Below are 57,671 nucleotides of genomic sequence, written 5' to 3'. Positions count from 1 at the left end.
AATTTGTGACTGCAGCGACTTTCGATCAGTGGCTCAGTCAGGTCAATGAACGACAACAGCACACGGGTGAACAATTAACAGTCATTACATTGGAAGAACAGCAAGCCGCAATGATACAACAAAAAGTAGAGCAAAACAACCAGCTGAACATCCAAGTACGCCCATTGAGTCTTTCTAAAGGACTCGAATTTGATCACGTACTGATTTATCTAACAGCTGAACCGAACACACCACGTGAAAGAAGGCAAATGTACACGGCTATATCTCGAGCAACGAAAACTGTCGTTATTTCTTTGGTAACAGATCAATAGAGAAAAAACAAGTTATCTTTAGTGAGACTCGCTAAGATAACTTGTTTTATATTTTTATTATTTTAGTTATTTTAATTTATTAAGAAAACCTTAACGTCAAGATCAAATCTCATACATATTTCAAGAAACAAGCTACTATTAAATAAACAAATTTAAATAAATACAATAAAAGTAAAGTATAAGTAAGGTCTAGTTGGTCATTTTGATGAATTGTTCGTCTAGCTGTCATCATCAAAAAATGTAAAGGTTTTTATAAAAGGGGACTAAATTTATTTTTTAAAGGTGGGAGAAAAATGAATACTCGAATAAAACGTGAAGAAGTAGCAACTCTTTTGATTAAGGATAAGTTTTTTGCCAAAGGAAATCGACGGTTAAAAATCAAGCAATGGATTGTTGCGATTCTAGGATGGTGTGGCGTGATTTTTCCATTTATTTGGGTAACTATTTCGTTTCGGGCTTCAATGAAAGGGAGAGGATTACAATGGCATTCGTTTCCGGAAGAACGAAAAACGTTTTCTTTTTTGTTGCTATTTTTAGCAGTTGCTTTTTTAGGCTTTGTTCTTTTATTCTTATTCATGACTCGTTGGAATAATCGTCGTTACCAAACGATGCTAAGAAGTGAAAAAATGTATGATGAAGAAAAATTAGAAAAGCGTCGAGATATTTTAGAAACGGAATTCAGCATGCGCTTTGGACCTAAGGAAGAGCGTGAAGCGGTTTGCTATTACGTAGTATCAGAAGAGCAAAATCTTGAAAAAGATTTGATCGAAAACCTCTACAAAAACGAGGGGGTCGAACTCTAATGGTCAGAGTCATTCATACAGGTAATGAACTACTGGATTTTGTAGCTACGATCATTTATTTTATCCTTGTTTCTTATCCAATCCTTGGCAGTTTTGCATGGTTTATTGGGGTATTATGCTATTCGTTTTTATTTAAATATAAGCACATTGATTGGGCGGAGATTCCGACAGAGGTCGAACCGTTTATCACGATCATGGTACCGGCCCACAATGAAGAAGTGGTGATTGAAGACACAATCGATTATTTAATGACAAAAATCAATTATGGGAATTATGAAGTGTTAGTGACAGATGATGGTTCAACGGACGAAACCCCAGCAATATTAGCTCGTTTACAAAAAAAATACCCCAAATTACGAGTGATCCGCATTGATAAAAATAAGGGGAAAGCTCACGCATTTGATATTGGGATGGCTTTTGCCAAAGGTCGGTTGATCTTAAGCAATGATGCGGATACGGTACCTGAACCAGATGCTTTGTCAAATTATGTGAATTACTTTATTCGCCCTGGTGGTAGAAATATCTCTGCTGTTACTGCCAATATGGACGTGAAAAATCGTACGTCTTTACTTGGAAAATCCCAGACGGTTGAATTTTCGAGCATCGTAGGGATCATCAAACGAACACAAGCAGGTGTACTTGGCGGTCTTTATGCGTACAGTGGGGCAAATACCATGTATCGAAAAGACGCATTGATCGATGTTGGCGGCTTTCGTCAAGATCGGGCAACAGAAGATATCAGTATTGCGTGGGATCATCAGTTGAATGGCTGGATCTCGGTGTTTGCGCCAACCATCATATTTTTTATGGAAGTTCCAGTAAGTTTGCCGATGCTTTATCGTCAGAGAAAACGTTGGGCAAAAGGGGGGACGGAAGTCTGGTTGACGAATTTTAAAAAAGTCCTCTTCCATCCTTTTGAAAATATCGGCAGGACGTTCATGTTTATTGATCAAACTTTTAGTATTATTTGGTCGTTGTTCTTTTGTATTTCATTTTTCGTTTTTATTATTTTAATGGGCGTTTATCTTTATCAAGGAAATTTTGAACAAATCTATCGGACATTGACGATTAGTTTTCTGTTTGTTTGCTTCGAAATGATCTCAGGCATCATTCAACTGATTGCATCTTTGGTGGTAGACGATCAAGGAAGAAAATTGAAATATATGTTATTTGCCCCATTGTATATGTTGTTATTCTGGATGGTCAATGCGATCACCATCATGACAACCTTTATCCCAGCAATTAAAACGATTTTAGGATACGGAAGCGGCACATGGAAAAGTCCAGAACGAAAAAGTGAATGATGCAACTGAAAAGGACTAGCAAACAAGTGACTGTAGCAGAAGACGAAAGCCGTCTTTTACTACAGTCTTTTTGGTTACATAACTAACTAAATGATCTTAAAAAAACAGCTAAACGATCCCTGGAAACCGTTTACTAACTGTTTTTTATAATAACCATTATAATGTTTAATATAAACATAAAGGAGGAGATAATGTGGAATTGTACTATCTGACGGGGTTGTTTTTAATAATTATATTGTTGTATTTGTTGGCAAAAAAATATGATTTTGTCAAACAGCTTTTTTCAAAGATCACGATTACTTTTTTAGCTGTTTATTTGATATGGCGCTTGTTTTATACTATACCAATAGATAGTTCTGTTTCTTTAATATTTGGGATCATTCTTTACATTGCAGAATTTATCGGGTTATTTGTCTACGGTTTTTTTATTTACCTATTTTCGAATAAATTGTCAAATGAACATCTCTATGAGGCCTATGACGAGAGTTTTCAACCAAGTGTTGCGGCGTTTATTTGTACGTATAACGAAAATAGTAAATTAGTGATCGCCACGGCTTTGGCTGTCAAAGCGTTACGATATCCCAATAAAAAAATATATATTTGCGATGACGGTCATCGTGAGGAATTAAAAGAGATGGCAGAACGTTTTTCCATCGGTTATTTATCACGAGAGGGCAATGAGCATGCGAAAGCTGGCAACATCAACTATGCACTCTCACAAACGACTAGTGACCTCGTACTACTATTGGATGCAGATTTTATTGTCAAAAAAAATATCATTTTTGAAGCCGTTAATTATTTCAAAAATCCTAAAATGGCACTCGTTCAATATCCTCAAACCTTCTATAATAAAGATCCATTTCAGCTTTTAAGAAATTCCTTTTATAATGAGCAAGAATTATTTATGCGCTTTTTGGAGCCAGCTCTTTCTCGAGAAAATGCCCTGATCCATATCGGGACAAATGCAATTATTAGAAGAAGTGCTTTAGAAGAAATCGGAGGGGTTCCAACGAATAGTATTACAGAAGACATGGCGACAGGGATGTTGTTACAAAATGCCGGCTACGAGACCCTCTTTATCAACAAGGCTTATGCATTGGGAATTACCCCTTATACAGCGAAAGAACTAGCTTCCCAACGCTCGCGTTGGGCACAAGGTACGAAGCAGATTTTTGACCACTTCAAGCCACGAAAGTTAAAAGGATTGTCATTGATGCAAAAATTATGTTATTACAACTCTTATTTGTATTGGTTTACTTCTTTCCAGAAAATTATTTTTTTATTAGCTCCTACGCTGTTTATGGTTTTTGATATTTTTATTGTAAGAAGTAACAACCATCAATTGTTACTATTCTTTTTACCGCCGTTTGTTATGATCACCTTATCCTTTAGGTTATACGTGCCTAAAATAAGAAATCTAACGAGTTCTCACATTTATGACTGCTTTGTGGCACCGATCCACACAGGAGCATTATTAAAAGAATTTTTCAAACCACAAAAGAAATTCAACGTAACGAAAAAAGAAATTGTCGGGAGTAACGCATTTGATTGGCGTACGGTGTTTCCGCATATCGTTCTTTTTTGCTGGATTCTTTTTGCTTGTATCATTGCTCTTTACCGATTGATTCGTGGGGAAGGCTATGAATTTGGTTATATTGTTACGTTAGTATGGTCAGTCTATAATCTTTATGGCTTGTTTTATGCCATCACGATCGGTAAAAACCGAGATATCGAAAGTGACAGTGAAGCATTAAGTATTACAGTCAATCGTCAGTTATCCTATGATTCGAAAATTTTTGAGATGTATCAAATGAGTTTTAATGGCTTTCGGATCAGAACTGGCGGGGAATCATTCATTCCGGGAGAAAACTATATGTTTGTTGATCAACAACAAGGGTTGCAGATTACTTCAGTGTGTCGAGAAACACAGGAAGCTTACACCACTTTCTCATTTGAAGATTTGACCCCACAATCAGCGGAAGAACTAGCAAGTTATTATAGTGACCAGCTGAATGCTGCCAAACAACTAGAATTTGATATGGAAGATGATTTAGTAGAAAGCTAAAAAAGAAGAAAATGGGACTGAAGAATCAATTTTTGATTCATCAGTCCCATAAATTATAGAGCCAGTCTCTTCTAGTATCTCTAAAAACGAATAAACGGTGAGACAAAAGTAGCATCTTCGGAAATAAGCCGAAATTTACCAAAAATTTGAGAAGCAATTTTCGGAAATTCCTTCTTATTTCTTGATGCTGAACACTTTTGTCTCAACCTCTTTTTTCATTTTTTATCAGCTATTCAAGACTTCTCCACAGGCTCGACATGAACGTCCGTTTCGTGAACTTGAAATTGCTCAAATAACGTGTGTTCGATCAAATCAGAAATATCATGACTTTCTTTGACTGTCAAATTAGGGTCCATGGTAACAGTGATATCTACATAGGTATTTGAACCATAAGTACGCCCTTTGATACTCTTCACGCTTTGGACTTCAGGGATATTATTGACTGTTTGTTTGTAGCGCTCTAATTTTTGTTGGTCAAAGCCATCAGATAGAGAAAAGGAGCTTTCTCTAAAGATATCAACCGCTGTTTTTAAAATCAATAAACCCACAATGATTGCAGCGGCACTGTCCAACCAACCCAAATTGAAGGAGGCCGCAAACACTGCCACGGCTGTACCGATACTTGTCCACGCGTCACTAAGATTGTCTTTCGCAGCAGCTAGTAAACCAGGACTGTTGACTTTCGTGGCTAATTTTTTATTAAAGAGATAAACCCCGTACATGATCAGCGCTGAGACAATCCCGACAATGGCTGCGGTCATGTCAGGTGATTCCATTTTTTGATCAGTAATTGAGAGAATCGAAGAATACAAGACTTCCAGACCAACTAATAACATAATAAACGAAGTGATTAAACTCGCAATATTTTCGGCTTTCCAGTGACCATAACGGTGTTCAGTGTCCGCAGGTTTGCGTGAGATTCTCAAACCAATCAATACAGCAACCGAAGCTAGGATATCCGTAAAATTGTTTAAGCCATCGGCTCTTAATGCTTCAGAATTTGCGAGATTCCCGATAGTCAACTTCAGTATCGAGACTACGATATAAGCGACAATACTGATGATTGCACCTAATTCTGCTTGTTTCAATTGTTTATATCTGTCTTTGTTCACACATTTTCACTCCAACATAAAGTATTTTATTATCTTATAATATTTTCGAATAAAAACACTAAAAGTGTGGAAAATATAATGGTTTTGGATAGGCGAAATTTGGAACTATCCCGAGCTTAACTGAATCGATAGGAGCAGCGAATCAAAGAGGATCAGCTATGATGGCACCTGCAGTAGATTCAGAAATCAGCTAAAAACAAAAAGCAGGAAAGTCATCTGATGCGTATGCTTTGAGCTTTAAATTTAACCGTGTTAGGGTAGATTTGTACCGAATAAGAAGGAGGAAAGAGACACATGGCAAAAAGAGATTTACCAAAAGTCGAAACTCGTCTTTATATCAATGGCAAATGGCAGACAGGAACAGAAGGTACCTTCGAGGTGATCAACCCTGCAACAGGTGAAACCTTAGCGAATGTTCAAAAAGGTGGAGAAAGTGAAACACACGAAGCAATCAAAGCCGCTAAGAAAGCATTTGAAGAGTGGTCAAAAACTTCTCCTGCTCAACGGGCAAAATTAATGAACAAGATGGCAGATCTAGTGGAAGAAGACAGTGAACGTTTAGCTACGATCATGACGATGGAACAAGGAAAGCCATTCAAGCAAGCTGCTTCAGAAATCAACACGAACGTTGAAAATTTACGGTGGAATGCTGCCGAAGGGCAAAGAATCTTAGGCGAGATCATTCCTTCTCCGGCAACCAATGAATGGCAAGTACGTAAAGAACCAGTTGGAGTAGTAGGTGCAATCACTCCTTGGAACTTTCCATCCAATATGATTATCCGCAAGATATCTCCAGCAATCGCGGCTGGCTGCACGGTTATCTTAAAACCAGCAAAAGCGACACCGCTTTCTGCATTGGCGTTAATGGAGCTTTTTGATCAAGCTGGCTTTCCTCCAGGGGTCGTCAATATCGTGACTGGAGACTCCTCAACGATCGGTAAAATTCTAACCGAATCAGAAGACGTGCAAAAAATCACTTTCACTGGTTCGACAGAAGTAGGTCAAATCTTAAATAAACAAGCAGCATCAACGTTGAAAAAAGTTTCCATGGAACTAGGCGGACATGCGCCGTTGATTATTTTTCCAGATGCAGATTTAGAATTAGCAACGGATCAATTGATCAAAACAAAATTCATCAATAACGGACAAGTATGTACGTCGCCTAATCGAATTTTTCTTCATGAAGCAATCAAAGAAGAAGCTACGAAATTGATCGTCGAAAAAATCAAACAAGTATCCGTTGGTAATGGCTTAGATGATCCAACGACAGGTCCTTTGATTAATCAAGAAGGTGTAGAAAAGGTAGAAGAACAAATCAAAGATGCCGTAGATAAAGGAGCCAAGATTTTAGCAGGTGGGCAACGACTGACAGAAGGCGAGTATGCGCATGGTTATTTCTTTGAACCCACTGTTTTGGATGGTGTCACGAAGGAAATGGACATCTTTTATCAAGAAACCTTTGGACCAGTGATTCCGTTGATTGCTTTTAAGGAAGAAGAGGAAGTGATCAAAGACGCCAATGATACCATCTTTGGGTTAGCTTCTTACTTCTTCGCAACGAATATCCACACGATCGCGAATGTTAGCCAAAAACTCCAATATGGGATAGTCGGTGTCAATGATACAGCTATTTCAAATTCAGCTACGCCATTTGGAGGGGTCAAGCATTCAGGCTTTGGTCGGGAAAATGGAACTTACGGTGTGGAAGAATATGTAGTAGCGAAGTTTGTGACGATTCGGACAGCTAAATAACTAGCGTATCAAAAAGCAAAAAAATAACCAAAGAAGCTAGATTCTTCCCAGCTAGTTTCTTTGGTTATTTCTACGTTATTTCTGTTGTTCTTGCTTTCGACATTCATGATAGACATGATAGAGATTTAGTTCATATTCTTTTTTGGCATTCGTTACAACAGTATCTAAAATCAACCCAGTAACTAATGAAAGTAAGGCAAGGATCATCAATCCGGTACTTAAAATAGCAGAAGGTACCCGTGTGATAAAGTGAGTCAGCATATACTCTCGGATCACTGGAACACCGGCAAATAAGCCGAATACAAAAAAGAAAAAGGTCCAGATGCCAAAAAACATCAATGGTTTGTAGTCTTTCCACATTTTAACGATCATCATGATCACTTTAAATCCATCAGAAAATGTATTCAGTTTCGATTCACTGCCTTCTGGACGGTCTCGGTAATCGATCGGCAATTCGACCAATTTGAATTTTTTGTCTAAGGCATGGATCGTCAGCTCAGTTTCGATTTGGAATCCGGAACTCATGATCGGGAAACTTTTGACAAAAATACGATTAAATCCTCGATAGCCTGTCATGACGTCTCGTATTTTTGTTTTATATAATCGTGTGATTGTGTTTTTCACTAAATTATTCCCAAAATCATGAAACGGACGTTTGTTTTCGTCAAAGTAAGTCCCATTTGAAAGTCGGTCACCAATTACCATATCCGCTTCACCTGAGCGAAGTTTATCCAGTAATCCATGCACCGCTTCGGCAGGATAGGTATCATCACCATCCACCATGAGATAGTAATCTGCATCAATATCAAAAAACATTTGCCGAATGACGTTTCCTTTCCCTTGTCTTGGTTCTTTTTTGACGATTGCCCCACACGCCACGGCAAGTTCATAGGTGGTGTCAGTCGAATTGTTGTCATATACGTAAATCTCTGCTTCCGGTAATTCTCGTCTAAAGTCTGCAATGACTGTTGAAATCGTCGCTTCTTCATTATAACAAGGAATCAGAACAGCAATTTTCTCTTGTTGTTCCATTTTTCACTCTCCTTAAATCATAGAAAACAAAATCTCTATTAAGAATACTGTATCAAATTCTTAAATGCTAGTACCTAGAGAGAATTTTCACTTCTTTTTGTTTCTATTGTAAAAAGCCCCGTATAAAACCACTATTTTTATGTTAATGGTGATGGCTGAGGCTTCGCTTTATTAAATCAATTCATTCTTTTTTCTTGAAATCTCTAACACGGTGCCGGTATACGCATCCGCTAAAAATTCGTAGCAAATGATTTCGCCATCTTCCAGGCGGGAAATCCCTCCACGATAAGCTTTGGAATGGATCGCAAATTTTCTAGTCGGTTCTTTTTCAAATGAGATCCAAGACCCCTCGATGGAGCCTTCTTTTAAGAATGATTCTTTGACTTGTTCTAAGACTTGATCGGCTGATAACGTTTTCTTACGTTGATACAAAACCATTGAAGTGATGCCACTGATTAAACCAAGTCCGATACCTATAGCAAGACCGTTTTTAAAATTATTTGACTCACATTCTTCAGAATACATACGTCTTACCTCCTTCTTTGTCCAAAAAGATTATCTTCATTTATTCTACCATACTCTGTGTTTTTCTTAGAAATAAATAACCGCTATCAATTAAAATAAGCTATAATAAATGTGAGTGATTGACTAAGAGCAATACAAATTAGTCAGTCAACTATAAATTTGAGAGGAGCATAGTCTGAATCTTAGGCGAACTTTATTATGGATGAAAAAACATTTCAACGAATCAAAGAGTTAACAGAACTTCAAGGAACAAGTGGTTTTGAACAAGACATTCGTGCGTATATGGAAGCGCACATGGAACCCTTAGTGGACGAATTACAACTAGATGGTTTAGGTGGAATCTTTGGCTTACGCCAACATGAAGAGGCAGATGCCCCACGTGTGATGGTTGCAGCTCATATGGATGAAGTAGGATTTATGCTAACCCAAATCCAGGACAACGGTTTATTCAAAGTTGTACCTTTAGGTGGCTGGAATCCGTATGTGGTTTCTGCTCAACGCTACACATTGAAGACTTCTTCTGGCAAAAATTACCCATGTATTTCTTCTTCTGTTCCACCACATTTATTACGTGGAACAAGCGGTCAAAAATCAGTGGAAGTGACAGATATCTTATTTGATGCTGGTTTTGAATCACGTGAAGAAGCAATGAGCTTTGGCGTATTGCCAGGCGATACGATCGTACCATTCGCTGAAACCATCAAAACGGCTAATGGCAAAAATATTATCAGTAAATCATGGGATAACCGCTATGGTTGTACAATGGTGTTAGAAGCGCTAGAAGCGCTGCAAAATGAAAAACTAGGTCATACATTGATCGCAGGAGCAAACGTGCAAGAAGAAGTTGGTTTACGTGGGTCAAAAGCTTCTGTCAACAAATTCAAACCTGATCTATTCTTTGCAGTCGATTGCTCAGCAGCAGACGATACGGTAACGAAAAAAGGGACATTCGGACATCTAGGTGAAGGAACGTTGATGCGTATCCAAGACCCAGGATTGATCATGTTACCACGCTTGCGTGAATACTTATTAGACGTGGCTGAAACAAACAACATTCCATATCAATACTTTGTCTCAAAAGGCGGCACAGATGCAGGTGCGGCACATACGCAAAACGAAGGAATCCCAAGTACGGTGATCGGAGTCGTAGGACGCTACATTCATACACATCAAACAATGTTTAGCATTCGTGACTTTGAAGCAGCAAGAGAGATGTTGATCCAAACATTAAAAGGATTAGACAAATCGACTGTCAATACGATCGTTTACGGAAAATAAGAATATATCCTTTAAACGAAGTGAAACGAGAACCATGGATCGTGGAACAGAGATAAGCGAAGGATAGTATAAATAGTTAAGAAGAGGCTGAGACAAGTTTTGTCCCGGTCTCTTCTTGTTTTGTCGTCAGTCAGTAAATACGGGGGAAATCGGTGAATCGTTTTTTTTTGGTTGAAGCATCTGAATTTTTTGAATACAAAAGTGAGGACTGGTTAGGAGTTGGTGACTTTTAAAGAAAGGTGTATAATTTAAATATAAGAAGAAAAGAGGGACAGCAATGATTATTCCAGAAAACTTAGAAGAATTAGCAGGTTACGTTGAAAAAGGGAACAGTGTCTTTTTCTTTACCGCAGATTGGTGTGGCGATTGTCGCTTTATCAAGCCTCAAATGCCAGAAATAGAAAATGATTTTGCCGCATGGCGTTTTATTGAAGTCGATCGTGACAAATACATAGATGTAGCCGCTGAGTGGAACATTTTTGGAATCCCAAGTTTTGTAGTGATCAAAGACGGTAAAGAATTAGGTCGTCTAGTGAATAAAGATCGGAAAACAAAACAAGAAATCGAGGATTTTTTAAATCGTGTGACGAACGGCTAACATCTGGATATTTGTTAGGAGGGATCAGGATGGAACAAGAATATAAAAATATTTTGGTCGGGATCGATGGAAGTGAGCAAGCACTTTCTGCCTTTAAAAAAGCAGTTGAGGTTGCTCGAAGAAACGACGGAACCGTCTATGTAGCAAATGTGATCGACCAACAATTTTATAATTTCATGGGCTATGTCCCAATAGATCAAACGCTAGTTGACCAACAAACAGAAGCAGCGAAACAAATGATCGAAGACTGCAAAGCTTATGGAAAAACAGTTGACTATCAAAAAATCGAAGGAATCGTCGCTTATGGTTCTGTTAGAGAATCAATGGCAGTCAACTTACCAAAAAAATATGCGATCGATTTGATCATGGTCGGTCAATCAGGATTAAATGCGGTTGAACGATTTATGACAGGTAGTGTTTCCAGCTATGTCATCCGCCGAGCACCATGTGATGTCTTGATTGTCTCTGATGAAGTGGAAAAAACAGAAAATAATTAGTCATGAATCAAGTGAGAGTAGGACAACTGGCTGATGTGTGCTCCAAAAGTTGTACGTGAAAACGACAAGTTTTGCAAGTTTTAGGTGGGCTCACAGCTTGTCCTAGTCTCATTTTTAAAATTCCATGATTAGTTAAGGGGAAAATAAGTATCGTATGCCATGCCAATTAACCCTGAGTTTCAAGTTTTTTGGTACAATGGCAGAGTCTATAAGAAATGATAGTAAGTAATGGTAGCATTGACACAATCAGGCCTAATAGGGGTGCTGGAATATAACGGAATCATAACGAAAAAGATCAGTCATTGCCAAATTGTGAAACACGCTTCCTCAAAAAGTTTTGTGTTTTGGTGATAGAAAGACCAGATCTGGATAAAGAGCTAACTGGCGAATTTCTTGAAACGACAACGCCTTTTATGGGGTGGGAAAACTAGTCAAAAGGATTTTTTTCCAAATTTTCTTTTTTCTTATTGCTTTTTAAAGCGCTTTCTTGTATTATTGTTATAACAATAGAACAATGATGGAGGTGAAAAAATGAAGAAACAGCTTTTCAAAGACAGTGGGAGTTCACCACTATATAGCCAAATCTCGGAAGATCTGCGGTTTAAGATCTCATCGGGAGAATGGGCAGAAGGAGAAAAAATACCTGCTGAGCTTGAACTGTGCGAGATTTATAATGTTAGCCGAATCACGATTAGAAAAGCGATCGATGAACTAGTACGTGCCGGTTATCTATACCGTGAACGAGCGAAAGGAACATTTGTATTAACAAATGACCACTCGGATGAAAAACAACATTATACGATGGTTCGAAGCTTTACTAAAGAGATGGAAGAGTTAGGAAAGCAAGCAAAAACACTTTATGCAAAAGTGGACTTGATTTCAGCCACGGATAAGATGGCAAAACAACTATCTATCGAAAAAGGATCAAAAGTCTTGCAACTTCGAAGGATTCGCGGTACCTCAGAAGGGGAAGCTTTCGCCTATTTCGTCACACATATCCCGTATATCTATGATTTTTCGTTGGATAGCGACGATTATTATGACTCATTCTATAATTATTTGAAAACATTCGGCATCCTTATTAATGACAGTCGAGAATACGTCGAAGCGATTGCTGCAACGCCTGAACTACAGGCCGTTCTTGATATTGAAAAAGGAACGCCTATCTTGAAACGTGTTAGAATGACTGCGGAAAGAGACGGCCATTTTAAAGAAATCAGTGATTGTTACTACATTGGTGATAAATACCGTTACTATGTCGAACTGAATTGAATAAGCAAAAAACGGGAAACTTTTCTGGTAATAAGCCTTACATTTCATCAGTTTTACCAGAAAAGTATACCGGAAATTAACAAATAGCAAGCATGATTATTTTTAGAAATAAAAAATAGTTTGTAATGTCATAACATAATAACAATAGAGGAGTTGGAGAAAATGGCAATATCATTTATTAGAGTAGACGATCGAATTATTCATGGACAAGTGGTAACAAGATGGATGAGTGAAAGAAAATGTGACGGTGTCATCGCGGTCGATGATCCTTCAGCAAATAATCCAGTTTTATCTAAAGTACTGAAAGCAGCAGTCCCAAAACCGTTAAAAGGATTTGTCATGACTGTTGATAAAACAGGACAGAAATGGGAAGAGATCGCAAAAAGCAAGAAAAACTATTTCCTGATCGTCAAAACACCAGAAACACTTGTAAAACTTTATGAAAACGGTTCAGATTTTATTTCTCTTTGTCCACAGTTGAATGTTGGTCCAATGAGTGCCCGAGAAAATGCGCAAAAAATTGGTCCCAATGCAGCAGTGACGCCAGAAGAAATTGCTGCCTTTGAGAAATTAGATTCTTTAGGTATGGAAATTGAATTTAAGCTAGTCCCAGATTCAAAAGGAACATCATGGAAAGAAGTAAGTAAAGAAATAAACTAATAAATTTTGTAAACAGGGGGGAGAAATATGTTATTTTTTCAAGCATCAATGATTGCGATCCTATGTTATTTGGGCGCTTTGAGTACACCTTGGCTGTTCGGTGTTACCGGTGGTTGGTATACGTTGACACGACCATTGGTTTCAGGTTTCTTAGTTGGAATGATTTTAGGAGATGTTAAACAAGGAATTATTATTGGTATTGCTGTTCAAGCTGTTTATATCGCATTGGTTACACCAGGTGGGCAAATGCCAGCTGATTTAAATTTCGTGGCTTATCCAGCCATTGCGTTAGCGATTTTATCACGTTCTTCGACAGAAGTAGCAGTGACAATGGCAACCACAATTGGTGTAATTGGAACGATCGTTTTCAATTTTTATCAAGTAGCAAACTCTTTTTGGAACCACAGAGCGGAAAAAGCGATAGAAGAAAAAGATAATCGGGGCTTTTTTGTCAATACGGTTGTCGGACCACAAATTCTCAACTTTGCATTGCGAGCAATCCCATGTTTCTTAGTGGTTTACTTTGGTTCTTCCTTTGCTTCCCAACTGTTGGCAAGTATGCCACAATATTTGATCGATGTGATGAGTGTTCTAGGCGGAGCGCTACCAGCGATTGGGATCGTAATGCTTTTGACAGCTGTTGTAAAAGAAAACATCTTATTACTCTTCTTTGTATTCGGTTTCATCTGTGTTGTGTTTTTGAAATTGAATATGATTGCTTTGGCAGTGGTTGCGGGTGTCGTAGCGTATATCTATTATCAAGCAATTTCAAACAATAATGGCAGTGAAGCCATGGCAGCGGATGGCGGATATGAAGAGGAGGAATTTTAAATGGAAAAGCAGACCTATCAATTATTAGATAAAAAAACACTAAACAAAGCCTATGTAAGATGGATGATGTACAATCTGGTCGCAATGAGTTTCGAATTTCTGGCAGCTTTCGGGTTTGCTTATTCGATGGAGCCTATTGCAGAAAAACTATACAAAAATCATCCTGAAGAAAAGAAAGCATTACTTAAAAGACACTCTGCTTTTTATAATACAGAACCACAAGTAGGCGCATTGATCAATGGTGTGGTGTGTGGATTAGAGGAACAACGAGCGTTGGGAGCAGAAGAAATCGATGATGGATTTATTAACGGCTTGAAAGTCGGTTTGATGGGACCAGTCGCAGGTATTGGAGATTCCATGATTCCAGGAATGCTGATTCCCATTTTATTATCAATAGGAATGGGGCTAGGTGCTGGCGGAAATATCCTTGGTCCGATTTTCTACATTGTTTCTTTCAATGCAATTATTATCGCAGGAACACGCTTTTTATTTTTTAAAGGCTATGAATTAGGGGCCGAATCTGTCGATGTATTCGTAGGAAAAAAAGCCCAACAGATCACTCAAGCATTTTCTGTTCTTGGCGTAATCGTGATCGGTGGTGTTGCGGCTAGTTATGTGAAATTAGAGTTGCCGATCGTCATCAAAATGAGTGAAGCGTCTATTGACATTCAAAGTTTGATTGATGGGATCTTCCCAAGTCTGCTTCCATTATTACTAGTTATTCTTTCTTGGTTTTTGATGGCTAAAAAAGGAGTATCGCCACTGAAACTGATTGGCTTATACTTTTTAGTTTCTTTTATCGGCGTAGGCATCGCACAATTCTTTTAATACTTGGTAAAGGGATGATGAAATGAAAATCAATGTTTTATTAGTTAGCCATTCTGGACTTGCGGAAGGAATGAAAAAAGCAACCGAATTTATTGCGGGTGAACAAGCAAACTTTTATGCTGTGGAATTAAATGCAGATGGGATCGAGAATTACCGTAAATTAATCAAGAAGACAATCCATCAAGCAAAGAAAACAACAGAATGGATCATCATTAGTGATATACCTTCTGGATCGCCTGGAGCAAATGCATTAGACATTGCCGTGTCTGAAAATTTATTGTTCAAGATGTACTCTGGGATGAATTTAGCAATGGTTCTAGATACAATTTTGTCTAGGGAAAATAAAACCAGCGAAGAACTCGCTCAGGATGCGATCAAAACGGGGCAAGAAAGTATTGTCGATATGTTGGTCGAGGAAGAGAATGAGGAAGAGTTTTTCTGATTTAATGTTATGACAATATGACAAAAAGGAGAGACAACATGGCTTATAATTTGAAACCAGAAACAACGATTAAAAATTATTCAGACACTTGGGAAGGCTATGAGTCAATTTTTAAACAATTGCGAAAAAACAGTACAGACAATACAGAGCAACGGATAGTTATCGAGTGCTATCCAGGAGTTGATCTTGATGAAATAGAAGACGCTCTTAGAAAAGAATGTCATGATTATTTGCTGATCCGATCAGATGACTATGCTTATGATGCAGAAACAGTGACGGAAATGATTCAAAAGACATTAACTGAGGATCGCGTTTTTGGCGTGATGTCCCATGCAGAATTGACCGAGTTTTTCCCGAGCTATGAACGGGAAAAATTACAAAAAAAGATAGCAAACACAAAACAACCTGTGATTGTATATGGAACAGGAGCTTCTCTTTTAGTAGAAGAACCAACAACTTTAGTTTATGCAGATTTAACTAGATGGGAGATCCAACTGCGTTTCAGAAAAGGGATGCCCAACTGGCGAGGAGCCAATGAAGAAGAGGATGCATTGAGAAAATTCAAACGGGGTTATTTTTTTGAATGGAGAATGGCAGATCGGTTGAAACAAAAATTATACAATGATATTGATTTTCTTTTAGATACCAATAAAAAAAATGAACCAAAAATGGTTTCAGGAAAAGATTATCGTCAAGCCTTATCTGAGGTAGTCTCCCAGCCATTTCGGTTAGTTCCTTATTTTGATGCGAGCGTTTGGGGTGGCCAGTGGATGAAAGAGCAGTTTAATCTGGATCCTTCCGCTGAGAATTATGGATGGGCGTTTGACGGCGTTCCAGAAGAAAACAGTTTACTTTTGCGTTTTGGGGCTACGGTAATCGAGATACCTGCGATCAATGCAGTTCACCAATTTCCAGACGAATTGCTTGGGAAAAAGGTGCGGGCCCGTTTTGGAAAAGAATTTCCAATCCGCTTTGACTATCTAGATACTGTGGGTGGAGGAAATCTCAGTCTGCAAGTTCATCCAATGGTCGAGTACATCCAAGAAAAATTTGGAATGCATTATACTCAAAATGAAAGCTATTATATACTTGATGCCAATGAACGATCAACGATTTATTTAGGTGTCAAAGAAGGGATCAGTAAAAATGAATTATTTGCAGATCTTAAAAAAGCAGCAACAGGTGATTTTCGCTTTCCAGATGAAAAATATATCAATTGTTTCCCAGTAAAAAAACATGACCATTATTCGATTCCTTCTGGGACGATTCATTGTGGCGGACCAGAGACAGTTGTATTAGAAATTAGCCAAACACCCTATATCTTTACCTTTAAATTATGGGATTGGGAACGTGTCGGACTAGATGGGATACCACGTCCTGTCCATTTAAAACACGGGGAAAAAAATGTCCAAATTGATTATGACACTAATTGGGTAAAAGAAAACTTGATCAATCAAATCGAAGTGATCGAAGAAACCGACAATAGCATAATCGAAAAGACTGGGTTGAACGAGCTGGAATTGATTGAGACGCGAAGATATTGGTTTTCAGATATGGTAGAAGTTAAAACCAAGGAAAGTGTTAATATGCTGAACTTAGTGGAGGGAGAAAAAATTACCGTTGAAAGTCTGACGGGAGCCTTTGAACCTTTCAATGTCAATTATGGAGAAACATTTATTGTTCCAGAACAACTAAAAGAATACAAACTGGTCAATCAAGGAGACCCTACTAAAAAAGTGGCTGTGATCCAAGCATTTATCCGAGGATTATAAGAGGTGTTTTATGGAAAAACATGAGTTGAATGTCTTTTTTGATCAAAAAAAGAAACGTTTTGTTTACAGCGAGGACATGTTTGGACCAGTGGAAGTAGAACACAGATATTTAGCAGATATTCGTCATAGTTTATTGAATGATCATGTTTCCGGACCAGAAATCGTTTATACGATCGCAATGGATATAGGAAAAAAGAAAGATCAACATGCCCTTCAACAAAAAGGTTTGTTATATGGCATAGTCGAATATGCTGCTGGTAAACTTGGAAATGAACCGATCAAAAGTCAGGGACACCGACATGCAATTTCGAAAATAAGTCACATGTCCACCCCAGAAACATTCGAGATCTTAGAGGGACAGGCTCTGATCTATATGCAAGAAAACCTCGAAAAAAACGCTGGAAAATGTTACGCCGTTGAAGCAAGAAAAGGGGACATCGTCATTGTTCCACCAGGATGGGGACACTGTACGATCAATGCTTCGACAGAACTAACTATGTGTTTCGGTGCTTGGTGTGTCCGAGATTATGCCTTCGATTATACAGATCTAAAAAAGCAACAAGGATTCGCTTTTGTGCCTATTTTTGACCATAGAAACAACCTGGTTTGGAAGAAAAATGATCATTACACTTCTGCGGAATGGCTCATCAAAAAGCCCAGAGAATATCACGAATTTGGTCTTAAAAAAAGGATACCCATCTATTATCAATATGAACAGAATCCAGATCTTTTCAACTTTGTTAGCCATCCAGAAAACTACAAACAACAGTGGGAAGACTTTATTCCATGAGCTAAATATCCGTTACTTTTTGGTGAAAACTATATATAGGCATTTATAGGGTTAGCGATTGTAGACTGATTCATTCATAAAATGTGCAAAGTAACAAAAATGGATGCGACTCCAAATAAAATAGCTTGAGTAAAACTCTTTTCGATAAATTGCTACGTGGTGACCAACTACATAGTAGATTGAAAAGAGTTTTTTGTCGAAGGACGATAAAAGTTTATACATAAGAGCTGGAACCGTAAGTAATCCATTGTTTTATACTGAGTCCATCTATTTAATGAAAAAGTCCTATTAAAGAAAATAGGAATCTTCTCTCTCGATCATTTTTAAAATAGGAAGTCAAAAAGAGAAACCTTACTGATGACTTTATCTATAGTCCCCAATCTACATATAGGTTGATGAATGAAAAAAAACTCATGCATAAAAACCATTTTTTTGTTAAGATAAATGTCAGCAAAGGATAATGGAGGAAAAAACATGATTTTTGCTTATAATAAAGCGCACGTGGGAGATACCTTGATGGTCATCGTCTCAAATGACAATGGAACCGAAAATACGGTCATCCGTAAATGGAATGTTGCTCAAATCAAAGATGAAACAGGACAAATCGTTGGCTGGAATTTTTTCCATATCTCCGACCATCTTACGATCGAAGGTAACGGACAGGTCAAACTAACAGAAGAACAAATTGCACAGTTGAACCGCTTGATCAAAGAAGCTGGTTTTGAAGAAACGTTAACAGAAGAAAATGAACCAAAAATCGTTGTTGGCTACGTCAAAACTTGCGTACCACATCCTGATTCTGATCACTTATCGATCACTGAAACACAAGTAGGAAAAGAGGAAGTCTTACAAATCGTTTGTGGCGCTCCGAACATCGAAGCAGGACAAAAAGTCGTTGTTGCCAAACCAGGAGCTATGATGCCTGATGGAATGATGATTTGGCCAGGAACATTACGTGGGGTTGAAAGTCACGGAATGATTTGTTCGGCGAAAGAATTACAATTACCAGATGCACCGAAAGAAAAAGGGATCCTTGTTTTACCAGAAGATGCAGTGATTGGCGAAGCATTTCCAAAATAAGCAAAAAACAGCACAGTTGCCGAGCAACCGTGCTGTTTTTGTATAGGAAATTAGTTATTAGTTACCAGAGTTCTCTGATTGGCTTTGTTTTAATGCGGATTGATCAATTGTTAATTGAATCGTTGTTGTTTTCTTTTCTTTTCCGCGATAGTAAGTGACCTTCACTGAATCGCCGACTTTTTTCTGATACAAGACAGATTGTAATTCTACACCAGAAGAAACATCAGTATCATCGATTTTTGTAATGACATCATATTGTTTCAAGCCAGCTTTTTCTGCAGGTGTCGCCGGTTGAACGCTGGTAACAATCACACCATTTGTCACAGACTCAGGAATTTTCAAGATTTGTTCTTGTTGTTGGGTTGAAACGGCTGAAAGGTCAACCATTGTGATCCCTAGAGCAGGACGGGTTACTTTTCCATCTTTTTCAAGTTGGTTGATAATATTTACTACATCGTTACTTGGGATCGCAAAGCCCATTCCTTCCACGCTTACACCTGATGAAGAAGCAGAAGTACTTGCAATTTTACTTGAATTGATCCCGATCACTTGTCCTTCAATATTGACTAATGGACCACCAGAATTACCAGGGTTGATCGCAGCATCTGTTTGGATCGCATTGATATTGACCGTTTGATTTGACTCGTTCGTGCTGGTTACTTGGCGATTCAATGAAGAGATAATCCCCGAAGTCACAGAGTTGGCATATTCAGAACCTAGAGGAGAACCAATTGCGATCGCAGGTTCACCTACTTTCAATGAATTAGAGTCACCAAATGAAGCAACTTTGTTCACTTTATCTGCACTGATTTTCAAAACGGCTAAGTCAGAATAAGCATCCGTCCCGACTAATTCAGCTTTGACTTTTGTTCCATCTTTTAATAAAACCTCTAATCCTTGTTGTCCTTCTACTACGTGATTATTTGTTACGATATAAGCGGAATTGCCACTTTTTTTGTAGATGACACCACTACCTTCACTAGAAGCCTCTAGATTGCTATCATCAGAACTTTCTTGTTGTTGTTGGCCAAATAGTTGACCGAAGCCGTTAGTCCCTTGATTTTGGCTTTGAAGATTGATAACAGATACCACCGCATCTTGGACTTTATCGACCGCATTCGTAATATCTGAATCGACATTGACTTTGACATTCTCAACGACAGTTTCGCCCGCTGAATTTTGATGACCACCTGAATTTGACGCTGCGTTTCCAGAACCCATGACAGCATAAAAAATACCAGCCGTTACCAAGCCCCCAATAATTCCACCGACTAAGCCTAGACCCAGCTTACGCCAGATTCCATTATTCTTTTTCATTTTTGGTGTCACATCTTTTCTCTCCATGTGATCTGCCTCCATTTATCATTTTCTTCTATCTCTAAGTATAGACTTATTTGTTAAGATTAGTCTACTTGGAGACTATGAACTTTTTATGAAAAACTTTAGGAAAAATCATTGCGTTCAGATGAAAAAATAAGAAAAAAGTTTTCCACAAATCCTGTGTAGAAATCAGCGGAAAACTCGCAGAAAAACAATACACTTTTTTATCCACAAGATGTGGACAACGTGGATAAATCGGTGCAAAACATACGTTTGCTTAAGAAATACTTATAAAATAAGCCAGAATCATCGTCTTTTCTGTGGATAAACCTGTGGATGATGTGCATAACTATGTGGGAATCTTTAAATAAATAAAAAATAACTCGCTTTTTCTTTTAGCAAACATTTCGTTATAATAGAAAAGAAGGAAATACGAACAACGAACAATGAAGAGGAAAAATGAAGGAGTAAAGCAATTGAATATCAAAATCATTTCAGTCGGTAAACTAAAAGAGAAATACTTGATCCAAGGAATCAATGAATACGTCAAAAGGCTGCAAGCATACGCTAAAATCGAACGAATCGAAGTCCCGGATGAAAAAGCACCTGAGAACTTGAGTGAAGCTCAAATGCGCCAAGTCAAAGAAAAAGAAGGCGAGCGGATCTTGAGCAAAATCAAAGAACAAGAATACGTCTACGCACTAGCAATCGAAGGGAAAAATCCAACCAGTGAAGCTTTCGCCAAAGAAATCGACCAACTAGGAATCAAAGGGAAAAGCCAGATCACTTTTGTCATCGGTGGCTCACTCGGCTTAAGCGAAGCCGTCATGAAACGCAGCAACGCCCAAATCTCATTTGGTAAAATGACCTACCCCCACCAACTCATGCGCTTGATCCTCGTCGAACAAATCTACCGTGCTTTTCGGATCAATGCGGGTGCGCCTTATCATAAGTGAGGAGATTTTTAGGTTTTATTGACAGAAAAAAATAGAAAAAATAGGTGAATAACAAGTGAGTGAACTTAACCATTTTTCTGCGTCTACTCTAGCCGAGTTGCAAAAAGACGAGAAACATCCTTACTATGTCTATTGTTTGGTTGATCCTAGAAACAACCAGACTTTTTATATTGGGAAAGGAAAAGGAAATCGTATTTTTGCCCATCGTCAAGCGGCACTGAATATGCTAAGAAAATCAGATTTACTTGAAGAAAATGAGACAGTTAGAACATTAAAAATAAAAACAATTCAAGAAATAAATGGGATGAAATTGAAAATATCGAGCTATATACTTAGCTAGGGCTTAACGGAGAGTGAAGCTTATGCAAGCGAAAATGCATTGATCAATTATGCTCAATTGATCCAAGGACTTTCGTTAACGAATTTAGTAAAAGGACATGGATCTAAGGCGATGTCAGTTGAAGAAATCGAAGACCGATATGGGTTTCAACCGATGTCTATAAATGAAATAGCGACGAATGAGTTGATTCTAGCAGTAAAAGTAAGAGATGCGTTCAATCTTTCTAAAGATGAGTCACAAGGATATCCAATCGATGACAGATTTCGTGATGATAATAATTTAAAATCCCGTACGCTAGGTAACTGGGTAATCGGTCGTGATAAGATACATCGGATTCGCTATGTTATAGCTGTTAATACAGGAGCAGATAATGCGGTTGTTGCAGCATATAAAGTTTCTTCTCAATATTCTGAATCGAAGAAATTTGAAAATGGTCGAACACGCTATGCGTTTCAGGCATTATCGAATAGAGAAGATACTTTGCGAGAACTTAATTTATATAAACGATCTTTACCAGATATCAAATTTGGTAGTGGGAGTGCAATTGCATATATTAACAATTAGAACAATGATTATTATAATTATTTCCAATGGTATTTTTGGTAGTAGTAGTTACCTGAAATAAATATAAATTTAAATATATATTATATCCATGAAGAGAGTGGGACAATAGTCAGAAAAAATCTGATTATTGTCCCATTTTTTGATTTTAAGGTACACAAAAATCAAAAAAAATTTGTATGATTATAAATCCGTTTTTTACTCATATTTCAACATCTTAATAAATGTTTTTTACGTTTTTTTGAAAGAAAGTACGTTACTTAATGAAATTTGGCACGATAAAGTCTATCAATGGGTATCTAGAGATAGGGATCTATTTTTTGTTGGTTTCGGCTTATTTCAAGGTACTACTGCTTAAATATCGCTTTAGAGTGAATGATAAGATTGAGGTTCCAAATAAATCTTTAAATAAAAATAACGATATTTTGAATCATCAACTCGATGAAGCCTTTTCATGTCTATGTTGTAGGTTATTAAATGACAAAACTAGTTGTTTTTTGATAAAATCACATACGTTATAAATTGAAATCTGTCAGTCGTTTAGAAGGGAGAAGGGATCAATGAAACCATCTATTCGTCAATGGATAGCTTAGGATTTAATAATGGATTTTGAGGGAACTAACTCATATGTTGAAAATAATCACACCTTTTCATTATTCAAAAGATGAAAAAAATAATGAATGAGTGAGAGAATAGAAAAAATATTTTCTTGCTGATTAGGTATAGTGTATTTCATGTTAGTTAAGAAAAATAAGTATGTCATAAACATAACTAGCAAGCTCTTTTAATATGAAATGATAAAAATGAGAGGTATTCACCCAATGAATAATCACTGAGTCATTTCAAATAGAGTGACGTATGAAAGGAGAAATAAAAATTGTTATGAGATTCAATCGAAAAATCATTTTGTTTGTTCTGCTAATAGCTATTGCAAGCACTTATTCCTTTATCTTTTTTAATAATACAGAAAAGATCGCAACGACAGGAGATATCGCTTTTCATTTTTCCAGGATCAAAGGATTGGCTTCTGTATTTTCGGGTCCGATCAATTTTACTACATTCAATAGTTATGGTGGTGGGGTCAACTTTTTTTATCCTTATCTAACCCTATTTCCAGCTGTGATCTTTTACTGGATTACCCATAATTTGATCTTAAGTTATATGTTATATGTTTGGGTACTGAATGTGTGTACCATCCTCATCACCTTCTATTACGGACGGAAATTTTTTAAACGTGTAGATGCGGCATTTTTATTTAGTTGTTTCTATACTTTTTACGGGTATCGAATGATCGATATTTACCAACGTTCAGCGATTTCAGAATCAATTGCTCTGACGATTATGCCAGTAGTCCTCTACTACACGTATAGACTTCTTTTTGAAAAGAAGAATTGTGTGATTCCTTTAGCTGTTAGTATGAGTTTGCTTATTTATACGCATGCTCTTTTTACGTTTATGAGCGTAATAGTTATTGGGCTTTTGTTTATCGGTTCACTTTTGGCTAAACGAAAAAAGAAAGAAAATGTTTTGGACTTGTTTGTTGGAATGGCAAAAGCTGTCGGCTGGACGATTCTCTTAACAGCGTATGTTTGGTACCCAATGCTGCAGCAAGTCCTGCATCAAAGCATCAATCGTCCTTTCCGCACAAACCTTCAGGAGCGGGGAGTGAACATTTTTGAAAGTTTGTTTGGTGCGATGACTAATGATTTGACGACATTTACAATGGGAACGATTGGTGTCGTGTCATTAGTCCTCCCGCTTTTCTTTTTGAAAAGATTTGAACGAAGAGAAAGAGTCATTTATTTTTGTGCAGTAGCTACGTGGTTTTTATCGACGAATGTTTTTCCATGGTTTCTTTTCCAAAATACACCTATCCAATTGATTCAATTTCCTTGGAGAATCTTAGGGTTTCAAGTGCTTTTCGGATCATTGATCTTGGTGATGGTCTTTTTGAAATGCAGACCAGATCAGAAAAAAAGTATATGGTGGATTGGCGGAATCGTCCTCCTGCTTTTAACACTAACAGTAGTAACGAAAATAAATTATACGCAAAAAATCCAATCCTATAACGGTCGTCTGATTATGACAAAAAAAGAGATTAAGCATTACACGACTTCAGGGACAGGGGGACTTTATGATTATGCACCGTCTGATGCACTGAAATACAAAAAACAGTTGAAAAAACATGAAGTAAAAGTTGGGGATGAATGGAAAAATAGTTCTCATAAAGCGTATGATTCAAAAATCATTTATACAGTGGAAGATGCGCAAGGGCAAAAAATCACGTTACCTGTGTTTGATTATTGGGGAACCGTTGCGAAAGTAAATGGTCAAACGACTAGCATAGAAAATGATGACGGGTTAGTAGCGGTTAAAGGAAAAGAAGGAACGACTACGATTGAGGTTTCCTCTACCTATCCGCCAACGATGATTCTTGCATTACTAACAAGCGTTGGAACTTTTTTATTTATCTTTATTCGATATTTGCTAAGAAGAAAAAATTTAGTAAAAAGTAAAATGGTCCTCCGATGAAGGGATCTAAAGTGAATGGCAGTGCAGAACAAACGTGAAAATGAATAAAGAAAATTTATAGAGTTGCCTTTTATTTTATGGGTGAATAAATTGTCTATTAGAGACACCATTTTCAGCCATTTTTGAAATAGCAACCAATGATCGTATTCCTCAACGATACCGCTAGAAACAAGGCGGACGTTGAGGATTTTTTTGTTAATTGTATCAGTCTATTTGTTTTAGCTGTTTCTCTTGTGCCTAATATTTTAAGTTTTGTATATTCACAGCAATTACGGAGAATATCTGAACAAAGAGTTAGATGTATTTGATACTAGTCATAATTGATAAATGAGGGGCTGCGTTTTTCCGTGTCTTCTTATAGTTGATCAGTATTTTCTATGGCGAACTAATCCTTAGAAACCTACATAAAACTTTTCTTGAGTATCTGATTCTGATTTCGTAACGGTTAAACCAATTTTCTAGTTTGCAGATGAGGGATTGGTTAGAAATAATTTTTCAAATTTTCGGCATAATCTCAAGTTTGGTTTGTTAGAATGAGTGAAACAATCAAGGAGGAGTTTTATTAATGAAAAAGGGGATATTGTTGGCTGTGGGGTTGTTGTTTGTGCTAGCTGGTTGTGGAACGGATCAGGCAAAAGATGCTTCAAGTAAATCGACAGACACTATTGTTACAAAAACAAGTAAGACAGGTTCAACAACGACGAAAGAATCTGATAAGACTGAATCATCCAGCTCATCAGAAACAAAGGGAAAAACAGAGTCCACGGCGACGAGTACATCAGAGTCAACTCAAACTACAACGGCTGAGTCTACGACACCAAGTAGTCAGCCAGTAGAAAAAAATAGCTGGGATGCGAGTAAAGCGACTGAATTAGCTACGTTTATGTCAACTTGGGGTCAGGAAATGGGACAACAGTATAGAAGCTACAATGATCATGTGAATGCTAATTATTATGGATTGCAAGTACCACAATACATTTTTGATGGGCAATGGTCTATGGTGATTGATCAAACACCGGTCACCGTAGAATGGTCAGAAAATGGCAGAGGACAAGCGGGATTTGAATTAGTGGCGATCTACTCTGATATCGATCATCCAAAACCGTCTGGAGCTCATTTGTATTTTTTTGGTTTCCAACAAAATCAACCTAAGGTAATGGTGACTCAGCAAAACCAAGGAAACCCAAACAATTATTTGTATTTCAAAGAAACTGAGAATAATGAATTGAAGAACGGTTTCGAGCGGATTGTGAATAGCTAGAGGAGACGTCCTTCCAAACTTAGAAAGAAAATTTCTTGGAAAAGAGGTTGTGAAAGCATCGGTTAGCTCCGATGACAATAAGAAAGAATTTTTTGAAACAGCTCCTCATGTTTTGAAAAAGTCAGGCTTATTTCAAGGAGCTGATGCTTGAACACCATTTATCTGTTTCCAGAGCAAAGAGTGAGATGGATGTCTCAGTCTTTTTTTTGTTTCTGAAAGGATAATTTGCTAAATAAAACAGAAAAATTTATGAAAAATTCCAATAATTACGTTATACTTATTATGATTTTTTGAAAGGAGTTACTAATGAAAACAAAGAAAAAATTGCTCTTATTTGTTATATTAATACTTATTGCGGGTCTTTATTCTGTGAATTATTTTAGGCATGCACAAACGATTTCTACGACAGGAGATATCGCATTTCATCTTTCCAGAATTAAAGGATTATCCTCTATATTCTCAGGACCAATCAATTTTACGACTTTTAATAGTTATGGCAGCGGTGTGAACTATTTTTACCCCTACTTGACCCTTTTTCCAACGGTAATTTTTTATTGGATTACCAATAATTTGATCGTAAGTTATATTTTATACGTATGGGTGTTGAATGTTTGTACCATCCTATTGATGTTTTATTATGGTCAAAAATTTTTAAAGCGAGTAGATGCTGCCTTTTTATTTAGCTGTCTGTATACATTTTATAGCTATCGAACGATTGATATTTACCATCGTTCAGCGATTGCAGAAGCGATTGCACTGACGATTATGCCTGTAGTTTTGTATTATGCTTACAAAATGATCTATGAGAAAGCAACGGCTGCGATCCCGTTAGCAATCAGTATGAGTTTGCTTGTTTATACGCATGTTCTCTCTACTTTCATGTGTGCGTTTTTCATTGGAATGATGATCATAGGCAAACTGATTGTGAATAAACTAAATAAGGAAGAAACCATTCGCTTGGTGTTGGAGATGTCAAAAGCTGTGGGAATGACGATTCTTTTAACAGCCTATTTTTGGTATCCTATGTTCAAGCAAACCATGTATCAATCCATCAATCAGCCAGGAAAAACAGATCTGCAAAATCAAGCGATCAATGTATCTGATAGTTTGATTGGGGCCATGAATAATGATTTGGCCTCCTTTACAATCGGAATTATCGGGATTGTTTCCTTGATTCTTCCGCTTGTGTATTTTAAAAAGCTAACGAGCAAGGAAAAAGTGATTTACCTGATTGCAGTAGCTACTTGGTTATTATCAACTAAGCTGGTCCCATGGGCACTATTGCAAAATACACCCGTTCGATTGCTTCAATTTCCTTGGCGGATATTAGGGTTTCAGGTACTTTTTGGCTCATTAATTTTATCCATTGTTTTTAATAGGATGATATTTGGTCAGAAAAAAAGAATACTTAGTATCGCAGCAATTGTTTGTTTCATGTTTGTTGTTTCGGCAGCCACTAAAGCCAATTATAATCACAAAGTGCCAACACTAGGTGACCATTTAGAGGTGAATAAAGACACTCTAGGTAGTTACATCACTGTAGGTGTTGGAGGGGTCTTTGACTATGCACCACTAGAAGCCATGAAATATAAGGAGCATGTGCAAAAGCATGAAATAAGAGTAGACAATAAATGGCAAACAGCAACATATAAAGCTTCTGATTCCAAAATAGTCTATACAGTCAAAGGTGCTAAAGATAAAAAAATCACGTTACCCGTGTTTGATTACTGGGGAACTACAGCAAAAGTGAATGGGCAAAATACCAAGATTGAAAACAATGAAGGATTAGCAACATTTGAAGGAAAAGCAGGAACAACGGTAATTGAAGTTTCTTCTAAGTATCCCTTTACAATGATTCTTGCTTTTATTGTCAGTCTAGTAAGCTATCTTTTTGTTTTTATTCGTTTCTTGATCGGCAAATGTTTCGTTTCGAAAAAAATTGCGTAACATAAATATTCGTACTAGGACAAAAAACTGAAAGATTCGTTTTTATTTGTAAAAGACGGGACACCGAAACATCTAGTGAGATCACTAGGTGTTTTTTTATTCTTATTTAGTTCATGATGAATGACAGTAGAAAAAATAGACAACATCGAGTGATTAATTTTTAGAATAAAGTTGAACGATTATGATGGCAAAAGAACTTTTTATGAGTTTAAAGTTATTTAATAGTATTTTTCTAGTATTTTTATAGTGGGTTGCATTATATAAATACGTGGAAAAAGTATATACGTAGCTTTTTGTTTATTGATAAAAATAAACAATTTAGCTGTTGGAAATCCGATTTTAGCGAAGGATGTTTATTGTTTAAGTATATAAAGAAGGAGAAAATATGATGTTTGAAATATTTAAAGGGAAAACTATTTCTCTAAGTAATCCGACTGTCTTATTAAGTCATAGTTCTAAAAATAAAAATTATGGTGATCTCATCCGAGACCTATTGGTAAGCTGTGGAGTTCCTAATGATATGTTATTGTATTCTTCTCATAAAATGAATGAAATACCAGTTGGCAATAACATTTTTGACTATCTCGAAAAAACTATAAAAGTAAAAAAACATGCAGTTTTTTTACTTTCTGATGACTATTTCGAAAGTACTGCTTGTTTAAATGAAATGGGAGCTATTTGGCTCAATCAAAATCAGTACACACAATTATTTTTACCTGATTTTGATTTAAAGCATTATAGCTATTTAAGCTGTTGTATAAATAGTAAAGACAAAGGGATATTTTTAACTGGAGATGACCGTTGTCAAAAGGGTTTAACAGATTTTGTAAGAAATATTCTAAGGGATAGCTTTTTATCATTTAATGAGACAGAACTGGCTTATAATGCGGAGATATGTTGTAAGAATTTAAGAGATTTAATCCCCAGAGATAAAGTATGGAAATCAAGAATTAGTGAAATAACGGAGAACAAAGGATATGTTTTCGCTAAAATTGAAAATTTAATTCCTACAGGAGAAGTTTTTAAAGAAGGTGAAAATCACTGGTTACAATTAAACACGAACTATTTTCCTGAAGCAGAATCAATGAAAGTGGGAGATAGGATAGCATTTAAAGTGAAGGATTTTACAGAGTGCAAAAGTTTTCAAGAGTTAAAAAATTATAGAAATATATATGCTTATAGAGAAACACTTGAGATTATTGATTAGTATAAGCTATATTAGGAAATTTTATGCTATTTTGTAGAATATATGTGTAATAGAAAATACAAGAATGACTTTTATTTATTAGAATATTAATGAATAAATTGGTTTGGCTATCCAACCGTATTAAATAAGAATAACGCATATTAGTGAACAGAAAAGGAGTCGCTTTCTGTTCATTTTTTATAAATTTTAAAAAGCTATCAAGTGACAACAGGTGAGACGTCCATTTAACTGTTAGTTATTTCTTCACAGTTGCCAGTGCCTATCAGTCTCATAAATGACATATAAGTCGTTAATCATATTCATAAAATTGAATATTCTTTAATGAAAAAATGGTTTGATATTTTTAGAGAGAAATCCAGTTTTTTTTAATTTGTTTCATCAATGATTATTGGATAAGGCAATCTTTCAGATTCGACAGAGATCCTACGCTTATAAGCATTCTTTTTCACCCAGTCAATGGTTAATACAGAATTTGAATAGATCATTATCTAGCAGTCTTGCTTTTAATGCATTGATTAACACTTAACAAGCAGAACCCCAGATTCAACATTCATTTGTTCGTTTATTAATTTTTTTTCATAACTAAGTTATTGCTAGTCAATTTATTGTAAAGTAACGTATGGAATAAATGGACTGATAACATAGCTTCTGAAATTGCCGTTTGAGCTAGTGTAGCAATGAGGGATTTCAGCGTTAGATTGTTGCTAACAGAAGATGAATGGGGTGGGGGAACATGAAGAAACATTATTTGGCTTGTTTGTTGTGTCTGTTCTTTTTATTTGCTTTGCCAGTACAGGGTTTTGCAGTAGCAGGTGGACATGGTGGTGGCTCAACGAGAAGCGGTGGATCTGGCGGAAGTTTTAGTGGTAGTTCGGTCGGACATCATTTTTATGACGATCGGCCAATTATCGGACGATCACGAGGGTATTATCGATCGAGTTCATACGGTGACGTAGAGGACTATGTATTAATGGGGGCGTCTGTTGGTGGTTTTGCGGCGTTTGCTTTATTTAAAAGGAAGAAAGAACAGCACAGTGTGACCAGAGAGCTATTTTCTCGTATGCCGGGGAAAAAGAAAGCGAAGAAAAGATTGCTTTCAGAGATCGAAACCAGCTTCTTTGCGATTCAAAACGCTTGGGAACATGAAAAAATGGAAAAAGCCTCGCGCTATTATACGAAAAAATTATTTTTGGAACATCAACAGGTCTTACAAAAGAACCAAGAAGAGGGTATTAAAAATCATACTAAGAAAATCGTACTGCAACAGTTGGGGAACTATCGTCAAATAGAGGAAGACAGTTTCTCGATCCGAATTGATTTTAGTTGCTATGATTATACGATTGATCGAAAAAATAACCTGCTCTTATCAGGGTACAAGCATCAGCGACAATATTTTTCTCAGATCTGGTATTTCAATTATTCAGACAAAGAACAAAAATGGCAGGTAGATTATATTCAACCGATTTCATTGGGTTAAGGTAACGGTAGGAATGATTGGTTGAAACCAAGGTTGTTGGTAACAAAGCATAAATCAAAAAATGGCATAGAGGGGGAGCCGTGATCAGAATGAATCTGGTCGGCTCTCTTTTTTTGTGGGAATGTTTTTCTTTTTTAGTGAAGTACGGGGATATTCACAGGAATGTTAGCCAGCTGATGATATGAGCCTAACTATCAGGATTCGTTTTTCAACAGAACTGGTGGAGTAACTAAGAGGAGTATACCCTATAATAGCTAAAAGAGAACCTCACGTTAATTAATTTCCGCTACCTAGGAAAAAAGTAAGTTTGAAAGCGCATACCTTGGTAGCTACACTAAACGTGTAAGAAAAAAAGGGGAGATGGTAAAGATGGCAAAAAATATTTTGTTGATTTGTGGTTCTGGTGCTTCTAGTGGATTTATGGCGGCTGCTATTCGAAAAGCAGCGAAAAAAAGAGGGGAAGAGGTAACTGTGAAAGCGGCTAGTGAGTCGCAATTGGATGAACGGATCAATGAGATCAATTATCTGTTGATTGGTCCGCATTTGTCTTATATGTTGGCAGATCTCAAAGCACAAATTGAAGGAAAGAACGTGAAAGTAGCAGTCATTCCACAAGCAACCTATGGCACTTTAAATGGAGATAAGGCACTAGATCTGATTTTAAGTATGGAGGGCTAACGAATGATGAATAAAATTATGGACTTCATGACGAACAAATTTGCGCCAAAAGTAAATAAAATTGTCAAGAATCCTTGGGTCTCGGCGATCCAAGATTCGATCATGGCGGCTTTGCCGTTAGTTTTTGTTGGTTCTTTAGTTACAGTGGTTTCTCTGCTGAAAAATATTTTTGCAGGTTTACCTGATTTTTCAATGATTAGTAATTTTTCTTTTGGGATGTTTGGTTTGATTGTTTCTTTTTTGATTCCTTATTATCTCATGGAAAAAAAGGGAAACAGCGGTCAAAAGCTGATTTCAGGTGCTACCGGATTAGTGTTATTCATGATGTTACTATTTCCCACAGTATCTGCTGAAGGAAATGCTACGTTTATTCTTTCTCGGTTTGGCGCTACAGGCATGTTTCTTGCGATTATTTCGGGCCTTTTTGTTGCCTGTGTAATGAATTTTGCTGCTAAAAGATCATTTTTCGATGAAGATACACCGATCCCTGATTTCGTGGTGGGGTGGTTTAATAGTTTATTGCCGATTACGTTTATCTTGATCGTTGGTTGGTTTATCACGGTACAAATGAATGTTGATTTCTTTGAAGTGGTCGTTTGGGCATTCAGTCCATTGGCAAAAATCGTGCAATCTTACCCAGGTTTTGTCTTATCCGTTTTTATCCCAGTCTTTTTATATACGTTCGGTATTTCAGGTTGGGTGATGATGCCGGCTATCTATCCTGTATATATGGCTGGATTAGCTGCTAATGCTGAGGCTGTTGCAAATGGTGGACAAGCAATGAACATTGCTACTCAAGAAACTTGTTATGCTTTTTCATCAATGGGTGGTGTGGGGACTACCTTGGCCTTGTCTGTGATGATATTGCTGTTAAGTAAATCAGCACAATTAAAAGCGATTGGTAAAGCGGTCTTTATCCCTTCGATCTTTAATATTAATGAACCATTGGTTTTTGGGGCACCGATTGCTTTTAATCCTTACTTGATGATTCCTATGTGGATCAACGCACTGATCGTACCAACGATTTCTTATGTGGTGATGAATATGGGCTTCGTGAATATTCCTAGTCAATCATTCTTGTTGTGGTACATGCCATATCCATTTACATCTTATTTAGCCACTCAAGATTTCCGTGCGGTCATCGTCTGTCTGTTGATCTTTGTTATCACATGGTTTATCTTCTTACCATTTTTTAAAGCATATGATAGTTCATTATTAAAACAAGAAAAAATTGCTGAAGAACAAGAAGCGGCGCAAGCAAAAGCAATGCAAGCTTCAACGGCTCAATAATTGGAGGTAGTAGTATGTCACAACAGTTTGTGGAAGAAACAGATAGCCTAAACGAATTATCGATGAATATTTTGATCCATGCAGGTAATGCTCGTGAATTACTGGTAAAAGGTCTGAATGCACTGGAGGAAATGGCGTTCGATGAAGCAGAAGAATTGATTCAATCGGCACATAAAGAAGTGGTGATTGCTCACGGCTTGCAAACAGACACGTTACAAATGGAAGCTTCAGGAGAGCAGATCCGCTATTCTACGTTGTTCTGTCATGCGCAAGATACGTTGATGACAGCACAAAGTGAGATATTGATTGGTGAACATATGGTGCGGTTGTTTCGGAACTTTTCAAAAAAATTAACTAAATAGGAGGTATTCCATGTTTAAAGAATACAAAATGCCAAAAGATTTTCTTTGGGGAGGGGCGATTGCTGCCAACCAAGCAGAAGGGGCGTATCAAGTTGATGGTAAGGGCATCAGCCTCGCTGATTTACATGTTTTCCATGCGGATAAAACAAATGCAGAAATTGCGGAAGAGCAACATAAAGGAATGTCTTTGGCTCAGTTGAAGGCGAATATGACAGATGAACAAGGCTATTATCCTAAACGCCATGGGATCGATTTTTATCATACCTATCCTGAAGATTTAGCGCTATTAGCAGAGATGGGCTTTAAAACATTTCGGACGTCGATTGATTGGTCGAGGATTTTTCCTACGGGCGATGAAACGGAACCGAATGAAGCGGGTTTGGCTTATTATGATGCATTGATTGATAAAATCCATGAGTTAGGGATGGAGCCGATTATTACGATGCTTCATTATGAAACACCAGTAGACATTACTTTAAACTACGGTGGTTGGCATAATCGGAAAGTGATCGATCTATTTGTAAAATATGGAAAAACAATTTTAGATCGTTACAAAGATAAAGTGAAGTACTGGATCGTCATCAATCAGATCAACTTGATCCAATTTGAACCATTCAATTCAACTGCTATACCTTATGATACGGTGGATCATTACGAAGAAGCTAGTTATCAAGCGATCCATAATCAGTTCGTTGCCAGTGCTAAAATCTATGAATATGGGAAAAAGCTCAACCCTGAAATGCAAATCGGAACGATGGTTGCAGATTGCACCGCCTATCCATTTTCTTGCGATCCAGATGATATTATTTTGGCTTTACGTCGTAATCGGATGGAGTATTTCTATACAGATGTGCAATTTCGAGGGGAATATCCTCAGTATGCGTTGAATTATTTTGCTGAAAATAATATCCATCTCGAGATCACTGAAGAAGACAAAGCCATTTTACAAGCGAATACGATGGATTATCTGGCTATTTCTTATTATTATTCGCAAATGGTCGACTCCAAGAAAAACGATTTGAACCCTGCATCGGTGACACCTAACCCGAACTTGAAAGCGAATCCATGGGGGTGGGCAGTGGATCCTAAAGGGTTGTATCATTCACTTTCGCAATATTGGGATCGTTATGGTAAAGCGATTATTATTGCAGAAAATGGCTTTGGAATGTATGACCAGTTGGAAAACGGCAAGATTCATGATGATTATCGGATCGATTATCTGGCTAGTCACATTGAAGAAATGAAACGTGCGATGTATGATGGAGTCAATGTGATTGCTTATTGTGCATGGGGGCCGATTGACATTATCAGCTGTTCATCTGCTCAAATGGAAAAACGTTATGGATTTATCTATGTGGATCTGGATAACGAAGGAAAAGGTAGTGGTGATCGGATCAAAAAAGATAGTTTTTACTGGTACAAAAATGTGATTGAATCGAATGGAGAAAATTTGTAAAGTCGCCAGTTTAAAGAATAGGTGTGATGCGAGACATGGATCTTCGTATCCACCTTTTTTTGAGATAGTGTGGCAAATCAATGGATAGCAACACATGTGTGGGGGAGATAGAAAGTGGCAACGAAAAGGCAAAGAGAGATTATCGCGTATCTTGCAAAACGACAGCAGCATTGGGTCACTGCGACGGAACTAGCAACATTTTGTAACTGTACGACTCGAACCATTCGTAATCAAATCACAAAGATCAATGAGACAGAGCAACAAATTATTTCTAGTAATCAAGGGTATCGGATCAAACAACCTACCCAGGATAAGCAAGTGATCCAAACAACGAATGACCGGCAATCACAGTTGTTTTTGACGTTGTTAAAAAGCAATCATGGCATTGATCTCTATGATTTGGCAGACACGATGTTTCTCTCTGAGTCAACGTTAAAAAATGACATCCAGCTTTTACGTAACGAGATTCAAAACAAACAATTGAAATTAACGATCAAAGCCAATCAAATTTATTTAGAAGGATCAGAAAGTGATAAAAGGCGTTACATGATTTCGCTATTGTATGAGGAAGGCGATTACCAGGAAAAACTAAAGTACCATGTCCAAGATATGATTGGTACGCTTTCGCTTATTGATCTAGAGCAAACCATCCATGATGTCTTAGCTTCACACAAAATCAAAATCAATCGCTATTCGATGAACAATATTGTGCTTCATTTTGCGATTAGTATTGAACGGATCCGCCAAGGAAATGATTTGAAAAGTGTGAAGGACTTTCCATTAAGAAATGATGCAACGGAATTTCAATTGTGTGTGGAGATTACTGAACTTCTTTCAAATACTTATCACATTCATTTTTCTGATGCTGAAGTCAAGCAGTTATCCTTACTTTTTATTGGATTACAAAATGAATATCTTACGAATCGCAAAGAGCTATCCTTGTCCAAAATTGTTGAAGCTCGAGTGATCGAAACACTAAATGAAGTTTTAGAGAAAGTCAAAGAAACCTATTTGATTGATTTACAAGATGAAGCTTTTTTCAATAAATTAGCTATCCATCTGCAAAATCTTTATGATCGCTCTCAATATGAACGGTTCACCCGGAATAGCAGCCTTTTAGATATTAAAACAGCCTATCCGTTAACGTATGACATTGCGGTTTACTTGTCGATGTTGGTACAGGAAAAATTAGCGATTTGGTTTAATGAGGATGAGATTTCTTTTATCGCTTTACACATCGGGGCTTACTTAGAAAGCAAAAAAGAAAAAAGACCGAAGCTGCGAGTGCTAGTTGATCACAACAATTACCATGATTTTGAAGAAACAAACGTTCAAAATATTCGTAGTATGCTAGGGGAAGATGTGGAGATCGTGGCGGTTGATCATCATGAGGTAAGCGTACAAGAAAATGACGTTTATGTCTCTTCTGATCGTGACAGAGTGACTGAAATCAATGGCGCAGTATATGTCCATCCTATTTTGACACGTAAAGATTTTGCAAAGATCCAAAAACGGGTGACTGCCAAGCGAAAAAGTAATTGGCGAAAACAGATGTTTCATTTGATTGATCGGTTTATTATTGAAGATCTCTATTTTAATCAATTTGATCCGACCGATCAGACACCTAAAATGATTCGAGAAAAATTGTTTGATCGATTGTTAGTGACAGGGTATGTGGAGGAAGAATTTTCCCAGAGGATGGAAAAACGAGAAGCGATGTCATCGACCAGTTTCCCATCAGGTATCGCAGTACCCCACTCGCTGGAACAACAGGCGAAAAAAAGTGCCCTTTCGATTATGACCTTGCAAGAAACCCTCAAATGGGACGAATATCCTGTTCAAATCGTAGCTTTAGTTGCCATTTCACAAGATGAAGCCAAAGAATTTAATGATTTTTTTGAAATGTTTATCGAAATCGTTTCTGATCCGATCAATGTGCGATTGTTAGCGGGTGCAGAAAATTTTACAGAATTCATCTTAAAAATGAAAATGTTGGTCGAAACGGAAGAATGATCCGTGAATGTTGAGGGCGTTGGTTTTATTCTTGTATGAGAGGAACGCTTGCTTTTGTCTTAGGGATCACTGCTAATCGATCATTGCCAAAGTAGCCGAAAGCTTTCTATTGATGTTCGGTTACTTTTTTTTGTGCTTGCAGTGATGGAAGGAAGTAATTTGAAACATCTTTCTGCTAACTTCCAATTGAACGGAGAAGTTTAGGATTGCCCATTTTTCTCTTAGGCAAGCTGATTTCACGTAAAGTAGTGTAAAAAGAAGGCTAAGCTATAGAATAAAATTGTGTAATAAATCTTAGATAGGTATAATGTAAGGCAAAAGGGAGGAATAAAACATGAAAATTGCAATTGCAGGAGCTGGAGCGATGGGAAGTCGTTTCGGTCTGATGTTACATCAAGGTGGAAACGAAGTACTATTGATCGACGGCTGGGCAGATCATGTCCAACAAATCAAAGAGCATGGGTTAAAAGCAGATTTCAATGGCAAAGAAGTAGTTGAGAAGTTACCAGTCGTTCTTCAATCAGAAGTAGGCGAAGAAGATCAGGTAGATTTGATCATCTTATTTACTAAAGCGATGCAATTAGAAAAAATGCTAACAGATATCCGTCCATTGATCAAAGAAGAAACGGAAGTATTATGCTTATTGAATGGTATCGGACATGAAGATATCATTGAAAAATTTGTTCCAATGGCAAACATTTATATTGGTAACACCATGTGGACGGCGGGCTTAGAAGGACCTGGAAAAGTCAAACTGTTTGGAAGTGGTTCAATTGAGCTGCAAAATCTTGGAGAAGGCAAAGAAGAACAAGCGAAAGCACTAGCTGAAAAATTATCAGAATCAGGCTTACATGCGAAATTCTCTGATAACATCCATTATTCCATTTACCGTAAAGCTTGTGTGAATGGCACGATGAATGGGTTATGCACGATTTTGGATGTGAACATGGCAGGGTTAGGTCAAACTTCGACTGCGCATAAGATGGTGGAAACGATTGTTCGTGAATTTGCGGCAGTGGCAGAAGCTGAAAATATCCACTTAGATATCCCAGAAGTGATCGCTCATTGTGAATCTTGTTTCGATCCAGAAACGATCGGATTACATTATCCATCCATGTATCAAGATTTGATCAAGAATCACCGCTTGACGGAAATCGACTACATCAACGGTGCGGTTTCAAGAAAAGGGAAGAAATATGGTATTGCAACACCTTATTGTGACTTCTTAACAGAATTGATCCATGCGAAAGAAGATAGCTTGCAGGTAAAATAAAGGGGGATAATTGATGGAACAGACACAAAGCATGTCACCAAAGATTTTTCTGAACAAAGTACTAGCTGGTACAGCAACGGGGATTATCATCGGATTGATTCCTAACGCAGTATTAGGGGCGATTTTAAGATACTTTAGTGGTTCTTCTTTTGCGATGGCTGTTGCCCAAATGGCGGTTATCTTCCAATTAGCGACACCGTTGATTATCGGTGGATTGATTGCTTTGCAATTTGGTTTTGCACCGATGAAGATGATGGTGGTGGCTGGTGCCGCATTTGTCGGGTCAGGGGTGGTGAAGTTTACTCCTGAGCTTGGTGAAACAGGTGTGTATGTTGGTGCTGGTACAGGCGATATCATCAATACGATGATCACTGCTTCTATCGCAGTTGGGTTGATTTATCTGATTGGTGAACGGTTTGGTTCGGTAGCGATTGTGTTGACTCCGATCGTTGTTGGTGTAGGCGCAGGGGTGATCGGGTTTTATCTCTATCCTTATGTGGCAGATATTACCTCAGCCATCGGAACGGTTATCAATAATTTCACGACACTACAACCTTTACTGATGTCGATCTTGATTGGCTGTTCTTTTGCCTTCTTGATCATTTCACCGATTTCCACCGTAGCAATCGGAGTGGCAATCCAACTAGATGGTGTTTCAGCAGGAGCGGCAGCAATGGGTGTCGCAGCAACGACTTTCGTTTTGATCGTGAACTCGTGGAAAGTCAATAAATCAGGAGTGACGATCGCCATTACGTTAGGAGCGATGAAGATGATGATGCCTAATCTGTTTCGCAGACCGGTTATTCTCGTTCCTTGTCTGATCAGTGCAGTGATTACAGCTATTCCAGTTGCTTTGTTGTCTATTTCAGGAACCCCTGCCTCGGCTGGTTTTGGGATCGTTGGCTTAGTTGGTCCTTTAGCTTCTTTAGATGCAGGTCTAAATCCGGCTCTTGTTGTTTTGAGCTGGTTAGTCGTCCCAGTTGCGGCAGCATTGTTCACTCAGTTTTTATGTGAGAAAGTATTGAAACTATATGATCGAGCAGATGTGTTTGAATTCTTAGGCTAGTGAAACGGCTGATTTTTTGGCTGAGTCTGCTCCTTTGGTAGTGAGACAAATCATCTCAATAAAAAAAGCTTGAATTTTTAATTCCTTTTTTTTAAAGGAGATTAAAAGTTCAGGCTTTTTTAGTAAGTGATATTTTTCTAAGACCAACCAGATTTTCATTGATCAACTATTCTTTCTTTTCCAGTGCGCGCTGTCTCATTTTGATTACATAAGCTCCGATTTCATAGTTGGCCATCTGAAAAGCGTTGTTAAAATCAATGGCGAGCAATTGCTCTACTTTATGCAAACGATAGCGAATAGTTTTAGAATGGAGAAACATTTTTTCAGCAGTTTGTTTATAGTTACGATTATTTTGTAAAAAACAGTAAAAGGTTTCAAAGAGATCAAAGTTTGTTTGAGCGAGTGCCACTAAGTTTTGAGGAAGACTTTCTTCGATGGATTGAAGTTGTTCTTCTTGAATAAAATGTTTGAAGATACCGATGTCTGCTAATGTCACAATCGGACCATTGTAAAAATCTCGATTGAAATTCAGAATATCAAGACATTCAAATAATAGTTCTTTGATTCCTTGTTTGGGTTTCAAGCTACTGATCGCAAAAGTTAAGTAGGGATTTTCTAAGAGAAAGTCTTGGACGACCCGTTGCAAATAAGCTTTTGTGATCGGTCCATCCGCCTGATCGAAATTATATAAGACAGCCGAATAGTGATGCTGATCAAAGAAGATTGCTTCTTTCTTTAAGGTTCGCAGTAGTGAAATGATCCGGGTTTTCATTAATTGTGTTTGGGTATCTTTTGTCGGAAATACAATAGTTTGATAAGAATCTTTTGACAACATATGGACTTCATGAAGTAAACTATTTAATTCATCAGGATTTTTAGGCGTATTTTGTAAAATGGCATCTGCTAAATTGTTCAACCGGGTGTAACGTTCTTTTTTTAAGAGACTTTCGGTATTGAATTTTTCTTGGAGGGCATCAATTGCATTTTCGATAATCACTAAATCAGTTTCTTTGACGACATCATCTGGAAGATAGACTAAAAGTAAACAGTTTGCTGAATAATTATTGAAAATCGCTACTTCAAGCGCATAGTGTTTTTGAGGGTTGGTATGGGCATATAGTGTTAACAAGGAATAATCATTTTTGGTGAAATCAGTGTTGCGCAAAGTTTCTCGTGCTAAAACAATTGCATCTCGAGGAATCTTCCCATCGCTGATTTCGATTCCTTTGTCGATCAATTTTAATGAAAAGGGTAATTTTATAATTCGATAAAATTCCTCCATAATCGTTTCAATAGAGGAAGACTGGCGTTCTAATTGGTTGAAACGTTGACGAACTTCATAATACGTTCGGAGTATATGGGACTGGGTATTTAACAAAGGTTCATAAATCGTCAAAAGGATTTTTTCATAACTGACCTCTTGCTTAATCTTGATCAAAGGAATACGGTACTTGAAACATAGATGGATAAATCGGTCAGGAATCGTTTTGATAAAACGGTCTGTCTTTAAAATCAACCCACTGATTTCGATTTGGCACATTTTAACAAAAAAATCTTCTAACTCTGCTTCCGTTAAATCATTTAAAGCGTAAAAAGAAGTGAGAATCAATTGATTTTTTTTACTCCAATTCTCAATATCGATCGCTTCTAAGATCATCGCTGTTGTTACTTCATTGTCTAAACCGATGTCTTTCGTTAGGATCTCGCCTTTTTTTAATTCACCTAGTGTCAAAAGCTCTTTTAGTTTCATCGTTTCCTCCTTTTTCCCCTTTATGGATAAAAATTATAGCATTTTTTTAGAAATACGTCCGATGAAAACACTTTCTTAATGTCCTACAATAATAGTGTCAAAAGAAAGAGGAGGAGAAGGATGTTAAACACAGTCATTTTAAAAAATAATTACCAAGATTCAATCAATCTGATGCTTTTAACAAACAAAATCAACTCACTTGAACAAGTGGTCATGAGTCAAATCATGATGGGAACAGATGCGAATAAAGATATTTTAAATAATACCAATTTGTTAACAGATGAAGCAAAAACTGCCTCTCCAAATGATCTGATGATCGTGGTTTCAAGTGAAGACCCAAAAATAATGGATCAAGTACTACCGCTAGTCGACACGTTTTTAGCTGATTTGTCTGCAAAAAGTACTACGAAAGATAACCAAACAGTGACTTCTTGGCAAGAAGCATTGGATCTTTTACCAGGGGCAAATGTTGCTTTGTTCAGTATTCCAGGAGAATATGGGGCAGCAGAAATGGAACGTGCGTTGAAAAATAATTTACACGTTTTTTCTTTTACAGATAATATTGCGATTGAAGATGAAGTACGTTTGAAAAAACTAGCGCATCAAAAAGGGTTATTAATGATGGGACCAGATTGTGGTACGGGGATTCTTTCTGGCATTCCAATTGCTTTTACCAATGTGGTCGCACCTGGAAATATTGGAGTCGTAGGCGCATCTGGCACCGGCATCCAAGAAGTGACGACGATCATTGATCGACTAGGTGGCGGCGTGGTCCATGCCATCGGTACAGGTGGGCGAGATCTCAGTGACAAAGTCGGAGCAACTACCGTTAAAGATGCCATTATTGCTTTGGAACATCATGAACCTACCGATGTGATCTGTGTCATTTCCAAGCCACCTGCAAAAGCTGTGCGCGATGAAGTCGTACAATTATTACAGAGCATCACAAAACCGGTTGTTGCGATTTTCCTAGGGGAAAAGCCAACAAACCATGAAGGAAAAGTTTATTTAGCCCATACCTTAGAAGAAACTGCTCAAATCGCTGTTGATTTAGCAAATGAGCAAGTAATCAAGAAAAACTACTTTCAATCAATAGAAAAACCCGATGTGCCAGTTTTACCACAAGAAAAAGTGGTCAAAGGATTATATTCTGGTGGAACTTTAGCTGCAGAGGCAGGAATGCTGATCTCTGAAGCGTTGGATCTTGGTGGCTTAGTGAAAACGGAAGGCTATGTTTTAAAATCGCAAGGGTATGAAGTGATTGACTTAGGCGATGATCGCTATACTCAAGGAAAACCTCATCCAATGATCGATCCCGAAGTGCGGATTCAAAAGATTCAGGAATATGCTTCGGCACAAGATACGGGCGTTATCTTACTTGATGTCGTTTTGGGCTACGGAGCGCATGAAGACATGGTTGGTGCGCTACTACCAGCGATCCAAGAAGCACAAATGCAGGCTGAAAAAGCAGGGCGATTGCTTTATTTTGTGGCGACAGTTTGTGGCACGGCCAATGATCCGCAAGATCGTCAATCAGCTGTAGATCGGTTGCAAGAGGCAGGAGTATTTGTGACTGAAAGCAATGCCAAAGCTGTTCAGTTAGCTCTCCTATTAAAGGGTGTCACGTTATCTGAAGTAGATAAAGAACTACTTCCTTATACTGGGAGAACGGTAGAAGTTCCTCAACCGAGTGAACGTGTCATGGAATTACTGACGACAAAACCAAGAATCATAAACGTTGGTCTGCCAAGTTTTACTGAATCGATCCTTGCTTATGGTGGACAAACCGTTCAATTTAATTGGCGACCAAGAGCAAGTGGTAATCAAAAAATGATCAAACTTTTGGATAGCTTAGAAGAATACAACGAAAAAATAGAAGAAGAAAATCAACAAGTAACAGAAAAAATCAAAAATGCGCAACCATTCTTGATTGATGTAGTACCAGCAAAATCAGTGATTCCAGAGTTAAATGAGCCAGCAAAGAAAACGTTACTCCACGCTGGACCGCCCATTACTTGGGAAGGAATGACCGGTCCGATGAAAGGAGCTTGTCTTGGAGCAGCACTCTTTGAACGTTGGGCAGAAGACGAAGAAGAAGCCAAAAAATTATTTGAGGCGAATGAAGTCCGCTTCATACCTTGTCATCATGTACAAGCTGTTGGACCGATGGGAGGAATCACTTCTGGTAATATGCCGGTTTTTGTTGTAGAAAATCGATTAGCAGGAAATCGAGCATTTTGTATTTTGAATGAAGGAATCGGCAAAGTACTTCGTTTCGGTGCCTATTCGCAAGAAGTAGTGGATCGCCTTGATTGGATCAAAGAGGTATTAGGACCAACAATTGCTGAAGCGCTGGCGCTGACCGACAATGGGTTGAATCTAAATGTGTTGATTGCACGTTCTATCACGATGGGGGATGAATTTCATCAACGCAATATTGCTGCCTCGTTGAACTTTTTGAAAGAGCTGGCACCATTGATTATCCAAACGACTATTGCAGAAAAACAAAAATACGAAGTCATCAAGTTCTTGGCGGACACGGATCAATTTTTCTTGAATATCATGATGGCAACAGGGAAAGCCATGGTTGATGGTGCACGGCAAGGCAGTAAAGGGACAATTGTAACCACCATGACACGTAATGGGGTTGACTTTGGTATCCGAATCGCGGAAACAGGAGATACATGGCATAAAGCACCGGTAAATACCCCTAAAGGACTGTACTTTACAGGTTTCAGTGAAGCAGACGGGAATCCTGATATTGGTGACAGTGCCATCACGGAAACGGTCGGGGTTGGCGGAATGGCGATGGTTGCAGCGCCTGGCGTGACACGATTTGTCGGTGCTGGAGGGTTTGCGGATGCACTTGCCACTTCTAATGAAATGGCTAAGATCTGCGCCACCCATAATGCTACTTTTTCTATTCCAACTTGGGATTTTCAAGGGACTTGTTTAGGAATTGATATCCGAAAAGTGGTAGAAACAGGAATCACTCCTGTCATCAATACTGGAATCGCTCATAAAAATCCAGGAGTCGGTCAAATTGGTGCAGGAACAGTTAGAGCCCCACTTGCTTGTTTTGAAAAAGCGTTAGAAGCCTATGCTGAGAAACTAGGGATTATCATTGACTAGAGAAAATTGTAAAATCAGTGATTATTTGATTCCATTGCATCAGTTTGGGAAAATCGGGAAAATCCACAGTGTCTTTAATCGGTCATTTAATATTGAGATTGGCGGACAGTTGATCAATCTAGCGGATTACTATGATTATCTTTCTAGCTTTGGTATTAATTTACCTCACTCTCTATTTCAGGAGTTGTTACCATTTATCCAACAAGGAAATCAAGTAAGATTCAGTGAAGAGGAATTGCTGATTTATAGTCGAGCAGGCGTCAAAAAAATTCATTTGAGCCCCTCTACGATCGTTTCCTTGGATCTTCCCCAATTAACGTTGACGAAAGCGCAACAGGTAACCTTGAAAACAAGGTTAGAAGAACAACACCTAACAAATAAAATCGGTCTTCCGCTTGATAATCGAACTCGTCATTTTTTTGAGAAAATGAGTCAAAAAAATCATTACTGGCGTTCGGAAGAATGGCAGGAGTTGATTCACTATTTAATTGGAAGAGGACAAGGATTAACGCCAAGTGGTGATGACATTTTAATCGCCTACCTGCTCATGTTGACAATTTGTTCAGATGCTCGAGGAGACGCTTTGATGCGTTCCCTTGAGCTGACTGAATTAGCTACAACTGATGTCAGTAAGGCCTATATCATTAGTTCTATGAAAGGTTATAGCAATTCTTTCTTTTATCAACTAATTTTCGCACTTTCCCAAACGGACTATGGAAAACTAGATCAATTGATCGCAAAATTGATGGCTATTGGTCACACATCGGGCAAAGATTTATGTTTTGGGCTGTTATTAGCTTTACAAGGAATAGAAAACGAAAAGTGAGGGAAGAGACATGGAGAATAGCAAACAACAGCAAGCAGTCAGGGTAGGAAATAGCTACTGGATCAAAGTAGTCGCTATTTTTTTCATCGGTTGGATTCTCATGTATGCAACACGAACCATTTTCAATCCGATCATGGGAGTGGTTGGTGAGCAGTTTGGTCTGAGTAATACTCAACTAGGTTTAGCAAATAGTATTTTTTTCTTAACTTATGCGATCGCACAGATTCCTTTTGGGATAATCGGTGACAAGATCGGTCGAAAATTGATTATTACGGTTGGGTTTCTTTTGTTAGCTGTAGCTACTTATTTTAGTGGTTTAGCGACTACTTTCGTATTGTTTTTAACTATTCGAGCGATCGCAGGAATTGGACAAGGGGCTTACTATGGACCACAATTTGCGTTATCTACTGAAGCAATCCCCAAAAGTAAACGAACGATTGGAAATGCCATTATTAATAGCGGCATGGCTTTTGGTACTTCTGGGGGTTATCTGTTATCCAGTAAATTAGTATTAGAAAATGGTGAATCTTGGAGTAAACCGTTCTTTATTATGGCATTACCCACGTTGATTGTGGGGCTTTTGTTCTATACAGTCTTAAAAGAAAAAGTGATTCGTCCAGGAGAAGAACCAGAAGAAGAAACAGGTCCTAAAGAGAAAATTTCATTAAAACAAATTTTTAGCAATCGTAATTTAGTGGCTGCGTTCATTCTCTGTTTTACCAGTATTTATGCCAATTTTGTGATTCTTACTTGGTTACCACAGTTTTTAATCGCTGAGCGTGGTTTTACTGGAGCAAGTGTTGGTTTTATTTCTTCTTTGGTACCTTGGGCATCGATTCCTGGAGCGCTCCTTTTTGCACGGATCAATGATAAAACCGGTGCTACAAAAAAATTAGTTTTTCTTTTGGTTCCTTTGGCAATTCTTTCAGTCTTTGCGATTGCTTTTGTCACCAATCGAACGTTGTTGATCTCGGTCTTGATCTTGTATGGATTGACTGGCAAATTAGCCTTAGATCCTATTATGGTAACTTTCGTAACGAAGCATGCACCTAAATCGGCATTAGGAACGTCCCTTAGTGCATACAACTTCATCGGGATGTCTGGCTCGATTCTAGCACCTTATGTAACGGGGTATCTAGCAGATACTTCAGGATCAATGCAAGTTGGCTTTTACTTATCCTGTGTATTGTTAGCCATTGGTTTGTTTCTCTTTGCATTTTTAGCAAAAGAAGAAACGTTACCTAGTGAATCATAAAAAGGGAGAAGTTGAGCTAAGTCTGTCGTGGTTGAAAAATACTCATTTGTGTTTTCAACGCAGATGGGACAGTAGCTCTAAAATAGCTCTAAAGTAGCTCTTAGGATAAGTCACATCAAGAATCGGTTGTTCTTAGATAAATAGGAGAATTTGTAGTTCATTACACGATATAGATAGTAGGTAAATGAGAAATGAGCTACTAGGAGAGTTCTTTAATGCCAGTGATTCGACAAATGAGGTAGAAGACGATGAAAAAATTATCCATGATCACGCAAATTAGTCTAGCTTTATTCATTGGGATCATTGTGGGGATTATTTTTCCTGAAAGTAACGTTGTATTGAAACCAATCGGTGAAATCTTTTTAAGACTGATGCAGATGGTAATCCCCTTATTGATTTTAGGACAGATCATTCAAGCACTCGGAGGTATTCAGCTCAAAGAATTAACAAGCATTGGAGCAAGGACCATGGCTGCATTTGCAGTTTCTTCCTTTTTAGCAGCTGCTTGGGGGATAGTAATTGCTGTTTTCTTTCATCCGGGACAAGGTATCAGCTTAAGAGAATCACACGAAACAATTCAAGTCCAAGAGATTTCACTTCAAGAAACGTTCATCAATTTTGTACCCAAAAATATTTTTGAGTCACTCGCACAAGGGACGATCATCCAGCTCATTGTTTTTGCGCTATTTTTTGGCTTGGCGTTAAATCATTATTTACAAAAGCACCCTGAATCACAGCTTTTCCAACTGGTGATTGATTTTAACGAAGTAATTATTACAGTAATCAATTATGTGATGCGCTTGGCTCCAATCGGGATTTTTGCACTGGTCACGTCAAGTATTAGTCAACTAGGGATCCAAGTGATTGTACCGTTGTTGAAGTATTTACTGGTTTATAGTGTCGGCACGATCTTGTTTTTAGGTTTTTGGCTGTTGATCATTACTCTTTTTTGCCATTTAAACCCATTACGAGTCATTCGTAACATGAAAAACATGTCGCTAGTGGCTTTAGCAACCACTTCTTCAGCGATCACTTTGCCTGTGGAACTAGAAGAAGCACAATACAAACTTGGATTAAGCAAACGAATCACTCATCTGGTGTTACCTTTAGGGATGTCATTAAATAGTAATGGTTCAGCACTACACATGACTGTGACGGTAATGACGATCGCTCAAATGTACCAAGTAGATTTTGATTTAACGAAGTTGATTTATTTAGCAGTTGTCGCTACCTTTGTTTCGTTGGCAAATGCTGTGGTACCGGGTGCTGGACTTGTATCATTAGCAATCATCGTTCCACAAATGGGTTTACCCATTGAAAGCATTGCAATTTTTGGAGGAGTTGAATGGCTGGTTGGTATGTTGCGTACGATCTTAAATGTTCATTCAGATGTCTATTCAGCAATCTTGGTTGCTAAATCTGTCAATGAAATCAATCATGAGATTTTTAATGAAGGGTAAGAACGATTACAAAAAAACATCCTTTGAGAGGTGCTTATTCTCAAAGGATGTTTTTATTATTGTCAGTAGGAGGTAGGGCATACTTGTCTAACATCCGCCAAAGGATTGAAACCTCACTTTTTCTGTTTATTCCCACCAATGAAAACTAGACTACTGATTCTTCGTTTTCAGAAAAAATTAGAGTTGTACATTCGCCTCCGATAAGGAGTAAGGTAGATCTGATTTTGAACGTTTCTTACTAGTAGGAACAATCCCCAACTGATAAGCAATCGTGCCACCAGTCAGCAAGTCTTCATGTGTAAAGAAGAGTTTGCGATAGCTAGTTTCATTTCTTGTGATCTCATGGATAAATTGTTGTTGTGGGTGATTAGGGCTTGTTTCGATTGTTAAATGTTCACCATTAGACAACGTAAGCACAGCTTTGTCGACTAAAGGCATCCCGATGACATATTCACCTGTTCCTGGCGTGACAGGATAAAAGCCTAAACTATTAAAGATATACCAACCTGCCATGCTCCCATTGTCTTCATCTCCTGGATAACCGGTCGGGGTATCATCGAATGTTTGTGTCAGCAATTGTTTGATCAATGGTTGTGCCATTTCGGGTTTACCAATATAACTGAATAAATAAGGATAGTGGAAGCTTGGTTGATTGGAGATGGCAACTTGACCAAACTCGATCGCTGCCATTTCACTCATTTCATGGATCTCAAAACCATAACCGCCAACTTCAAAAGTCGGTGCTTGGTTACATAATTCAATCAGTTTTTCTTCAAATTGATCTGGTCCACCGTGAGCATTGATCAAACCAGCAAAATCATGGTAAACAGCAAAACTACTTTGCCAAGCGCTACCTTCTGCATAATCCTGACCCCAACGTGTGGAAGAAAACGGAGTACGGAATCTTCCTTCGGGATCTTTGGAACGCATGAAGCCAGTTTCCGGATCAAAGACATTTTGATAATTGAAAGATTGCTTTTGATAGTGTTGTGCGGTTGCTGTTTCATTCAAACCGGTGGATACTTGGCTGATACAAAAGTCACTATAAGCGTAATCAAGGGTGTGGTTGATTGATTCGTGGTAAGTATTTGGTACATAACCATATTTTAGATAATCAGTCGTTCCTTGACGTCCGTAATTTTGTTTTTCACTTTGGACCGTAGCGCCTTTTTTCATTGCTTCGAGAAATTCAGCCATTAAATCTTTACGGATTCCCTTAACCGAGGCATCAGCGATCACTGCATCAATCAATGTTCCTGGCATGAGTCCACGCTCATCTGGCGAAAGCCATTTTGGTAAAAAGCCAGTTTCACGATAGCTGTTCAAAAAGCCTTCAAGCATCTCTTCATATTTTTCGACAGCAATCAAAGAGTAAAGTGGATACACTGTTTTATAAGTATCCCAAAAGCCATTATTGGTATAAAGTACACCTGGTTTTACACTTCGACTAGTGGTATCATAATGGATTTTTTGTCCGGTCGAGTCGATTTCATAGAACGTTTGTGGGAATAAAAATACACGGTAGAGATTGTGGTAAAACGTCCGTAACTGTTGCGGATCATGATGCTCGACTTTGATTCGGTCAAAATAGTTTTGCCATTGTTGTGAACTATTCAGCAAATAGTCATCAGGCGTTTGATGTAACTCTTGTTCTAGATTAAATGAAGCTTGTTCAGAACTGATGAAGGAAGTACCGAAACGAATGACTTGTTTTTTTACGTCGCCAAAATAAATCGGAACCGACCCAGCGTCATCGGCTGCTAACTGTGACAATTCCTTTGATTGGATTGGCTGTTCAAAATGTAAGACAAAATAGAACGTAAAATCAGGATCTTCGGCGCCTGCAAAATGAGTGACTTGTCCTTCAATCGTATAGGGATCTTTTAGAACTAATTGATGTTTACCAGGAAACGACAAAAGTAAACCGCTCTCATTTTTGTGGTAATCAATGGTTAGGACACCACCGTACATGCTAGGGATCAACGTGGAGCGAATACCATCACGTAATTGGTTGATCGTTAAATGAGTTGGACAGAATGTGCTTTCTTCTGGACGATACGAACTTTGTGCATGGAACAGGGTATTTTCAGGTAATAACCCATTGATCGGAGTGAAGACAAAATAGCTGAAGTCACCCATCCATGGACTTGGCTGATGAGTCAAACGGTAGCCTTGGAAGGTGTGATCGTCAGGATGGAACCACCAGCTACCTTTTTGATCAGTTGTCTGTGGGGCAAAGTAATTCATCCCAAAAGGAACACCAGTATAAGGCTGGCAGTTCCCATTTGAGAAGTTCGCTTGATTGGCTGTACCGTGACGAGTATCAATATGTTGAATGTTCATGTTAAATCTCCTTTGTTGAGTGTCGTTTGATAAATGAGACTGGTTGGCTCGTATCTTCGGGAATGTTATTTGTTTTGAGCCAAGTGATCAAAGCATTTCCTGCAAGTTCTCCTAGTTGGTGGAAATCTTGAGCAATCGTTGTTAATGGTGGATCAACTAAAGCGGCTGCTTGGATATCATCGAATCCAACGATCGAAAAATCATCTGGGATACGATAGCCTTGTTGTTTTAAATGATTCATCGTTTGAATAGCTACCAGATCGTTTTCGCAGACAAACGCAGTGACCTGATGTTCACTGATGTAGGTCAGTAACGTTTCAATCGTAGTGCCTTTTGCATCTAAAGTTGTATGAAACGGCAAATTGGCTTTGTCCAAAGCTTCCAGGTAACCCAAGTATCGTTGTCGGACAGATTGTGGATGCGCCTGTTCACCAAAAAGATAGGCAATCTTTTTATGCCCTTTTGAAATCAAATGAGCCGTAGCCAAAGAACCACCTTGGAAATTATCTGAAAGGACAGTTGGAAAAGGAAGTTCATAGATTTTTTTATCTAAAACAACAACTGGGAATTGTTTCAATGATAATTCAAAGAGCAGATCCAGATGTTGATCGGTCGCAAACGCATAATAAATCATTCCGTCAAATTCTTGCATGATTTCCTTCGCCGTTTTGTTTGCCAGAAAATCAACAGTCGTCATCATGACCTCTAACTGATTTTCTTGCATCACTGGATTTAGTCCTTTTGTAAAATCTCCGACAGAAAGGTCAGATAAAAAGGGAAGTAGGAACAGGATGCGACTATTTTTAATCACATCGTTTCTATTAAGATCACTAGTCGTTGCTTTGACAAAACTGCCTTTTCCTCTGACACGATAAATCAGACCTAATTGTTCTAATTCAGTTAATGCACGTTTAGAAGTGATTCGACTCACTTGATACTTGGTGGACAATTCCTTTTCGGTAGGTACCTGGCTGTCAACAGGTAACGATCCATCAGCAATTGCTTGTTGTAAGTCATGAAAGATTTGTTGGTATAGTGGTTGATTCATAAAAGCACCTTCTTATAAGATATATCATATAAAGATCATAGCATAAAACCACTAAAAGTAAATAAGAAAAATCTCATTTTGAAAGCGTAGACAATTGTAAAACGACGAGGTATAATCCTCTTATGATATACCAATAAAGAAAAGAGGAAAATAAATGGCATATAAAGATATACCAAAGTCAGTTCAACAGTTTATGGATGAAATTACTGCAAAATGTGGGGAAGAGCATGCAGATTGGGCAACGAATTTCTCTGCTGCCTTTGCTAATACATTGTTAACGACAGTCAAAAGACATGAAGACGGGACGACTTTCTTATTAACTGGTGATATTCCAGCGATGTGGTTGCGTGACTCCACCGCTCAAGTCCGCCCATATTTAGTCATTGCAAAAGAAGATGAAGACTTAGCTTCGATGATTAGTGGGCTTGTCAAAAAACAATTTGAATATATCAACATCGATCCATACGCAAACGCATTCAATGAAGAAGCAAATGGAGCGGGGCATCAAAGTGATCACACTGAAATGAATGACTGGATCTGGGAGCGTAAATATGAAATCGATTCCTTATGTTATCCTATCCAATTAGCTTACTTATTATATAAGAACACTGGTCGAACGGACCAATTGAATGATTCGTTTGTTGAAGGAATCAAAAAAGCCTTACATGTCTTCAAAACCGAACAAGATCACAATCAATCTCCTTATACTTTCGAAAGAGATACGACGAGGAAAGAAGATACCTTAGTCAACGATGGACGTGGAAGTGCAGTTGCACCAACTGGAATGACTTGGTCTGGTTTTCGTCCAAGCGATGATGCGTGTCAATATGGCTACCTCGTTCCTTCAAATATGTTTGCTGTAGTAGTGTTGGGTTATATTGAAGAAATCTTTACGAACATTCTCACGGAAGAAACAAGTAGTAAAGCAATCCTTGAAGAAGCCAAACGTTTAAAAGAAGATATCCAAAAAGGAATCGAAGACTATGCGTTGACTAAAAACCAACAAGGAGAAACCATCTATGCTTATGAAGTTGATGGATTAGGAAACGCTTCTATTATGGATGACAGTAATGTACCTAATTTGATTGCTGCTCCGTATTTAGGTTACTGTTCTACCACAGATGAACAATATTTGGCAACGAGAAAAACGTTACTAAGTAAAGAGAACCCTTACTTCTATGAAGGAAAATATGCAAAAGGGATCGGATCATCTCACACTCCAGAAAATTACATCTGGCCGATTGCATTAGCGATGGAAGGGATGACCACTGAAGATAAAGAAGAGAAAAAGCGGATTTTAGACTTATTAGTTGCGACAGATGCTGGTACACATTTGATGCACGAGGGGTTTGATGTCGATGATCCAAACAACTACACCAGAGAATGGTTCTCTTGGGCGAACATGATGTTTTGTGAATTAGTGATGGATTACTTTGATATTCGAGTAGCGAAATAGGAGGAATAAAATGAAAAAGAAAGTATATATCATTTCACACAGTCATTGGGATCGTGAATGGTACATGGCTTATGAACAGCATCATATGCGTTTAGTCGAATTGATGGATGATCTTTTGGAATTATTTGAAACCGATCCAGATTTCAATAGTTTCCATTTAGATGGACAAACGATTATTTTAGATGATTATTTACAAGTACGTCCAGAAAAGAAAGAAGCGGTGCAACGAGCAATTGATGCGGGGAAATTAAGGATCGGTCCTTTTTATATTTTACAAGATGATTTCTTGATCAGTTCAGAAGCGAATGTCCGTAATATGTTGATTGGAATGGAAGAAAGTAAGAAGTGGGGAACGCCTGTGATGCTCGGTTATTTCCCGGATACTTTTGGAAATATGGGGCAAACACCACAAATGATGAAACAAGCAGGACTTTCAGCTGCTGCTTTTGGACGAGGCGTAAAACCAATTGGCTTTGATAATCAAGTCTTGGAAGCAGAAAATTATTCTTCTCAATATTCTGAAATGTGGTGGAAAGGACCAGATAGCACAGAAATCTTTGGGTTACTGTTTGCCAATTGGTACAGTAATGGAAATGAGATCCCGGCTGAAAAAGAGAAAGCAAGAGCCTTTTGGGACCAAAAGCTGGCAGATGCAGAGCAATACGCATCAACCAATCATCTGTTGATGATGAATGGAGTGGATCATCAACCGGTTCAAAAGGATGTAACAGCAGCAATCAAATTAGCGAATGAATTATATCCAGAGTATGAATTTATCCATTCCAATTTTGTCGATTATCTTGCAGCGGTGCAAAAGGACTTGCCAGAAGAACTTGGTTCCGTTGAGGGAGAGTTGACCAGTCAGGAAACAGATGGCTGGTATACGTTAGCGAATACTGCTTCAGCACGTGTCTATTTAAAACAATGGAATACTAAAGTTCAAAGACAAATTGAAAATATTGCTGAGCCATTAGCAACGATGGCTTATGAAGTTACTGGTAAATATCCCCATGATCAATTAGATTATGCGTGGAAAACGTTGGTGCAAAATCATCCACATGACAGTATTTGCGGGTGTTCGGTTGATTCTGTCCATCGAGAAATGATGACACGGTTTGAAAAAGCAGATGAAGTAGGGAAGTATTTAGCAGAAGAAGCGATCAAACAACTTGCCCAAGCGATCGACACTAGCAGCTTACCAGCAAAAAGCTATCCTTTCTTAGTTATGAACACGGCTGGATCAGCAAAGACTGGTGAAGCAGAAATAACGATTGAGTTAGAAAGAAAATGTTTTGCAGAAGGAATACCTGAGAAATTATATGAAGAATTAGAAAAGCAACCACCAAAAAGCTATCATGTAGAAACATCCAATGGTGAAGAAGTCCCTGCATCACTATCAGAAACATTTGTGACGTTTAATTATGATCTGCCAAAAGATCGGTTTAGGATTCCTTACATGGCGAGAAAAATCACGGTCACTTTACCAGTGAGCGAAATGCCAGCTTTTTCTTGGAACACGTATGTATTAATAGAAGGAAAAGCTAAAGAAGAAAAAGAGACGATGATCCAAAACGATGGACGAGTATTAGAAAATCAACAAGTTCGGCTAGAGATCCAACCGAATGGCACCTTGACGTTGAAAGACAAAACAACGGGCAAACAACTAGATGAATTATTGACATTCGAAGATGTTGGGGATATTGGAAATGAATATATCTTCAAACAGCCTGAAAATGACCAACCTATTTTATCAAAGGAAAATGATCAAAGTACCGTAGAAGTCGTAACTGATACGAGTGAATTAGCACAAGTAAAAGTTACCCAGGAATTATTGATCCCAGTAGCTGCTGATGAACGTTTAGCAAAAGAACAACAGATGGTCATTGAGTTTCGTCACCGTAAAGCAGGTCGTTCAAAAGAAAAGCGTGTGTTAGAAGTAACAACTGTTATCACTTTAAGAAAAGACAGCAAAAAAATCGACTTTGAAACAAAAGTGAATAATCAAATGGATGATCATCGCTTACGTGTGTTGTTTCCCACAAAGTTACATGTGAAACAACATCAAGCTGATAGTATTTTTGAAGTGGTTACCCGTCCCAATGATGTATCAAGTAGTTGGGAAAATCCAACAAATCCACAGCATCAACAAGCGTTCGTTCATTTAGAAGGAAACGATTATGGCGTAACAGTTGGCAATTATGGATTAAACGAATATGAAGTAATCGATGACAGTGTGATTGCGGTGACTTTACTACGTTGTGTAGGGGAATTAGGAGATTGGGGATATTTTCCAACACCAGAAGCCCAATGTCATGGGGTACATTGCTTTAACTACAGTATCGAAGTGCATCAGCCAGAAGAAAAATTTGCTAGTTACCATCATGCTTATAGCGCACAGATTCCTTTTTCTACCACGCAAATGGCGATTCAAACAGGAACCTTGCCAGCTGAAAACAGCTATTTAACTTGCGAAGGGGAAACGTTTGCAATTACTGCTTTGAAACGAAGTAAATTTAGTGATAAAGTAGTGGTGCGTGGGTTTAATCTGTCCGGTCTTGATTCACCATTACAAATCACTAAAAATGGGAAACAAGGGGAATTATTGAATCTGCTAGAAGAAACAGTTGAGCAAACGATTGCTCCGACCGTTAGACCTTATGAAATTCGGACAATCGGATTCGAGGAGGAATAAGCAATGTATGGTGGAATAGAAGCAGGGGGAACAAAATTCATCTGTGCCGTTTCAAATGAAGGCGTTATCGTAGAAAGAGTAAGTATTCCTACAACTACACCTGAAGAAACACTAAAGCAAGTATTTGATTTTTTTGATCAATATGAACTAGAGGCGTTAGGGATCGGTTCGTTTGGTCCGATCGGTATTGATAAAAATGCCGATAATTATGGGTATGTTTTGGCAACACCTAAACCTGGATGGGGAAACTACAATTTTTTAGGCAGCATCCAAGAACGTTACGGGATTCCGATGGCTTGGACGACAGATGTGAATGCAGCAGCTTACGGCGAATTGCTAAAAGGAGCCGCACAAGGGAAAAAGAGTTGTATTTATTTGACTGTCGGTACAGGGATCGGTGCCGGTGTGGTCCTTGAAGGAGATATCTTTTCTGGACTTGCCCACCCAGAAATGGGGCATATCTGGGTAAAACGTCATCCAGAGGATACCTATGAAGGAACATGTCCTTACCACAAAGATTGTTTGGAGGGATTAGCGGCTGGACCTTCAATTGAGGCACGAACTGGAATCAAAGGCCAAGAACTTCCTCAAGATCATCCAATATGGGACATCCAAGCCTATTATATTGCTCAAGCATTGATCAATTATACGTTGACGTTAGCTCCTGAAAAAATCATTTTAGGTGGCGGAGTGATGAACCAAGACCATTTGTTGCATAAAATTCGACAACAATTCGTTGAGTTAATGGGTGGGTACATGGAAACGCCACAAGTAGATGAGTACATTGTACGCTGGGGGCTGCCGAATGAGAGTGGAATTATTGGCAGCTTGCTTTTAGCAGAAAAAGAACATGGTAAACAATAAGGTGTATATATTCTATATATAGTAATAAAAAACGGCTAGAGGTGTATCCCTAGCCGTTTTTTGATTGTGATCAGTAGTGGATCGCTCCTCACAATAGTGTCTTTACCATAAACCAGGGAGGGCTTTTGCTACAATGGTTTCTTGCGTGAAAGGATGAGACATGTGTAATTCTAACGCATGGAGCATGAGACGGTTCGCAGGCCGTGTTTGGTAAAGTGGATCCCCGACGATGGGATGACCAATGTGAGAGAGATGGACTCTGATTTGATGGGTACGTCCGGTTTCCAAGACACAGTAAACCTGAGTCTGACCATTCAATACTTGATCAACGGAAACATGTGTGAGAGCCGTTTGACCTTTATGAGGATCTACCACCCGTTTTCTGCGATCGTGCCGATCACGACCGATTTTGTCTTTCAAAATCAAATCCTCTTTGATTGTTCCCCAGACAAGTGCTTGGTATCGTCGATAAATCTTCTTTTGTTCCAACATTCTGCCTAGGATAGGTAAAACAAAGGGATTTTTAGCAAATAAAATTGCACCACTTGTTTCTTTGTCCAATCGATGCACGACATAAGGGCGTTGCTCTTTTTTCTTTAAATACGCAGCTAAGTGATTCAATAAAGTATCATTTTCGGTTGGTTCATTCGGATGAGTTTTCATGCCGGCGGGTTTATTGACAATGAGTAAATGATCGTCTTCATATAATGGTTGAACGAAGGAAGCTTTACCCAATTGGACTTCTTGGTATTGATAATCAGTTTCTTCAAAACGTAACGTAATATGGTCACCAGCGTGGACTTCAAAATGAAATAAGGCAGGTTCTTGATTGATCCACACATTTTTTCTTATACGTAAAAAGTGGCGGACTTTTCTTGGAACGAGCCATTCTTGTTCTAATAATTCTCGAATGGTGGTTGTTGGCTGAGTGTCAGGTAACGTGATCGTGATTTCCATAAAAATACTCCTTTTAGCAAAAATGCAGCTCTATTGTACCATTTTTAAAACTTATTTAAGAAAAAAGTGACTAATTTCTGATACTTCTTATGCTAAACTATCGTCAAAACTTAAAAAAACAGTTTGCCTACATCTCAAGCAGGAAGAATGAAGAACGTACCTGTGGTAGAATAAGGCGATTCAATCAAATAGACAGGAGAAGAATAAATGGATTTTCAAAGCATTTTAAGTAAAATAAAAGCTGCTTTGATCAGTTTTTGGCATTGGATTAAACCTTATTTAGGGCGATTCCATCGATGGCGAAAACGTATATGGAAAAAGTATCATATCAATAAACTGATCCTATTGATTGGCTTGATCTGTGTATTGATCGTCAGTATCTATCTTTTTATTTTAGCAAAACAGGCAAATGTCTCCACATTAAAATCGGGGCTAAGTCAGTCTACCGTTATCTATGATAAAAAGAATGAAGAAGCAGGCACCCTTTATGCTCAAAAAGGGACTTATGTGGAATTGAATGCAATCTCTCCAGCTATCCAAAATGCGGTTATCTCAACCGAAGATCGCAATTTTTATCAGCATCATGGATTTGATATCAAAGGGATCGCTCGGGCAGCAGTTCGGATGGTCCTTTCAGGTGGCACTTCTGGTGGAGGTGGGAGTACAATTACCCAACAATTAGCTAAAAATGCTTATTTGACACTTGATCAAACTTTTGACCGTAAAGCAAAAGAATTATTTTTAGCCATTGAAATTGAAAAGAAATACAGCAAAGAAGAGATTTTGACCATGTATCTCAACAATGCTTATTTTGGAAATGGGGTATGGGGCGTACAAGATGCTTCAAGGAAATACTTTGGGGTAGATGCTAATCAGGTTAATTTAGCAGAAGCGGCAACGTTAGCTGGGATGCTTAAAGGTCCGGGTATCTATAATCCGATCGATCATCCAGAAAATGCAAACAATCGAAAAAACACCGTATTGAGTGTCATGGAAGAAAACGGCAAGATCACGAAACAACAATACCAAACGGAAAGCAAAGTGGATATCAAACAATACGTGAAAGATACGTATGATAATTCGGAATCAGGCTATCGCTATCCTTATTACTTTGATGCCGTGATTGATGAAGCAGTCAATGATTATGGTTTAGATGAAGAAGATGTGATGAACAAAGGATACAAAATCTATACATCA

Annotated in this window: 45 protein-coding genes and 1 pseudogene (2 of these 46 cut by a window edge); 38 read left to right on the top strand and 8 right to left on the bottom strand. The window is 38.0% G+C overall.

Going from position 1 to position 57,671, the window contains the following annotated elements; translation table 11 throughout:
• The 4 genes from IGK21_RS11480 to IGK21_RS11465 all read left to right on the top strand — a co-directional run.
• Positions 1–311 carry the final stretch of a HelD family protein gene (locus IGK21_RS11480; protein ID WP_181915134.1) on the top strand. Its footprint begins 1,825 nt before the window's first position, so only the last 311 of its 2,136 coding nucleotides appear in the window; its start codon lies beyond the left edge, outside the window; the stop codon is at positions 309–311.
• Between the two features lie 293 nt (positions 312–604).
• The gene (locus IGK21_RS11475) at positions 605–1,114 is read left to right on the top strand and encodes a hypothetical protein (protein WP_010737037.1); all 510 of its coding nucleotides are present in this window, start codon (positions 605–607) and stop codon (positions 1,112–1,114) included.
• Positions 1,114–2,418 carry a glycosyltransferase family 2 protein gene (locus tag IGK21_RS11470; RefSeq protein WP_181915133.1) on the top strand — a complete coding sequence of 435 codons (1,305 nt, stop codon included), beginning with the start codon at positions 1,114–1,116 and terminating at the stop codon, positions 2,416–2,418. Before IGK21_RS11475 ends, IGK21_RS11470 begins: the two co-directional genes overlap by 1 nt.
• Positions 2,419–2,611: 193 nt before the next feature.
• A complete protein-coding gene (locus IGK21_RS11465) occupies positions 2,612–4,483 on the top strand; it encodes a glycosyltransferase (RefSeq protein WP_088766002.1) in 1,872 nt (623 codons plus the stop codon).
• A 233-nt stretch (positions 4,484–4,716) separates the two neighbouring features.
• Here the strand turns inward: IGK21_RS11465 and IGK21_RS11460 are convergent, their stop codons facing one another.
• Positions 4,717–5,595, bottom strand: a complete 879-nt coding sequence (locus IGK21_RS11460; protein ID WP_181915132.1) for a cation diffusion facilitator family transporter — start codon at positions 5,593–5,595, stop codon at positions 4,717–4,719.
• Positions 5,596–5,889: 294 nt separating this feature from the next.
• Here IGK21_RS11460 and IGK21_RS11455 point away from each other — a divergent pair, with 294 nt between their 5' ends.
• The gene (locus IGK21_RS11455) at positions 5,890–7,347 is read left to right on the top strand and encodes an NAD-dependent succinate-semialdehyde dehydrogenase (RefSeq protein WP_181915131.1); all 1,458 of its coding nucleotides are present in this window, start codon (positions 5,890–5,892) and stop codon (positions 7,345–7,347) included.
• Between the two features lie 75 nt (positions 7,348–7,422).
• Here the strand turns inward: IGK21_RS11455 and IGK21_RS11450 are convergent, their stop codons facing one another.
• Together IGK21_RS11450 and IGK21_RS11445 are read right to left on the bottom strand one after the other, a co-directional pair.
• Positions 7,423–8,379: a glycosyltransferase family 2 protein gene (locus IGK21_RS11450; protein ID WP_002317103.1), complete on the bottom strand. Its 957-nt coding sequence runs from the start codon at positions 8,377–8,379 to the stop codon at positions 7,423–7,425.
• 171 nt (positions 8,380–8,550) lie between these two features.
• Complete coding sequence (locus tag IGK21_RS11445; RefSeq protein ID WP_002317104.1) at positions 8,551–8,904, bottom strand: PepSY domain-containing protein; 354 nt, start codon at positions 8,902–8,904, stop codon at positions 8,551–8,553.
• A gap of 198 nt (positions 8,905–9,102) precedes the next feature.
• Here IGK21_RS11445 and pepA point away from each other — a divergent pair, with 198 nt between their 5' ends.
• The 11 genes from pepA to ytpR all read left to right on the top strand — a co-directional run bounded on the left by pepA (position 9,103) and on the right by ytpR (position 18,952).
• Entirely contained in the window at positions 9,103–10,182 is a 1,080-nt protein-coding gene (gene pepA, locus IGK21_RS11440) for a glutamyl aminopeptidase (protein WP_010720947.1), read from the top strand.
• A 277-nt stretch (positions 10,183–10,459) separates the two neighbouring features.
• Complete coding sequence (locus tag IGK21_RS11435; RefSeq protein WP_002317106.1) at positions 10,460–10,780, top strand: thioredoxin family protein; 321 nt, start codon at positions 10,460–10,462, stop codon at positions 10,778–10,780.
• Positions 10,781–10,809: 29 nt separating this feature from the next.
• A complete protein-coding gene (locus tag IGK21_RS11430) occupies positions 10,810–11,277 on the top strand; it encodes a universal stress protein (RefSeq protein WP_053766226.1) in 468 nt (155 codons plus the stop codon).
• Positions 11,278–11,808: 531 nt separating this feature from the next.
• Positions 11,809–12,549, top strand: coding sequence for a GntR family transcriptional regulator (locus IGK21_RS11425; RefSeq protein ID WP_053766227.1), 741 nt, complete (start codon positions 11,809–11,811; stop codon positions 12,547–12,549).
• 162 nt (positions 12,550–12,711) lie between these two features.
• The gene (locus tag IGK21_RS11420) at positions 12,712–13,209 is read left to right on the top strand and encodes a PTS system mannose/fructose/N-acetylgalactosamine-transporter subunit IIB (RefSeq protein WP_063627581.1); all 498 of its coding nucleotides are present in this window, start codon (positions 12,712–12,714) and stop codon (positions 13,207–13,209) included.
• Positions 13,210–13,236: 27 nt separating this feature from the next.
• Positions 13,237–14,040: a PTS mannose/fructose/sorbose/N-acetylgalactosamine transporter subunit IIC gene (locus IGK21_RS11415; protein WP_053766229.1), complete on the top strand. Its 804-nt coding sequence runs from the start codon at positions 13,237–13,239 to the stop codon at positions 14,038–14,040.
• Entirely contained in the window at positions 14,041–14,868 is an 828-nt protein-coding gene (locus tag IGK21_RS11410) for a PTS system mannose/fructose/sorbose family transporter subunit IID (protein ID WP_053766230.1), read from the top strand.
• Positions 14,869–14,890: 22 nt separating this feature from the next.
• A complete protein-coding gene (locus tag IGK21_RS11405) occupies positions 14,891–15,310 on the top strand; it encodes a PTS sugar transporter subunit IIA (RefSeq protein ID WP_053766231.1) in 420 nt (139 codons plus the stop codon).
• A 38-nt stretch (positions 15,311–15,348) separates the two neighbouring features.
• Positions 15,349–17,082 carry a class I mannose-6-phosphate isomerase gene (locus tag IGK21_RS11400; protein ID WP_063627580.1) on the top strand — a complete coding sequence of 578 codons (1,734 nt, stop codon included), beginning with the start codon at positions 15,349–15,351 and terminating at the stop codon, positions 17,080–17,082.
• 10 nt (positions 17,083–17,092) lie between these two features.
• Positions 17,093–17,872: a glucose-6-phosphate isomerase family protein gene (locus IGK21_RS11395; RefSeq protein ID WP_053766233.1), complete on the top strand. Its 780-nt coding sequence runs from the start codon at positions 17,093–17,095 to the stop codon at positions 17,870–17,872.
• Positions 17,873–18,346: 474 nt separating this feature from the next.
• On the top strand, positions 18,347–18,952 hold the full coding sequence (ytpR, locus tag IGK21_RS11390) for a YtpR family tRNA-binding protein (RefSeq protein ID WP_010737044.1): 606 nt from the start codon (positions 18,347–18,349) through the stop codon (positions 18,950–18,952).
• Positions 18,953–19,009: 57 nt separating this feature from the next.
• Here the strand turns inward: ytpR and IGK21_RS11385 are convergent, their stop codons facing one another.
• Positions 19,010–20,296, bottom strand: coding sequence for a S1C family serine protease (locus tag IGK21_RS11385; RefSeq protein WP_010737045.1), 1,287 nt, complete (start codon positions 20,294–20,296; stop codon positions 19,010–19,012).
• Positions 20,297–20,748: 452 nt separating this feature from the next.
• Between IGK21_RS11385 and rlmH the strand changes: the two genes are divergently transcribed.
• From rlmH to IGK21_RS11315, 14 genes and pseudogenes are all read left to right on the top strand, one after another.
• Positions 20,749–21,228 carry a 23S rRNA (pseudouridine(1915)-N(3))-methyltransferase RlmH gene (gene rlmH / locus IGK21_RS11380; protein ID WP_034700436.1) on the top strand — a complete coding sequence of 160 codons (480 nt, stop codon included), beginning with the start codon at positions 20,749–20,751 and terminating at the stop codon, positions 21,226–21,228.
• 55 nt (positions 21,229–21,283) lie between these two features.
• Positions 21,284–22,132: pseudogene (locus IGK21_RS11375) on the top strand (LEM-3-like GIY-YIG domain-containing protein).
• Between the two features lie 879 nt (positions 22,133–23,011).
• Complete coding sequence (locus IGK21_RS11370; protein ID WP_181915130.1) at positions 23,012–24,661, top strand: hypothetical protein; 1,650 nt, start codon at positions 23,012–23,014, stop codon at positions 24,659–24,661.
• Between the two features lie 565 nt (positions 24,662–25,226).
• Positions 25,227–25,922 carry a DUF4767 domain-containing protein gene (locus IGK21_RS11365; RefSeq protein ID WP_053766239.1) on the top strand — a complete coding sequence of 232 codons (696 nt, stop codon included), beginning with the start codon at positions 25,227–25,229 and terminating at the stop codon, positions 25,920–25,922.
• 306 nt (positions 25,923–26,228) lie between these two features.
• Positions 26,229–27,869 carry a membrane protein gene (locus IGK21_RS11360; RefSeq protein WP_034700429.1) on the top strand — a complete coding sequence of 547 codons (1,641 nt, stop codon included), beginning with the start codon at positions 26,229–26,231 and terminating at the stop codon, positions 27,867–27,869.
• A gap of 388 nt (positions 27,870–28,257) precedes the next feature.
• Complete coding sequence (locus IGK21_RS11355) at positions 28,258–29,076, top strand: toll/interleukin-1 receptor domain-containing protein (protein WP_051641781.1); 819 nt, start codon at positions 28,258–28,260, stop codon at positions 29,074–29,076.
• Between the two features lie 733 nt (positions 29,077–29,809).
• On the top strand, positions 29,810–30,553 hold the full coding sequence (locus tag IGK21_RS11350) for a hypothetical protein (protein ID WP_130029642.1): 744 nt from the start codon (positions 29,810–29,812) through the stop codon (positions 30,551–30,553).
• 360 nt (positions 30,554–30,913) lie between these two features.
• Complete coding sequence (locus IGK21_RS11345; protein WP_196763502.1) at positions 30,914–31,231, top strand: PTS sugar transporter subunit IIB; 318 nt, start codon at positions 30,914–30,916, stop codon at positions 31,229–31,231.
• A 6-nt stretch (positions 31,232–31,237) separates the two neighbouring features.
• The gene (locus IGK21_RS11340; protein WP_438719489.1) at positions 31,238–32,521 is read left to right on the top strand and encodes a PTS sugar transporter subunit IIC; all 1,284 of its coding nucleotides are present in this window, start codon (positions 31,238–31,240) and stop codon (positions 32,519–32,521) included.
• A gap of 14 nt (positions 32,522–32,535) precedes the next feature.
• Entirely contained in the window at positions 32,536–32,883 is a 348-nt protein-coding gene (locus IGK21_RS11335; protein ID WP_010720932.1) for a PTS lactose/cellobiose transporter subunit IIA, read from the top strand.
• 10 nt (positions 32,884–32,893) lie between these two features.
• Positions 32,894–34,339 carry a glycoside hydrolase family 1 protein gene (locus IGK21_RS11330; RefSeq protein WP_034700425.1) on the top strand — a complete coding sequence of 482 codons (1,446 nt, stop codon included), beginning with the start codon at positions 32,894–32,896 and terminating at the stop codon, positions 34,337–34,339.
• A gap of 114 nt (positions 34,340–34,453) precedes the next feature.
• On the top strand, positions 34,454–36,352 hold the full coding sequence (locus tag IGK21_RS11325; RefSeq protein WP_063627566.1) for a BglG family transcription antiterminator: 1,899 nt from the start codon (positions 34,454–34,456) through the stop codon (positions 36,350–36,352).
• A 334-nt stretch (positions 36,353–36,686) separates the two neighbouring features.
• Positions 36,687–37,625, top strand: coding sequence for a 2-dehydropantoate 2-reductase (locus IGK21_RS11320; RefSeq protein WP_034700421.1), 939 nt, complete (start codon positions 36,687–36,689; stop codon positions 37,623–37,625).
• Positions 37,626–37,638: 13 nt separating this feature from the next.
• On the top strand, positions 37,639–38,691 hold the full coding sequence (locus IGK21_RS11315) for a PTS sugar transporter subunit IIC (protein WP_010720927.1): 1,053 nt from the start codon (positions 37,639–37,641) through the stop codon (positions 38,689–38,691).
• Between the two features lie 166 nt (positions 38,692–38,857).
• Here IGK21_RS11315 and IGK21_RS11310 read toward each other — a convergent pair whose 3' ends face one another.
• Positions 38,858–40,441 carry a PucR family transcriptional regulator gene (locus tag IGK21_RS11310; RefSeq protein WP_010720926.1) on the bottom strand — a complete coding sequence of 528 codons (1,584 nt, stop codon included), beginning with the start codon at positions 40,439–40,441 and terminating at the stop codon, positions 38,858–38,860.
• Between the two features lie 120 nt (positions 40,442–40,561).
• On the opposite strand from IGK21_RS11310, the gene fdrA reads away from it, so the two are divergent.
• The 4 genes from fdrA (at position 40,562) to IGK21_RS11290 (ending at position 47,114) form a co-directional block, all read left to right on the top strand.
• Positions 40,562–43,573 carry a DUF1116 domain-containing protein gene (fdrA, locus tag IGK21_RS11305; protein WP_034700419.1) on the top strand — a complete coding sequence of 1,004 codons (3,012 nt, stop codon included), beginning with the start codon at positions 40,562–40,564 and terminating at the stop codon, positions 43,571–43,573.
• Positions 43,566–44,399: a DUF2877 domain-containing protein gene (locus IGK21_RS11300; protein ID WP_034700417.1), complete on the top strand. Its 834-nt coding sequence runs from the start codon at positions 43,566–43,568 to the stop codon at positions 44,397–44,399. The genes fdrA and IGK21_RS11300 overlap by 8 nt, the downstream gene beginning before the upstream one ends.
• 10 nt (positions 44,400–44,409) lie before the next feature.
• Positions 44,410–45,654, top strand: a complete 1,245-nt coding sequence (locus tag IGK21_RS11295; protein WP_034700416.1) for an MFS transporter — start codon at positions 44,410–44,412, stop codon at positions 45,652–45,654.
• A gap of 248 nt (positions 45,655–45,902) precedes the next feature.
• On the top strand, positions 45,903–47,114 hold the full coding sequence (locus IGK21_RS11290) for a dicarboxylate/amino acid:cation symporter (RefSeq protein ID WP_034700415.1): 1,212 nt from the start codon (positions 45,903–45,905) through the stop codon (positions 47,112–47,114).
• A 177-nt stretch (positions 47,115–47,291) separates the two neighbouring features.
• On the opposite strand, the gene IGK21_RS11285 is transcribed toward IGK21_RS11290, so the two are convergent.
• Positions 47,292–49,511, bottom strand: a complete 2,220-nt coding sequence (locus tag IGK21_RS11285; protein ID WP_080704621.1) for a GH92 family glycosyl hydrolase — start codon at positions 49,509–49,511, stop codon at positions 47,292–47,294.
• Positions 49,459–50,505, bottom strand: a complete 1,047-nt coding sequence (locus tag IGK21_RS11280) for a GntR family transcriptional regulator (RefSeq protein ID WP_034700412.1) — start codon at positions 50,503–50,505, stop codon at positions 49,459–49,461. The genes IGK21_RS11285 and IGK21_RS11280 overlap by 53 nt, the downstream gene beginning before the upstream one ends.
• A gap of 154 nt (positions 50,506–50,659) precedes the next feature.
• Between IGK21_RS11280 and IGK21_RS11275 the strand changes: the two genes are divergently transcribed.
• The 3 genes from IGK21_RS11275 to IGK21_RS11265 are packed head-to-tail and all read left to right on the top strand — an operon-like array spanning position 50,660 to position 55,517.
• Positions 50,660–51,961, top strand: a complete 1,302-nt coding sequence (locus tag IGK21_RS11275) for a glycoside hydrolase family 125 protein (protein WP_034700410.1) — start codon at positions 50,660–50,662, stop codon at positions 51,959–51,961.
• Positions 51,962–51,971: 10 nt separating this feature from the next.
• Complete coding sequence (locus IGK21_RS11270; protein ID WP_181918623.1) at positions 51,972–54,653, top strand: alpha-mannosidase; 2,682 nt, start codon at positions 51,972–51,974, stop codon at positions 54,651–54,653.
• Positions 54,654–54,656: 3 nt separating this feature from the next.
• The gene (locus tag IGK21_RS11265) at positions 54,657–55,517 is read left to right on the top strand and encodes an ROK family protein (protein ID WP_034700407.1); all 861 of its coding nucleotides are present in this window, start codon (positions 54,657–54,659) and stop codon (positions 55,515–55,517) included.
• 102 nt (positions 55,518–55,619) lie between these two features.
• Here IGK21_RS11265 and IGK21_RS11260 read toward each other — a convergent pair whose 3' ends face one another.
• Positions 55,620–56,474, bottom strand: coding sequence for an RluA family pseudouridine synthase (locus tag IGK21_RS11260; RefSeq protein WP_181915128.1), 855 nt, complete (start codon positions 56,472–56,474; stop codon positions 55,620–55,622).
• A gap of 207 nt (positions 56,475–56,681) precedes the next feature.
• Here IGK21_RS11260 and IGK21_RS11255 point away from each other — a divergent pair, with 207 nt between their 5' ends.
• Positions 56,682–57,671 carry the 5' end (the start) of a PBP1A family penicillin-binding protein gene (locus IGK21_RS11255; RefSeq protein WP_181915127.1) on the top strand. 1,182 nt of this gene lie beyond the right edge of the window, so the window shows 990 of its 2,172 coding nt (coding positions 1–990); it begins with the start codon at positions 56,682–56,684; the stop codon falls past the right edge of the window.

It is taken from the genome of Enterococcus sp. DIV1421a (genome assembly GCF_051711025.1).
GTDB classification, from domain to species: Bacteria; Bacillota; Bacilli; order Lactobacillales; family Enterococcaceae; genus Enterococcus_B; species Enterococcus_B hirae.
This window is presented reverse-complemented; position numbering and strand designations above follow the sequence as displayed.

Bases quoted from the DNA above. Each gene is read 5' to 3' on its own strand.
- IGK21_RS11475 (WP_010737037.1), top strand. From the start codon at position 605: ATGAATACTCGAATAAAACGTGAAGAAGTAGCAACTCTTTTGATTAAG.
- IGK21_RS11470 (WP_181915133.1), top strand. From the start codon at position 1,114: ATGGTCAGAGTCATTCATACAGGTAATGAACTACTGGATTTTGTAGCT.
- IGK21_RS11455 (WP_181915131.1), top strand. From the start codon at position 5,890: ATGGCAAAAAGAGATTTACCAAAAGTCGAAACTCGTCTTTATATCAAT.
- IGK21_RS11450 (WP_002317103.1), bottom strand. From the start codon at position 8,379: ATGGAACAACAAGAGAAAATTGCTGTTCTGATTCCTTGTTATAATGAA.
- IGK21_RS11445 (WP_002317104.1), bottom strand. From the start codon at position 8,904: ATGTATTCTGAAGAATGTGAGTCAAATAATTTTAAAAACGGTCTTGCT.
- pepA (WP_010720947.1), top strand. From the start codon at position 9,103: ATGGATGAAAAAACATTTCAACGAATCAAAGAGTTAACAGAACTTCAA.
- IGK21_RS11435 (WP_002317106.1), top strand. From the start codon at position 10,460: ATGATTATTCCAGAAAACTTAGAAGAATTAGCAGGTTACGTTGAAAAA.
- IGK21_RS11430 (WP_053766226.1), top strand. From the start codon at position 10,810: ATGGAACAAGAATATAAAAATATTTTGGTCGGGATCGATGGAAGTGAG.
- IGK21_RS11425 (WP_053766227.1), top strand. From the start codon at position 11,809: ATGAAGAAACAGCTTTTCAAAGACAGTGGGAGTTCACCACTATATAGC.
- IGK21_RS11420 (WP_063627581.1), top strand. From the start codon at position 12,712: ATGGCAATATCATTTATTAGAGTAGACGATCGAATTATTCATGGACAA.
- IGK21_RS11415 (WP_053766229.1), top strand. From the start codon at position 13,237: ATGTTATTTTTTCAAGCATCAATGATTGCGATCCTATGTTATTTGGGC.
- IGK21_RS11410 (WP_053766230.1), top strand. From the start codon at position 14,041: ATGGAAAAGCAGACCTATCAATTATTAGATAAAAAAACACTAAACAAA.
- IGK21_RS11405 (WP_053766231.1), top strand. From the start codon at position 14,891: ATGAAAATCAATGTTTTATTAGTTAGCCATTCTGGACTTGCGGAAGGA.
- IGK21_RS11400 (WP_063627580.1), top strand. From the start codon at position 15,349: ATGGCTTATAATTTGAAACCAGAAACAACGATTAAAAATTATTCAGAC.
- IGK21_RS11395 (WP_053766233.1), top strand. From the start codon at position 17,093: ATGGAAAAACATGAGTTGAATGTCTTTTTTGATCAAAAAAAGAAACGT.
- ytpR (WP_010737044.1), top strand. From the start codon at position 18,347: ATGATTTTTGCTTATAATAAAGCGCACGTGGGAGATACCTTGATGGTC.
- IGK21_RS11385 (WP_010737045.1), bottom strand. From the start codon at position 20,296: ATGGAGAGAAAAGATGTGACACCAAAAATGAAAAAGAATAATGGAATC.
- IGK21_RS11370 (WP_181915130.1), top strand. From the start codon at position 23,012: ATGAGATTCAATCGAAAAATCATTTTGTTTGTTCTGCTAATAGCTATT.
- IGK21_RS11365 (WP_053766239.1), top strand. From the start codon at position 25,227: ATGAAAAAGGGGATATTGTTGGCTGTGGGGTTGTTGTTTGTGCTAGCT.
- IGK21_RS11360 (WP_034700429.1), top strand. From the start codon at position 26,229: ATGAAAACAAAGAAAAAATTGCTCTTATTTGTTATATTAATACTTATT.
- IGK21_RS11355 (WP_051641781.1), top strand. From the start codon at position 28,258: ATGTTTGAAATATTTAAAGGGAAAACTATTTCTCTAAGTAATCCGACT.
- IGK21_RS11350 (WP_130029642.1), top strand. From the start codon at position 29,810: ATGAAGAAACATTATTTGGCTTGTTTGTTGTGTCTGTTCTTTTTATTT.
- IGK21_RS11345 (WP_196763502.1), top strand. From the start codon at position 30,914: ATGGTAAAGATGGCAAAAAATATTTTGTTGATTTGTGGTTCTGGTGCT.
- IGK21_RS11340 (WP_438719489.1), top strand. From the start codon at position 31,238: ATGAATAAAATTATGGACTTCATGACGAACAAATTTGCGCCAAAAGTA.
- IGK21_RS11335 (WP_010720932.1), top strand. From the start codon at position 32,536: ATGTCACAACAGTTTGTGGAAGAAACAGATAGCCTAAACGAATTATCG.
- IGK21_RS11330 (WP_034700425.1), top strand. From the start codon at position 32,894: ATGTTTAAAGAATACAAAATGCCAAAAGATTTTCTTTGGGGAGGGGCG.
- IGK21_RS11320 (WP_034700421.1), top strand. From the start codon at position 36,687: ATGAAAATTGCAATTGCAGGAGCTGGAGCGATGGGAAGTCGTTTCGGT.
- IGK21_RS11315 (WP_010720927.1), top strand. From the start codon at position 37,639: ATGGAACAGACACAAAGCATGTCACCAAAGATTTTTCTGAACAAAGTA.
- IGK21_RS11310 (WP_010720926.1), bottom strand. From the start codon at position 40,441: ATGAAACTAAAAGAGCTTTTGACACTAGGTGAATTAAAAAAAGGCGAG.
- fdrA (WP_034700419.1), top strand. From the start codon at position 40,562: ATGTTAAACACAGTCATTTTAAAAAATAATTACCAAGATTCAATCAAT.
- IGK21_RS11295 (WP_034700416.1), top strand. From the start codon at position 44,410: ATGGAGAATAGCAAACAACAGCAAGCAGTCAGGGTAGGAAATAGCTAC.
- IGK21_RS11290 (WP_034700415.1), top strand. From the start codon at position 45,903: ATGAAAAAATTATCCATGATCACGCAAATTAGTCTAGCTTTATTCATT.
- IGK21_RS11280 (WP_034700412.1), bottom strand. From the start codon at position 50,505: ATGAATCAACCACTATACCAACAAATCTTTCATGACTTACAACAAGCA.
- IGK21_RS11275 (WP_034700410.1), top strand. From the start codon at position 50,660: ATGGCATATAAAGATATACCAAAGTCAGTTCAACAGTTTATGGATGAA.
- IGK21_RS11270 (WP_181918623.1), top strand. From the start codon at position 51,972: ATGAAAAAGAAAGTATATATCATTTCACACAGTCATTGGGATCGTGAA.
- IGK21_RS11265 (WP_034700407.1), top strand. From the start codon at position 54,657: ATGTATGGTGGAATAGAAGCAGGGGGAACAAAATTCATCTGTGCCGTT.
- IGK21_RS11260 (WP_181915128.1), bottom strand. From the start codon at position 56,474: ATGGAAATCACGATCACGTTACCTGACACTCAGCCAACAACCACCATT.